The organism is Rhizobium sp. NFR07, from assembly GCF_900111905.1.
GTDB lineage: Bacteria > Pseudomonadota > Alphaproteobacteria > Rhizobiales > Rhizobiaceae > Neorhizobium.
The window spans coordinates 277,066-333,186 of sequence record NZ_FOKM01000003.1; the positions used below are offsets into that span (position 1 = coordinate 277,066).

The 56,121-nt window shown below is 61.6% G+C and carries 57 protein-coding genes and 1 riboswitch (2 of these 58 cut by a window edge); of the genes, 20 read left to right on the forward strand and 37 right to left on the reverse strand.

Annotated elements, in window-relative coordinates:
- Nucleotides 1-475, reverse strand: the 5' portion of a protein-coding gene (locus BM216_RS08290) for a cytochrome b (RefSeq protein ID WP_092997767.1). 110 nt of this gene lie to the left of the window's left edge; only the first 475 of its 585 coding nucleotides appear in the window; it begins with the start codon at nt 473-475; its stop codon lies beyond the left edge, outside the window.
- 274 nt (nt 476-749) lie between these two features.
- Between BM216_RS08290 and BM216_RS08295 the strand changes: the two genes are divergently transcribed.
- A complete protein-coding gene (locus tag BM216_RS08295) occupies nt 750-1,538 on the forward strand; it encodes a TlyA family RNA methyltransferase (protein WP_092998492.1) in 789 nt (262 codons plus the stop codon).
- A complete protein-coding gene (locus BM216_RS08300; protein ID WP_092997770.1) occupies nt 1,535-2,779 on the forward strand; it encodes a class I SAM-dependent RNA methyltransferase in 1,245 nt (414 codons plus the stop codon). The genes BM216_RS08295 and BM216_RS08300 overlap by 4 nt, the downstream gene beginning before the upstream one ends.
- An 11-nt stretch (nt 2,780-2,790) precedes the next feature.
- Here the strand turns inward: BM216_RS08300 and BM216_RS08305 are convergent, their stop codons facing one another.
- Together BM216_RS08305 and BM216_RS08310 are read right to left on the reverse strand one after the other, a co-directional pair.
- Complete coding sequence (locus BM216_RS08305) at nt 2,791-3,546, reverse strand: crotonase/enoyl-CoA hydratase family protein (protein ID WP_092998494.1); 756 nt, start codon at nt 3,544-3,546, stop codon at nt 2,791-2,793.
- 10 nt (nt 3,547-3,556) lie between these two features.
- Nucleotides 3,557-5,347, reverse strand: coding sequence for an acyl-CoA dehydrogenase family protein (locus BM216_RS08310; RefSeq protein ID WP_092997771.1), 1,791 nt, complete (start codon nt 5,345-5,347; stop codon nt 3,557-3,559).
- Nucleotides 5,348-5,543: 196 nt separating this feature from the next.
- Here BM216_RS08310 and BM216_RS08315 point away from each other — a divergent pair, with 196 nt between their 5' ends.
- Nucleotides 5,544-6,548 carry a transporter gene (locus tag BM216_RS08315; RefSeq protein WP_092998496.1) on the forward strand — a complete coding sequence of 335 codons (1,005 nt, stop codon included), beginning with the start codon at nt 5,544-5,546 and terminating at the stop codon, nt 6,546-6,548.
- Between the two features lie 73 nt (nt 6,549-6,621).
- Here BM216_RS08315 and BM216_RS08320 read toward each other — a convergent pair whose 3' ends face one another.
- From BM216_RS08320 to BM216_RS08330, 3 genes are all read right to left on the reverse strand, one after another.
- On the reverse strand, nt 6,622-7,125 hold the full coding sequence (locus tag BM216_RS08320; RefSeq protein ID WP_092997774.1) for a BA14K family protein: 504 nt from the start codon (nt 7,123-7,125) through the stop codon (nt 6,622-6,624).
- Nucleotides 7,126-7,306: 181 nt separating this feature from the next.
- Entirely contained in the window at nt 7,307-7,774 is a 468-nt protein-coding gene (locus BM216_RS08325) for a BA14K family protein (RefSeq protein WP_092997777.1), read from the reverse strand.
- Between the two features lie 74 nt (nt 7,775-7,848).
- Nucleotides 7,849-9,093 carry an aromatic ring-hydroxylating oxygenase subunit alpha gene (locus tag BM216_RS08330; RefSeq protein WP_092997780.1) on the reverse strand — a complete coding sequence of 415 codons (1,245 nt, stop codon included), beginning with the start codon at nt 9,091-9,093 and terminating at the stop codon, nt 7,849-7,851.
- 93 nt (nt 9,094-9,186) lie between these two features.
- A riboswitch (cobalamin riboswitch) is annotated at nt 9,187-9,410 on the reverse strand.
- Nucleotides 9,411-9,585: 175 nt separating this feature from the next.
- Between BM216_RS08330 and BM216_RS08335 the strand changes: the two genes are divergently transcribed.
- Genes BM216_RS08335 through BM216_RS08350 form a run of 4 tightly spaced genes read left to right on the forward strand, consistent with a single transcriptional unit; the run spans nt 9,586 to nt 13,045 of the window.
- Nucleotides 9,586-10,182, forward strand: a complete 597-nt coding sequence (locus tag BM216_RS08335; protein WP_092997783.1) for a DUF6656 family protein — start codon at nt 9,586-9,588, stop codon at nt 10,180-10,182.
- A gap of 31 nt (nt 10,183-10,213) precedes the next feature.
- Nucleotides 10,214-11,206 (forward strand): L-threonylcarbamoyladenylate synthase, encoded by a 993-nt coding sequence (locus BM216_RS08340; protein ID WP_092997786.1) that lies wholly within the window; start codon nt 10,214-10,216, stop codon nt 11,204-11,206.
- A gap of 1 nt (nt 11,207) precedes the next feature.
- Nucleotides 11,208-12,665 carry an FAD-binding oxidoreductase gene (locus BM216_RS08345; protein WP_092997789.1) on the forward strand — a complete coding sequence of 486 codons (1,458 nt, stop codon included), beginning with the start codon at nt 11,208-11,210 and terminating at the stop codon, nt 12,663-12,665.
- Entirely contained in the window at nt 12,662-13,045 is a 384-nt protein-coding gene (locus tag BM216_RS08350) for a winged helix-turn-helix domain-containing protein (RefSeq protein WP_092997792.1), read from the forward strand. Before BM216_RS08345 ends, BM216_RS08350 begins: the two co-directional genes overlap by 4 nt.
- A gap of 91 nt (nt 13,046-13,136) precedes the next feature.
- Here the strand turns inward: BM216_RS08350 and BM216_RS08355 are convergent, their stop codons facing one another.
- Nucleotides 13,137-15,734, reverse strand: coding sequence for a DUF1217 domain-containing protein (locus BM216_RS08355; RefSeq protein ID WP_092997794.1), 2,598 nt, complete (start codon nt 15,732-15,734; stop codon nt 13,137-13,139).
- A gap of 303 nt (nt 15,735-16,037) precedes the next feature.
- Here BM216_RS08355 and BM216_RS08360 point away from each other — a divergent pair, with 303 nt between their 5' ends.
- Nucleotides 16,038-16,604: a DUF6101 family protein gene (locus BM216_RS08360; RefSeq protein WP_092997797.1), complete on the forward strand. Its 567-nt coding sequence runs from the start codon at nt 16,038-16,040 to the stop codon at nt 16,602-16,604.
- A gap of 66 nt (nt 16,605-16,670) precedes the next feature.
- Here the strand turns inward: BM216_RS08360 and ubiA are convergent, their stop codons facing one another.
- The 3 genes from ubiA to BM216_RS08375 form a co-directional block, all read right to left on the reverse strand.
- On the reverse strand, nt 16,671-17,621 hold the full coding sequence (ubiA, locus tag BM216_RS08365) for a 4-hydroxybenzoate octaprenyltransferase (RefSeq protein ID WP_092998498.1): 951 nt from the start codon (nt 17,619-17,621) through the stop codon (nt 16,671-16,673).
- 310 nt (nt 17,622-17,931) lie between these two features.
- The gene (locus BM216_RS08370; protein WP_092997800.1) at nt 17,932-19,188 is read right to left on the reverse strand and encodes an SAM-dependent methyltransferase; all 1,257 of its coding nucleotides are present in this window, start codon (nt 19,186-19,188) and stop codon (nt 17,932-17,934) included.
- Nucleotides 19,189-19,359: 171 nt separating this feature from the next.
- A complete protein-coding gene (locus BM216_RS08375) occupies nt 19,360-21,660 on the reverse strand; it encodes a Tex family protein (protein WP_092997803.1) in 2,301 nt (766 codons plus the stop codon).
- Between the two features lie 228 nt (nt 21,661-21,888).
- Between BM216_RS08375 and BM216_RS08380 the strand changes: the two genes are divergently transcribed.
- From BM216_RS08380 to BM216_RS08395, 4 genes are all read left to right on the forward strand, one after another.
- Nucleotides 21,889-22,095, forward strand: a complete 207-nt coding sequence (locus BM216_RS08380; protein WP_092997806.1) for a hypothetical protein — start codon at nt 21,889-21,891, stop codon at nt 22,093-22,095.
- 175 nt (nt 22,096-22,270) lie between these two features.
- Entirely contained in the window at nt 22,271-23,542 is a 1,272-nt protein-coding gene (purD, locus tag BM216_RS08385; protein WP_092997809.1) for a phosphoribosylamine--glycine ligase, read from the forward strand.
- Nucleotides 23,543-23,654: 112 nt separating this feature from the next.
- A complete protein-coding gene (locus BM216_RS08390; protein ID WP_092997812.1) occupies nt 23,655-24,131 on the forward strand; it encodes a plant virulence effector HPE1-like domain-containing protein in 477 nt (158 codons plus the stop codon).
- A 267-nt stretch (nt 24,132-24,398) separates the two neighbouring features.
- A complete protein-coding gene (locus BM216_RS08395; RefSeq protein ID WP_092997815.1) occupies nt 24,399-26,231 on the forward strand; it encodes a methyl-accepting chemotaxis protein in 1,833 nt (610 codons plus the stop codon).
- Nucleotides 26,232-26,400: 169 nt separating this feature from the next.
- Here the strand turns inward: BM216_RS08395 and BM216_RS08400 are convergent, their stop codons facing one another.
- The 17 genes from BM216_RS08400 to BM216_RS08480 form a co-directional block, all read right to left on the reverse strand.
- Nucleotides 26,401-26,895 carry a 2-thiouracil desulfurase family protein gene (locus BM216_RS08400; protein WP_092997818.1) on the reverse strand — a complete coding sequence of 165 codons (495 nt, stop codon included), beginning with the start codon at nt 26,893-26,895 and terminating at the stop codon, nt 26,401-26,403.
- Nucleotides 26,892-27,194, reverse strand: coding sequence for a type II toxin-antitoxin system RelE/ParE family toxin (locus BM216_RS08405; protein ID WP_092997821.1), 303 nt, complete (start codon nt 27,192-27,194; stop codon nt 26,892-26,894). The genes BM216_RS08400 and BM216_RS08405 overlap by 4 nt, the downstream gene beginning before the upstream one ends.
- Entirely contained in the window at nt 27,187-27,438 is a 252-nt protein-coding gene (locus BM216_RS08410) for a type II toxin-antitoxin system ParD family antitoxin (RefSeq protein WP_092997823.1), read from the reverse strand. The genes BM216_RS08405 and BM216_RS08410 overlap by 8 nt, the downstream gene beginning before the upstream one ends.
- Nucleotides 27,439-27,540: 102 nt before the next feature.
- Nucleotides 27,541-29,694 (reverse strand): glycine--tRNA ligase subunit beta, encoded by a 2,154-nt coding sequence (gene glyS / locus BM216_RS08415; RefSeq protein ID WP_092997826.1) that lies wholly within the window; start codon nt 29,692-29,694, stop codon nt 27,541-27,543.
- Nucleotides 29,695-29,801: 107 nt separating this feature from the next.
- Nucleotides 29,802-30,125 (reverse strand): type II toxin-antitoxin system PemK/MazF family toxin, encoded by a 324-nt coding sequence (locus tag BM216_RS08420; RefSeq protein WP_092997829.1) that lies wholly within the window; start codon nt 30,123-30,125, stop codon nt 29,802-29,804.
- Nucleotides 30,122-30,346, reverse strand: a complete 225-nt coding sequence (locus BM216_RS08425; RefSeq protein WP_092997832.1) for an antitoxin MazE family protein — start codon at nt 30,344-30,346, stop codon at nt 30,122-30,124. The genes BM216_RS08420 and BM216_RS08425 overlap by 4 nt, the downstream gene beginning before the upstream one ends.
- Nucleotides 30,347-30,409: 63 nt before the next feature.
- Nucleotides 30,410-32,335: a DUF2207 domain-containing protein gene (locus BM216_RS08430; RefSeq protein WP_092997835.1), complete on the reverse strand. Its 1,926-nt coding sequence runs from the start codon at nt 32,333-32,335 to the stop codon at nt 30,410-30,412.
- A 14-nt stretch (nt 32,336-32,349) separates the two neighbouring features.
- The gene (locus tag BM216_RS08435) at nt 32,350-32,901 is read right to left on the reverse strand and encodes a LemA family protein (protein ID WP_092997838.1); all 552 of its coding nucleotides are present in this window, start codon (nt 32,899-32,901) and stop codon (nt 32,350-32,352) included.
- A gap of 88 nt (nt 32,902-32,989) precedes the next feature.
- A complete protein-coding gene (locus BM216_RS08440) occupies nt 32,990-33,946 on the reverse strand; it encodes a glycine--tRNA ligase subunit alpha (protein WP_092997841.1) in 957 nt (318 codons plus the stop codon).
- An 80-nt stretch (nt 33,947-34,026) separates the two neighbouring features.
- Nucleotides 34,027-34,428 (reverse strand): PIN domain-containing protein, encoded by a 402-nt coding sequence (locus tag BM216_RS08445; RefSeq protein WP_092997844.1) that lies wholly within the window; start codon nt 34,426-34,428, stop codon nt 34,027-34,029.
- Nucleotides 34,425-34,655, reverse strand: a complete 231-nt coding sequence (locus BM216_RS08450; RefSeq protein WP_092997847.1) for an AbrB/MazE/SpoVT family DNA-binding domain-containing protein — start codon at nt 34,653-34,655, stop codon at nt 34,425-34,427. The genes BM216_RS08445 and BM216_RS08450 overlap by 4 nt, the downstream gene beginning before the upstream one ends.
- 60 nt (nt 34,656-34,715) lie before the next feature.
- Complete coding sequence (locus BM216_RS08455; RefSeq protein ID WP_092997850.1) at nt 34,716-34,910, reverse strand: hypothetical protein; 195 nt, start codon at nt 34,908-34,910, stop codon at nt 34,716-34,718.
- Between the two features lie 57 nt (nt 34,911-34,967).
- Entirely contained in the window at nt 34,968-35,831 is an 864-nt protein-coding gene (locus BM216_RS08460; RefSeq protein ID WP_092997853.1) for a S49 family peptidase, read from the reverse strand.
- A gap of 114 nt (nt 35,832-35,945) precedes the next feature.
- A complete protein-coding gene (locus tag BM216_RS08465; protein WP_092997856.1) occupies nt 35,946-36,740 on the reverse strand; it encodes a tRNA1(Val) (adenine(37)-N6)-methyltransferase in 795 nt (264 codons plus the stop codon).
- Between the two features lie 39 nt (nt 36,741-36,779).
- Nucleotides 36,780-37,661, reverse strand: a complete 882-nt coding sequence (locus tag BM216_RS08470; RefSeq protein ID WP_143102755.1) for a hypothetical protein — start codon at nt 37,659-37,661, stop codon at nt 36,780-36,782.
- A gap of 46 nt (nt 37,662-37,707) precedes the next feature.
- Nucleotides 37,708-38,118, reverse strand: a complete 411-nt coding sequence (locus BM216_RS08475; RefSeq protein ID WP_143102756.1) for a hypothetical protein — start codon at nt 38,116-38,118, stop codon at nt 37,708-37,710.
- Nucleotides 38,119-38,215: 97 nt separating this feature from the next.
- A complete protein-coding gene (locus tag BM216_RS08480; protein WP_092997865.1) occupies nt 38,216-38,440 on the reverse strand; it encodes a putative signal transducing protein in 225 nt (74 codons plus the stop codon).
- A gap of 97 nt (nt 38,441-38,537) precedes the next feature.
- Here BM216_RS08480 and BM216_RS08485 point away from each other — a divergent pair, with 97 nt between their 5' ends.
- The 5 genes from BM216_RS08485 (at nt 38,538) to moaB (ending at nt 43,540) form a co-directional block, all read left to right on the forward strand.
- Nucleotides 38,538-39,554: a polyprenyl synthetase family protein gene (locus tag BM216_RS08485; protein WP_092997869.1), complete on the forward strand. Its 1,017-nt coding sequence runs from the start codon at nt 38,538-38,540 to the stop codon at nt 39,552-39,554.
- On the forward strand, nt 39,555-40,046 hold the full coding sequence (locus BM216_RS08490) for a hypothetical protein (protein WP_092997872.1): 492 nt from the start codon (nt 39,555-39,557) through the stop codon (nt 40,044-40,046).
- 196 nt (nt 40,047-40,242) lie between these two features.
- Entirely contained in the window at nt 40,243-42,078 is a 1,836-nt protein-coding gene (locus BM216_RS08495; RefSeq protein ID WP_092997876.1) for a tetratricopeptide repeat protein, read from the forward strand.
- A gap of 8 nt (nt 42,079-42,086) precedes the next feature.
- Entirely contained in the window at nt 42,087-42,995 is a 909-nt protein-coding gene (locus BM216_RS08500; protein ID WP_092998500.1) for a 4-(cytidine 5'-diphospho)-2-C-methyl-D-erythritol kinase, read from the forward strand.
- Nucleotides 42,992-43,540: a molybdenum cofactor biosynthesis protein B gene (gene moaB, locus BM216_RS08505; protein WP_092997879.1), complete on the forward strand. Its 549-nt coding sequence runs from the start codon at nt 42,992-42,994 to the stop codon at nt 43,538-43,540. Before BM216_RS08500 ends, moaB begins: the two co-directional genes overlap by 4 nt.
- A 6-nt stretch (nt 43,541-43,546) precedes the next feature.
- Here the strand turns inward: moaB and BM216_RS08510 are convergent, their stop codons facing one another.
- Nucleotides 43,547-44,068 (reverse strand): glycosyl transferase, encoded by a 522-nt coding sequence (locus BM216_RS08510; RefSeq protein WP_092997882.1) that lies wholly within the window; start codon nt 44,066-44,068, stop codon nt 43,547-43,549.
- Between the two features lie 127 nt (nt 44,069-44,195).
- Between BM216_RS08510 and BM216_RS08515 the strand changes: the two genes are divergently transcribed.
- The 3 genes from BM216_RS08515 to BM216_RS34610 all read left to right on the forward strand — a co-directional run bounded on the left by BM216_RS08515 (nt 44,196) and on the right by BM216_RS34610 (nt 46,651).
- Entirely contained in the window at nt 44,196-45,353 is a 1,158-nt protein-coding gene (locus BM216_RS08515) for a PA0069 family radical SAM protein (RefSeq protein ID WP_092997885.1), read from the forward strand.
- A gap of 257 nt (nt 45,354-45,610) precedes the next feature.
- On the forward strand, nt 45,611-46,279 hold the full coding sequence (locus BM216_RS08520; RefSeq protein ID WP_092997888.1) for a ribonuclease HII: 669 nt from the start codon (nt 45,611-45,613) through the stop codon (nt 46,277-46,279).
- 171 nt (nt 46,280-46,450) lie between these two features.
- A complete protein-coding gene (locus tag BM216_RS34610; protein WP_092997891.1) occupies nt 46,451-46,651 on the forward strand; it encodes a hypothetical protein in 201 nt (66 codons plus the stop codon).
- A gap of 1,147 nt (nt 46,652-47,798) precedes the next feature.
- On the opposite strand, the gene BM216_RS08535 is transcribed toward BM216_RS34610, so the two are convergent.
- The 9 genes from BM216_RS08535 to BM216_RS08575 all read right to left on the reverse strand — a co-directional run.
- A complete protein-coding gene (locus BM216_RS08535; protein ID WP_092997897.1) occupies nt 47,799-48,284 on the reverse strand; it encodes a F0F1 ATP synthase subunit B in 486 nt (161 codons plus the stop codon).
- 5 nt (nt 48,285-48,289) lie between these two features.
- Complete coding sequence (locus BM216_RS08540) at nt 48,290-48,940, reverse strand: F0F1 ATP synthase subunit B (RefSeq protein ID WP_177230740.1); 651 nt, start codon at nt 48,938-48,940, stop codon at nt 48,290-48,292.
- A gap of 76 nt (nt 48,941-49,016) precedes the next feature.
- Nucleotides 49,017-49,244: a F0F1 ATP synthase subunit C gene (locus BM216_RS08545; RefSeq protein WP_037087706.1), complete on the reverse strand. Its 228-nt coding sequence runs from the start codon at nt 49,242-49,244 to the stop codon at nt 49,017-49,019.
- Nucleotides 49,245-49,310: 66 nt separating this feature from the next.
- Nucleotides 49,311-50,063 (reverse strand): F0F1 ATP synthase subunit A, encoded by a 753-nt coding sequence (locus BM216_RS08550; RefSeq protein ID WP_092997903.1) that lies wholly within the window; start codon nt 50,061-50,063, stop codon nt 49,311-49,313.
- Between the two features lie 56 nt (nt 50,064-50,119).
- On the reverse strand, nt 50,120-50,479 hold the full coding sequence (locus BM216_RS08555) for an AtpZ/AtpI family protein (RefSeq protein WP_092997906.1): 360 nt from the start codon (nt 50,477-50,479) through the stop codon (nt 50,120-50,122).
- 246 nt (nt 50,480-50,725) lie between these two features.
- Nucleotides 50,726-51,907, reverse strand: a complete 1,182-nt coding sequence (locus BM216_RS08560; RefSeq protein ID WP_092997909.1) for a cell wall hydrolase — start codon at nt 51,905-51,907, stop codon at nt 50,726-50,728.
- 198 nt (nt 51,908-52,105) lie between these two features.
- Complete coding sequence (locus BM216_RS08565; RefSeq protein ID WP_092997912.1) at nt 52,106-54,007, reverse strand: potassium transporter Kup; 1,902 nt, start codon at nt 54,005-54,007, stop codon at nt 52,106-52,108.
- Nucleotides 54,008-54,385: 378 nt separating this feature from the next.
- Nucleotides 54,386-55,564: an Mrp/NBP35 family ATP-binding protein gene (locus tag BM216_RS08570; RefSeq protein ID WP_092997915.1), complete on the reverse strand. Its 1,179-nt coding sequence runs from the start codon at nt 55,562-55,564 to the stop codon at nt 54,386-54,388.
- A 405-nt stretch (nt 55,565-55,969) separates the two neighbouring features.
- Nucleotides 55,970-56,121: the final stretch of a helix-turn-helix transcriptional regulator gene (locus tag BM216_RS08575; protein WP_092997918.1), read on the reverse strand. It continues 580 nt past the right edge of the window; only the last 152 of its 732 coding nucleotides appear in the window; its start codon lies beyond the right edge, outside the window — the gene reads right to left on this strand; the stop codon is at nt 55,970-55,972.

Consider the following 56,121-nt stretch of genomic DNA (forward strand, 5'->3'; position numbering starts at 1 on the left):
GCAGCACGAACGCAAGCAGCGTGTAGGCGAGATAGGCATGGACCGATGTCCACCATGCTTCCGCGGCATCGGACTTTTCGACCGGCAGATGCGGCATGACGAAGAGGTTGAAGACGAAGGTCGGTATCTCGAGCGGCGAGACGGACGCGATCATCCATCCGGCGAAGGGAATAAGAACAGCCAGCAGCATCAGCAGATGGTGCATGGCGCGGGCGATGCGGTGTTCTGCAGGCGTGATGCCCGCAACGGGCCGGGCATGGACCCATGCCAGCGAGTGAACCAGCCTTATCGCGGCCAGAAGCAATGCCAGCATGCCGAAGGACTTGTGCCACTGGAATAGCGAGAACTGCAGGCCGGGGTCGATCGATGGCCGCGTCATGACAAACCCTAAGGCGATGAGACCGACGATGAGAACAGCGATTGCCCAGTGCAGAATGATCGTGATCGCATCATAGCGATCCACCGTGCGTTTCATGAAAGCCCTCCCGGCCTTGGGTGAAGCCGATCGAAACCCGGTATCCGGCGATCGCTCAGGCCGATAACAACTACAGGGTCGATCCTATTCGTTGGGTAGAGCGCATTCCGACGTCACAACTGCGTAATTCAGTTTCAACTGAAAGACAGGCGGCTGCGGTGCATGGTCATGCGCCCCGAGAGGCGATCGCGCCGGCGGAATGTCGCTCGCGTCGGCCTCACCGCGGAGAGGAAAAGCTTGCATCGCGCCTCTTCCGCAGGCATTGACGTCCACCATGTCCAAAACCACAGAAAACCAGCGTCTCGACCAGCTTCTGGTCTCGCTCGACCTCTTTGCGAGCCGCGCTCGCGCCCGTGACGCCGTGGCGCGCGGAACCGTCACCGTCAACGGCAAGGTGGTTACCAAGCCGAGCCTGACCTTTCCGGCCGATGCGACCATCAGCATCGATGATCCGGCGCAGGATTACGTGTCGCGCGCTGCGCTGAAACTGGTCGCGGCGCTCGACCACTTCAAGCTTGATCCGGCCGGCCACGAATGTCTCGATATCGGCGCCTCGACCGGCGGCTTCACCGAAGTCCTGATCATGCGCGGCGCCGAGCACGTCACCTCCATCGATGTGGGTCACGGGCAGATGCATCCGCGGCTGATCGACGACGAGCGCGTCACCAATATCGAGGGCCTGAACGCGCGCTACCTCGAGGCCGACGACTATGACGATCGCCCGATCACCTTCATCGTGTCCGATGTCTCGTTCATCTCGCTGAAGCTGGCGCTTGCTCCCGCGCTCGATCTTGCCGAACCGAAGGCGCTCTGCGTGCTGCTGGTCAAGCCGCAGTTCGAGGCCGGCCGCGACGCGATCAGCAAAGCCGGGCTTTTGAAGGAACCGGAAACGGCACCGGCGGTGGCCGCCGAACTGGAACGATGGCTCGTCGAGGACATGGGGTGGGTCAGCCTCGGCCTGATCCCCTCGCCGATCGACGGCGGCGACGGCAACAAGGAATTCCTGCTGGCCGGTCGCAAGCCCGAGAATGCCGACCTTGACGACGCCGAGGACGACGAATGAGCACGGTCACCGTCACGATCGACCGGCTGGGCGCCCAGGGCCACGGCATTGCCGATGGCGAGGACGGTCCGGTCTATGTGCCCCACGCGCTGCCCGGCGAAGTGATTGCAATTGCCCGCAACGGCGATCACGGCACGGTCATGTCGACCTCCAACCCTTCCCCGGACCGGATAGAGCCGGTCTGTCGGCATTTCGATCCCGATCGCGATGCCTGCGGCGGCTGTTCGCTGCAACATCTGGCAGCCCCCGCCTATCTGGCCTTCAAGCGCGGACTGGTCGTCGATGCGCTGAAGTCGCGCGGCCTGACGCCCGAGGTCGGCGATGTGATTGCCTGCCATCCGGGTGAGCGCCGCCGCACCACGTTCTCGGTGCGCAAGACCGAGAAGGAACTGCTGCTCGGCTTCAATCGCGCCGAGACCAACCATATCGTCTCCATCGAGGAATGTCCCATCGCCTCGCCCGGCATCGTGGCGAGGCTTCCCGCAATCCGCACCGTCGCGGCTGCGCTGGCGGTCGGCTCGGAAACCTTCCGGCTTACCGTGCTGGAGACGCTGTCCGGTCTGGACCTTGCAGCCGAAGGATTGAAAAAGCTCGAGGACAAGCAGCGCCGCAGCGTTACAGAGGCTGTCCTGTCGCTCAAGGGGATTGCGCGCGTATCCGTCAATGGCGAAGTCGTTCTCGAGCCGGTGAAGCCGATGATCGATTTCGGCGGTGTGCAGGTATCGCCGCCCTCCGGCGCCTTCACCCAGGCGACCAAGCCTGCGGAAGACGCGATGGCGGAGCTGGTCCTTACGCATCTCGGCAAGGCGAAGCGCGTCATCGACTTGTTTTCCGGATCCGGCACCTTCTCGCTGCGGATAGCCCGCAAGGCGAAAGTGCATGCGGTCGAGGGCGAGGACAAGGCGATAAAGGCGCTCGACGCCGCTGCCCGCAACACGCAGGGTCTCAAGCCGGTAACCGTGGAAAAGCGCGATTTGTATCGCCGGCCCATGACGGCGCAGGAGCTTAAGGTCTATGACGCCGCAGTCTTCGATCCGCCACGCGCCGGCGCCGAAGTGCAGGTGAAGGAAATCGCCCGCTCCGGCATCAAGACCATCGCCGCGGTCAGCTGCAACCCCGCTACGCTGGCGCGGGATCTGAGGATCCTCGTCGATGCCGGATACCGCATCCAGTCGGTCACGCCGATCGACCAGTTCCTGTGGTCGACCCATGTCGAGGCGGTGGCGCTACTGACGAAGTAAACCGGCGGCCGCTATCGCCGCATGAAGGCCTCGAAGGCGGCGCGGGCTTCAGCGCTTTTCAGCCGCGTCGAGAAATGAACCAGCTCCTCGTCCATCCGGGCGAGGATTTCGTCGCGCGGACCGCGGACGAGATCGCGGGCGATCTTCAGCGCCTGCGGTGGTTTTTTGGCAAGAGTGGCGGCCACCGCCAGCGTTTCGGCCTTCACAGCGTCCGGCTCGACCACCTTCCAGACAAGCCCTGCCTCAAGGGCCGCCTCGGCCGAGAAGCCCTCGCCGGCGACCAGAAGTGCGAATGCCCGTTGGTGGCCCATGACCCGCGGCGCGAGCAGGCTGGAGGCCGCTTCCGGTACCAGCGCCAGATCGACGAAAGGCGTCCTGAACATGCTGCGGTTCGAAGCCACTGTCATGTCGCAATGGAGGTTGAGTGTCGTCCCTATGCCGATCGCAAGGCCATCGACGCCAGAGACGAGCGGCTTTTCGGCAAGGGCCAGCGCCTTGATGAAGACGGCAGCGGCCGGCGCTTCCGTCGTGCCCGACATGGCGTGAGCGAGAAAATCGCCCATGTCGTTGCCGGCCGAGAAGCAGCCCTCGGTGCCGAGAAAGACGACCGCCCTCAACGCCTCGTCGGTATTGGCCTCTTCAAGCGCTGCCGTCATGCGGTGATACATGGCGGCCGTGATGGCGTTCTTCTTTTCCGGCCGGTTGAAGCGAATGACCATGACGCCCGGATAGGCTTCGGGGCGCTCGACGATGATGTGTTCGGTCACGGTTAAGTCCTCAATCCAGAACAGCGCGAGCTGCGGCGAGGCTCGCACTTCCAGCGATGACCCGGTCCTTCAGCGCAGAGGTTTCGGCGAGCAGGTTTTCGGCCATGAAGCGGCAGAGGCTGGCGCGCTTGTCGCCCTCTCCGTTATCGACCGCGACGAGGCCGCCCTTGGCGAGATAGGTTCCGGTGAGGACGAGACCGAAGAGCCGTTGATAGGGCGTGGCACCGGCCAGCGCGTCGGCCGCGCGGCCCTCGGCCTGCGCTTCCAGAAGCCAGGCGGTGGCACTCTCCAGCGCGGTGATGGCGGCGCGCAGGCGAATGCCGGTCTCGCCGAAGGCATCATCGTTGCGGGCGGCGACTTCCTCCGCCACGTCCTTCAGCTCGGCGATGAGACCGCGAACCTGATCGCCATTCGACAGTGGCAGCTTGCGGGTGACGAGGTCGATCGCCTGGATGCCGTTGGTGCCCTCGTAGATCGGCGCGATCCGGGCATCGCGCAGGTAACGCGCCGCGCCCGTCTCCTCGATGAAGCCCATGCCGCCATGGACCTGGATGCCGAGAGAGGCAACTTCGACGCCGATATCGGTCGAGAAGGATTTTGCGATCGGCGTCAGCAGCGCAGCGCGCTCGGCCCAGTGGCGGGCGGTCTCGCCCTCCGTGTGATGGGACATGTCGGTGGCGTAGGCGCAGGCGTAGCAGATGGCGCGCGCCCCTTGCGTCAGCGCCCTCATGGTCAGCAGCATCTGGGCGACATCCGGGTGGTCGATGATCGGGCTCATCGAATTCCCAGTTTCGGCAGACCATCCCGGCGCCTTGCCCTGGGTTCGCTCCCTGGCGTAGGCGATCGCCTTCTGGGTGGCGGCCTCGGCAATCGCGACGCCCTGGATGCCGACGGCAAGGCGGGCATTGTTCATCATCGTGAACATGCAGGCGAGGCCCTTGTTTTCCTCGCCGACCAGATAGCCAACCGCACCGTTCTCCGTGCCAAACTTGCCGTCGCCATAGATCATCGTGCAGGTCGGCGAACCGTGGATGCCGAGCTTGTGCTCTATCGAGTGACAGAACACGTCGTTGCGTTCGCCGAGCGACCCATCCTCATTCACCAGGAATTTCGGCACGAGGAAGAGCGAGATGCCGCGCGTGCCGGCCGGCGCATCGGGCAGACGCGCGAGAACCAGATGGATGATGTTGTCGGCCGCATCGTGCTCGCCCCAGGTGATGAATATCTTCTGGCCGAAAATGCGGTAGCTGCCGTCGTCGCTGCGCTCGGCGCGGCTCTTCAGCACGCCGAGATCCGAACCGGCATGGGGCTCGGTCAGGTTCATCGTGCCGGTCCACTCGCCGGAGACCGTCTTTTCCAGATAGGTCGCCTTCAGCGCCTCAGAGCCGTGGGTGGCCAGCGCATCGATCGCGCCCATGGTCAGCGTCGGCGCCAGCGCAAACGCCATGGAGGCGGAGTTCCACATTTCCAGCGTCGCGACATTCAGCATATGCGGCAGGTTCTGGCCGCCATAGGCCTCCGGCGCGGTCAGCCCGTTCCAGCCGCCTTCCCGCCAATGACGGTAGAGTTCGACCCAGCCGGCCGGCGTCGTCACCACGCCATCGGCAAGCGTCGCGCCTTCGCGGTCACCGCTTTCGCCGAGCGGCGCCATTTCGCCGGAGGCAAAGCGTCCCGCCTCTTCAAGGATCGCATCGACCAGATCGCCGCTCAGGTCGCCGAAGCGTCCTTCCTCGAGCGCAGAGCCCAGGCCGGCGATATGGTTCAGGGTGAAGGCAATCTCCTCCACGGGGGCGCTGTACATGTGATCCTCCTCATCAGCCGTGCAGCCTGCCATTGCGGCAGCTTCTATCTTTTACGTAAACGTAAATGCGATTGTCAATTCTCTGTTCCTGCTGTCACCGAGGCAGGGAGTTTGGGCATCAACCGTTCATACGTCGAGGCTAAAGATTCTTTTTCGAGTTTGGCGTACAAGGCGAGAAGACAGAGGAATGATGCCCATGGATACGCCGCCGCTGATGACGCCTGCCATTCCGGGTCTCGTCTGGGCCTATCGCTTCGACGGGCCGACGCGCTCCTGCGCCCGGCTGCCGCTGGAGACGACAGTCAACGACCTGAATGTCGAAGAAGGCTTTCTGTGGCTGCATCTCAACCTCGCCGACAGCCGCGTGCCGGCCTTTCTCGAAAGCCTGCCCGACCTGACGCCGCCCGCGCTTTCGGCGCTTACCACCCGCGACACCCATGCGGCGGTGATCCTCGACGAGCAGCTCATCTACGGCACGCTGATCGATTTCCAGAAGGAATTCGCCAGCGAGACGCGCGATATCGGCTGGCTGCACTTCTTCGTCTCGGAGAGGATCATCATCACCACGAGGCTCCAGCCGCTCCGGTCCATCGACCGCCTCAAGGTGGCAGTGGAGAAGAACGCGGGCCGCTACAAGCGCCCCATAGATGTGTTCGAGACGCTGGTGGCGGAATTCCAGCGCACTCTCATCGCCCTCGTCATGGAATTGACGGAAGAGCTGAACCTGATCGAGGACTTCGTCTACGACAATGCACCGCGGGACGAGCGCCGGCGGCTGGCGCCAGTGCGGCGCACCGTCGTCAGGCTGCACCGGCACCTGCGCACGATCCTGACGCTGATGCGGCGCGCGGCGGCGTCCGACGAGGACGACATGCCCGTCGGCTTCGATGATGCGGCGGCACGGCTGATCAGCCGGCTGGAGGCGGTGGATCACGATGTCTATGCCCTGCAGGAACGGGCGCGGCTGCTGCATGAGGAAATCGATTCCAAGCTTTCCTCGGAAACCAACCGGCACCTCTACATCCTGTCGCTGATGACGGCCTTCCTGCTGCCGCCGTCGCTGGTCACCGGCTTCTTCGGAATGAACACGTCATCGCTTCCCTTTGCCGAGGGCATTCATGGGACAGCGTTTGCCTTCGGTGCGATCGTGCTGTCGGTCGCAGCCGCCTGGTGGCTGCTGCGACGCGTGGGGATCCTCTAAGCCAACAAAGAAAAACCCGCGCCGGAGCGCGGGTTTGTCTTGTTCCAGTAGGCCTTTATCGGAAGCCGGACCCTCAATAGTAGGGCGAGTAGCACTGCTGGCGCGGGCCGTTATAGGGCTGGAACGTGTTCGAATAGGAATCATACGAGCGATAACGCCCGGCGCAGTATTCGTAGTGGCGCGGATTGAGGCCACCGCCGCTGCGATAGACCGGCGCGGGTGCCGGCTCGACGTAACGCGGTGCCGCGATCGCGCCGCCGATGATCGCACCGGCGCCGAAGGCCGCCAGCGGATACCAGTAGCCGTCGCTGTGACGGCGGTAGCCATCACGATAACCGTGATAACCGCGATAGCCGCCATACCAGCCACGACGTGGACCGCCGTAATAACCACGGCGCGGGCCATCCCAGCCGCGGCGGGGGCCGCCATAGTGCCGGTAATACTGGACGTTGGTCACATCGGAGGCCACAGGTGCGTTCTGCACGGCCGGCAGCGGAAGCGCCTGGGCCGAACCCAGCGAACCTGCCAGAACGACCGCGGAGACCGCAGCAACGGCGAGTTTCTTGAACAGAGTCATTTCATATTCTCCATTCCGTGGTTGTTGCGACCAGATGGCGCCCGATGCGCCGATGATCGCCGGTATGATGATCCCGTTTCTCCAGGAGGCTAGGATTTTCATCCTGAACCGCCGATTAACAGCGGGATCATCAAAGGCCCGGCCGCGGATCCGGCCGGGTCAAAAGCTCACCGACAGGGGCTCACCTGTAAGGCGAGTTGCACGAGCGACGAACGCCCGGGCTCGAGACATAGGTGTTGTCGTATGCGCGATAGGTCCGGTAACGGTCGGCGCACCACTGGACGTGACGGCTGCCACCCGAAGCACGCGGCGGGCTTGCGACGGCGCCGCCGATGATGGCCCCTGTCGCAAACGCGGCCAGCGGGAACCAGTAGCCGTTGTGGTAACGATAGCCGCGACGACGCTCACGATAACCGCGATGGCCATTGTAATAGCCTTCGCGATATACGCGGCGGTCATGGCGATAGTGGCGGCGCTCATCGCGATGGCGGAACTGGACCTCAGTCACCTGACCGGCAGAGCTGGCAGAGGAAGCCGCCGCCGGGACCGGCATCGGCGAAACGGGCGTTGCGGAAGCCGGGACAAAGCTCGAAGCGAGCACAGCAGCGGCCGTCAGCGCAGTAGCAAGGCGCATGCGAAATGCGGTCATTCGGGGTGTTTCCTTATGTAGACTAGCCGTCTACAACGAAAGACACCCCGATTTGTTCCCTATGCCCGAAAGACTTAGGCGACAGCGTAAAGCTTGCTCTCGTCGCCCTGCAGCCGGTCGATCATGAAGTTCGAATACCATTCGACAAACTGCATGACACCACCTTCATGGGCCTCGGAATACGGGCCCGGCTCATAGGCCGGCGAGCGGATGCCGAAGGCATTTTCCTCGACGATCTGGCGGTCCTGGTCGTTGGTCATGTTCCAGACATGGGTCAGTTCGTCGACATTGTAGTCGACGCCTTCGACCGCATCCTTGTGGACCAGCCATGTCGTGGTGACGGCCGTTTCCTCCGGTCCGATCGGGATGACGCGGAAGGAGATCGCGTGGTCGACCAGCATGTGGTTCCAGGTCGTCGGATAATGGAAGAGCAGCATCGTGCCAATATGGGAAATCGTCACGTCGTCGGAGAGCGACCTGAGGACCGCGGGCCGGCCGTTCATCGTGTAGCTTTCGGCATCCTCGACGAGCGGCATGCGGGCGACACGGAACTGACCGTCCGGCGACATGTTGAACGTGCTCGGCAGGCCGGCGGCCTCGCAGCGGCTCCAGTGTTCGGAAATGAACGGATCGTCGCCGGCACCCTGGACACCGGTTGCGGTCGGCGCTTCCGGATAGGTGCGGCATAGTTCGGGATGATTGCCGGCGCAGTGATAGCACTCGCGGTTGTTTTCCCAGACGAGCTTCCAGTTGCCTTTCTCGACAATGGTGTTCTTGGCGGCGACCTTGGTCTCCGACAGGCGATGCGGCGCCATGTAGGGTTCCACGGTGGCGCGAACCGGCGCGAAATCAGGGGCCTCCTGGGCAACGCAGACAAAGATGTAACCGGCAACGACCTGGCAGTGGACCGGCTTCAGGCCGAATTTCTTCTTGTCGAAATCCTCGCCCATGTGGCGGGCCGACATCAGCGAGCCGTCGTGCTGGTAGGTCCACTGGTGATAGGGACAGACAAGGCGGGTGGCCGAGCCTGTCTCCTTGGTGCAGACACGATGGCCGCGATGGCGACAGGTGTTGTGAAAGGCGCGGATATCGCCCTCGCGGGTGCGGATGACGAGGATCGGGTAGTCGCCGAGCTGCAGGGTGAAATACTGGCCGGCCTTCTCGACTTCGCAGTCATGGCCGACGAACAGCCAGTCGCGATACCAGATCATCTCCAGATCGAGCTTGTAGTAATCCTGGTCGATGTAGAAGGGCTGCTCAAGGCTGAAGCCTTCGCGACGGTTCTTCAGCTGCCGCAGAACCTGATTATGAATGTCCATGTGCTTCCTCGCAAATCAAGCAAGCGGACAGGGCATGGACAAGCCGGCGGGAAGCTTCCCCGCCCATTCTCGTCCCGAGCGCCCTCCGCGACCGGTCTAAACTACGGCTCAGGCTGGTTTCCGGGCTGAGGAGTTGTCCCTTTCGGAACTGCATGGCACCTTCCCGGGCGGCCGTTCGGCTCTGTCCCAGTGGCTTACGCCATGCCTCAAACTCCACCACCGTTGCGGGGGCAGCGCCGGTTGGATCTCATCGACCCGCCGGCTTCCCAATTCTCCACCTTCCCTAGCAAGGCGGCACCATGAGCTTGCTCCCATTTAAGCGGCAGGACACCCTGTCGCATAGGCGACATTGCGACATCGGACACTGCATTGGCGACGAGGCCGTCTTGCGATCCCGGAACACAATGGCAGCCGGTGAAACCCGTTGTTAAGATCTCGCTAATAGAATCGCCTGCGAATCCACGAGGAAGGCCCGCGCAGATGCCAGGACAGATGCGGTATTACGAGGTCAACAGGCAGCCGAGTTTTGCGCCGCCGCCCTCCAAGAGCAATGCGCATTCTGAATTCCTCCGCACCGGCAAAATCTCCAGGCCGCGTCCACCTGCCCTGCCGGACGAACGTCGTTATCTCAGCCATGAGGAAGTTGCCGAGCAGACCGGCCGCAAGCTGGAAGCGGCGGGCGAGACGACCCATGCGCGCCTCAACAATTTCCACCGCCTGATCACCCTGCCGAAGCTCATCTTCCACCGCACGCTCGATGGCAGCCCGCATCTCGGCTATTGCCATGTCACGGCCGCTCGCACCTTCTTCGCGGCGGACAACATGGTGAGCTGGTCATTCTATATCGCCAACTTCTCCTCCGACATCGGCGACGAGGAGGAATTCTTCTCCCGCATCAACCCGACGAGCTCGCGCATGTATTTCGCCGTCGCCGTCGAGGGCGAGGCCGGCGAAGGGGCGAAGATCGACCGCAGGTTCCGCAAGAACGGGCTTCTGTTCCGCACCGGCGACCCGCGCGAAGCGATGCGCAACGTGCTGATGCTGGGCGCGCCGGACGCCGCCGTCCGCGACATAATCAAAAAGCTTTGAACCGGCCCTCTCCCGCTGTATTGACGACGGCATGACGGCCGAGATCATCGACAGCAGGCAGGAACGGGAACGCGCAATCCGCGAGGCGAGCCGCGTGCTCGGCGAAGGTTTTCCCGTCGCCATCCCCACAGAGACGGTTTACGGCCTTGCCGCCGATGCGACGCAGGCCGATGCGATCTCGCGGATCTACGAAACGAAAGGTCGGCCGCGGTTTAACCCGCTGATCTGCCACGTCTCCGATATCGCCATGGCCGAGCGTTATGCCGTCTTCGATCCCGTTTCGCGGCGGCTTGCCGAAACCTTCTGGCCAGGTCCGCTGACCATCATCCTGCCGCTCAGGGCAGGCAGCCCGATCCATCCGCTGGCGACCGCCGGTCTCGAAACGGTCGGACTGCGCTGCCCCGAAGGCTTTGCCAGCGATCTCATCCGCGCCTTCGACAGGCCACTCGCCGCGCCGAGCGCCAATACGTCGGGCAAGATCAGCCCGACCGCCGCGCGGCATGTGATGGACGACCTCGGGACCAAGCTGAAACTGATCATCGACGGTGGCTCATCACCGGTCGGCGTGGAATCGACCATCGTGCGCGTCGATCCCGAGACCGGTGCGATCCTGCTCCTGCGGCCGGGCGGGCTTGCGGCAGACGATATTGCCAAAGCTGTCGGGCAGGATGTTCAGCGCCGCGAAGGACCTGCCGCGATCATCGAGGCGCCGGGCATGCTCGCATCGCATTATGCTCCGGGTGCCGCCGTGCGCCTCAACGCGCGATCGGTAGAACCGGGCGAGGCGCTGATCCGCCTTGGCGGCATCAGGATCCCCGGCATCGAGACGGCGGCGATCGATCTCGATCTCAGCCCTTCGGGAGACCTTGCACAAGCGGCTGCAAACCTGTTCGAATACCTGAAGCGTGCCGATGCCAGCGGCGCGCGGCGGATCGCGATCACCGCCATTCCCGAGGACGGACTTGGCGAGGCGATCAACGACAGGCTGGCACGCGCCGCGGCGCCGAGGGATGGAGAGACCTGAAATGGATAATGCGGCGGATCTGCCGGTCGTGGCGCCCGAACTGCTCGACCGCTTTGCAGCAATCGTCGGCGAGGCACATGCGCTTCGGGATGTAGCAGATCTCGCGCCGCATCTCGTCGAGAATCGCGGTCTCTACAAGGGCTCGTCGCCGCTTCTGTTGAAACCCGGCTCGACGGAGGAAGTCGCCGCCATCCTGAAACTCGCCAGCGAAACCGGCACGCCGATCGTGCCGCAGACCGGCAATACAGGGCTCGTCGGCGGCCAGACCCCGCGGACGGGCGGACAGGACATCATCGTCTCGCTCGAACGGATGAACAAGATCCGCGACGTCGATCCGGTCGCCAATGTTCTGGTTGCCGAGGGCGGCGCGATCCTGGCCGACGTGCAGGCCGCGGCCGAAAAGGTCGAGCGGCTGTTTCCCCTGTCGCTCGGCTCGGAAGGCTCCTGCCGGATCGGCGGCAATCTCTCGACCAATGCCGGCGGCACCGCCGTGCTCGCCTATGGCAACATGCGGCAGCTCTGCCTCGGGCTGGAAGTCGTGCTGCCGACCGGCGAGATCTGGAACGGTCTGCGCCGGCTGAAGAAGGACAATACCGGCTACGACCTGCGCGACCTCTTCATCGGCGCGGAAGGCACGCTCGGCATCATCACAGGCGCTGTCCTGAAACTCTTTCCCAAGCCGGTCGGTCATCAGGTGGCGCTTGCCGGCCTCGCATCGCCGTACGATGCGCTGCATCTATTCGAAAAGGCCTCGACGCTCTGCGGCACCGCTTTGACCGGTTTCGAACTGATGCCGCGGATAGGCATCGAGTTCACCACCCGCCATATTGACGGCGTGCGCGACCCGCTGGAAGGCCCGCATGCCTGGTATGCCCTGATCGACATCTCGACCTCCGACAGCGCCGAGACGGCGAGCGTCATGGTGCAGTCCCTGCTCGAACAGGGTGTCGAGGCGGGCCTCGTCGAGGATGCGGTGATCGCCTCCTCCGTCGCCCAGCAGAAGGCGCTCTGGCACATGCGCGAGAGCATGTCGGATGCGCAGAAGCCGGAAGGTGGATCGATCAAGCACGACGTCTCGGTGCCGGTCTCGAAGATTCCGGCCTTCATGGCGGAAGCGGAGAAGGCGGTGCTGGCCGCCATGCCCGGCGCCCGGATTTGCGCCTTCGGCCATCTCGGCGACGGCAATATCCACTACAACATCTCGCAGCCAGTCGGCGCGGATAAACAGGCCTTCCTCGATCGCTGGCGCGAGATCAACGCGATCGTCCACGGCATCGTCCTTGATTCCGGCGGGTCGATCTCGGCCGAACACGGCATCGGCCAGCTGAAACGGGACGAGCTCGCGCATATCCGTTCACCGATCGAGATGGAGCTGATGTACCGGATCAAGGCCGCCTTCGACCCGGCCGGCATCATGAACCCCGGCAAGGTGATCAACGTTCCCGGCACCTCCGCATGACCCATATCCGCAAGGCGACGATCCGCATCGATTTCGATATCGGCGTCAGGCTAGGGCCGGGCAAGGCGCAGCTGATGGAGTTGATTGAAAAGCATGGCTCGATCCGTGCCGCGGGCGCCTCGATCGGCATGTCCTATCGGCGTGCATGGCTCCTGGCCGACGAGATCAACCGGATGTTCCGCGAGCCGTCGATCTTCACCCGCCACGGCGGCAAAGGCGGTGGCGGCGCTGGTTTGACGGAGTTCGGCCAGGAAATGCTGAAGCGCTATCGCCGGGTGGAGGCCGCGATGCGTGCTGCCGCCGAGGACGATCTCGACTGGCTGTCAGGCCATATCGACCCCGGCTTCACACCGGCGGAAAAGAAGAATAGCGGCGATTAGAGCGTGTCCGCTTTTCTTCGAAACGCGAAATCGCTCTAATCCTTTGATGTTAGGCAGTTCCTGACGCGAAACTGCTCCAGGCTAGAAACAATCAGCGGGTGCTCAGCTGGGACAGCGCCCAGAGCGTGTCCGCACTGATGCCGGCCGTTGCGCTGCTGCCGTTCAGGATGCTGACCGCCGGTGAAGTCGCCCCGGAATTGTTCTCGATATCGTACATGAAGGTGAACCGCTCGACGAGCTTCTTCAGCTTCACCGGATCGGAGAGATCCTCGAGGTTGAGGTTCTTCTCCACGACGGCCGCCTGCTTGTCGACGTCCATGTTGCTGAATTCGGTCGGCAGGCTGTAGGTCACGCGGAAGAATTCAGCGAGGGCGTCGTCACCGAGGATGACGTAGGGATCGGTGATCGTATCGGCCATGCGCTGGAAATAGAGCGCAAGGCGCACGCCGGCATTGTCGTTGCCCTGCTCCGTTTCCAGAAGCTGGCTCAAATACATGGACTGGGTCGCCGCCGTCTGGCCGCCATTCTGTGCACCGCCGCCCTTGGAGCGATCGATCTCGCCGTCGGCATCGAAGTTGAAGGAGCCGACGATCTGGGCAAAACGCTTGTCGTCAAGCGTATTGACGTAACTTTCCGGATCATTGAGATCCGACGTGAAGATCTGCTTGATGAAGTCGTCGGTGACCGTCTCTGGATCGATGCCCTTGGAGACCAGCACGATATCGATCAGCTGGCGGTCGGCGAGGAACTGGTCGCGGGTGTCGATCCGCTGCATCGCGTCAGTGTAATACTTGCTGTCCTCTTCCGCCTTGGCCTTGGCAGCCTTCAGCTCGTCGCCTTCCAGGAACCGCGTCTGACGCAGGATATAGTCCTTGGCGACAGTGGTGATGCTGGCGTTCGACTGGGCGAGCACGGGTACCGTCACGTCGCCGTCCTTGTCGAAATTGAACAGCTTGGCGAGAGAGACGAAACGCTCGTCCTTCAGCTGGTAGACATAGCTGTTGGGATCGGAAAGGTCGCTCTGCAGGATGCTCCGGACCTTGAACTTGGAAACGCTGTCCGGATCGATGCCGACCGCCTTCAGGGCAAATTCGTAGGTCGTCTTGGCATCGGCGCTGAGAAAATCGTCAAGGGTCTCGATCGAGGCCATGTCCGATTTGTAGAAGCCGATGGACTTGTCGAGGTCCTCTTCCTGCTTGTCGTCCCAGCGAGACATGTAGTTGTTGCGCGTGGTCGTCGTCTGGGCATCAGTCTGCGCATTGCCGGCTTCAACCGTACCGTCCGTGTTGAAGTTGAATGCCTTGGCGAGCTCCAGATATTGCGGGCGATCGGCGCCGTAGAAATTCGCGTAGCTGGTTGGATCAGAGAGATCGCTGGTCAGAATCTGGTCCAGCGTCGACTTGACGACATAGGCTTCGTCAAGATCGAAGGCACCGCGGAGATATTGATAGATGCGGTCATCGGCCAGCATGTCCGAGACATTGGTGAAGGTGCCGATCTTGCTCTCGAAATATTCCTGGTTGAACATCGCCTCGGCATGGGTAACGCGGCCCTGCGAGGCGAAGTAGTTGCCGACGATTTCCTGGATCTTGTCGTCGCTGAGCGCACCGGTTGCGGGGACCGTGCCGTCGGCATTGAACTGGAAGTCCTCGGCCAGCTTCTTCATCTGCTCGTAGAAGGCCATGCTGCTCGACGAATATCCGCTCATCACGGTTGCCAGCTCGGCCCGGCGCGCATCGGTCTGCTCGATCGGCACCAGCGTTGCATTCAGCTCATCGTAGCGCGCCTGCTTTGCCTCCATGGATGCCTGGTCGCTGGCGATCAGTTCCTCGGTCTCATTCAGCTTAACCTGAAGCGCATCGATTTCCGCCTGCAGGGCCTGCTGATCCCCGCCGCTGTTCATTTCCTGCTGCTTGGCATCGATCTGTTGCTGGTAGCTGGCCTTCTGCTCCTGACCGAGCGCGATCGACTCCTGGTAGTCCGCAATCGCGTCCTTGGCGCTGACACGTTCGCCCAGTTCCGCATGCTCGGTCTTGGCTGCGTTGTAGCTGTCGAGCTGTACACCATAGGTCTTGCTGTAATAGCTGTCCGGATCGTTCGGATCGCTGGTCAACGCGCCGCGGACGGCGGTGTAATTGTAATACTGGCCGTCGATCCCGTATGCATTGAAGATGTAGTTGCGCAGCTCGTCGTTGCGGAGAAACTGATCGACATTGGTGACGTAGCCGTTCGTGCCCATCATCACCTTGAAGTAGCGGGTATCCTCCTCGGTCTTGTCCTCCAGCGCGGAAATCTGCGCGTTATAGAGGTCGAAGACGTCTTCCATCTGGCCCTCGGACTGGGCGACGGCGGTCGTCGAGCTGGACACGGAGAAGTTAAACGCGGCGGCGAAATTCGTGTAGCGCTCGTCGGTCAGGCGGTTGGCGAAGCTGTTGTCGTCGGAGAGGTCGCTTTCCAGAACCTGCTTCATGAAGGCCTTGGCATAGGCCATCTCGCCCAGACCATAGGCGGTCATGGCGAAGTTATAGAGCCGGTAGTTGTCGAGGAACTCGTCGACGCTTTTAACCTTGCCAATATTCTCCTGGTAATAGGCCTGATCGTTGGCGACCTGGGTCTGGCTCGAAACCCGCTTCAGGCTGGATGCCATGTCGCGGTTGACGAGATCAAAGCTGAGATAGGTCGAAACCATGCGAAGCGCCCCACGTATTCCTGTGCTGGCGCAATCATGCCTGACGAGCCTTGCCCGGGGCTTTTTCGATGCTCTCGCCTGCCGCCAAGGATGTGCCGTGGCGGCACGATGACAGCATCCTGTTCACCCTTCGGAAACCGCGATCGATCCGCATTTGATAACCATCTGGGGCGGCAAACTTTCCTTAACCGCGATTTTTAAGCAGTCTCATACAGCGCCCGCCTATTGTGAGCCCATCAGAGGACAAAAGTCCCGATGGGAAACCGGAAACGGCTCTCAGGTAAAACAAGGGTAGCATACGAGATGAGCAAAACCGTTCTGAAGCCCGAATGGGCAGGGTCGACATTGAGGCTCGATCCGTCTCGCTTTCCGCAGCAAGTCACTTACGCGCTGCGCGAGACATCAGGAGATGTCACGATCACCATCGACGAGCGCGGCGCCGTGCTGCGCAAGATCCTTCCGGGTAGCGGCCTGCCGCTTTCCTTCGCCCTTCCGGCTCGCGCCTTCAAAGGGGTTGCCGCCCGCGCCATCGATCATGGCGACGGCGAAGTTACCGTTACGCTTGAACTCCATCATGAAGATCCGGATCTCTGCATTCCGCTGCTCGTCGCCCATGACCTGTGCGACATCGCGGCCGACTGGCGCAGCTGGTCCGACGCCTTCCGCATTCCCATGCTGATGGTCGAGGCCGACGGCATTGCCCGTCCGCTGGAAAATCATCTCGGCGACGTGCGTACCCAGGCAGTGCGTCCCCGCCGCCGCCATTCCTATTTCGCCGCGAGACGGCCGCGTTTCCTGGTTCGCCGCACGACCGGCAGCCTCGGCGTCGCCATGAAGATCGAAGGCAAGGAAATCATCGCCCGTCGCTAGGAGTTGTTTGTCCCTCTCCCGACGATACCGCGATGGAAAGCCCGGCGTCTGCGCCGGGCTTTTACGTCAGAGAATGAGCGACAGCATCAGACCGGCGAAGAGGATGGCGCCGACACGGTTGTTGGACTTGAACAATCTGAGGCAATCGGCCGGATTGTTGATGTCGAGCATCAGGATCTGCCAGGCAAGCAGCATGGCCGCCGCAATCAGGCCCAGATATGCGAAGAAGCCCGCGCCGGCCGCGATGAAGGAAAACAACAGCAGAAGAAGCGTGACGCCATAGAGGCCGACCAGCCAGGGCTTGGCATTGTCGCCGAACAGCCGCGCCGTGGATCGCACGCCGATCAGTTCGTCATCCTCGATATCCTGGTAGGCGTAGATCGTGTCGTAACCGATCGTCCAGGCGACGGCTGCGATGTAAAGCCAGATCGCTGCCCATGAAAGCGCCCCGAAGATCGCCGCCCAGCCCATCAGCGCGCCCCAGGAGAAGGCCAAGCCTAAGAAAAACTGCGGCCAGTCGGTGAACCGCTTGGCGAAGGGGTAAACCGCGACCACCGCCAGCGAGACAATTCCGAGGACGATGGAAAACGCGTTGAACTGTATCAGGACAAGCAGGCCGACTAACGCCTGAAGCGCGATGAAGGTCTTTGCCCCGAAGCGGGACACCCGGCCGGAGGGTAGCGGCCGCGAGCGGGTTCGCGCCACTTCCATATCGATCTTGTGGTCGACAAGGTCATTATAGGTGCAGCCGGCACCGCGCATGGCGACCGAACCGACGAACATCAGGAACAGATAGAAGAGGACCGTGCCGAAGGAGAGATCGAGATCGTCGGGCGCGGCATCGGCCGCCAGCGCGACCGACCAGAAGCATGGCCACATCAGTAGCTGCCAGCCGATCGGCCGGTCCCAGCGGGCAAGCTGCGCATAGGGCCAGGCGGCGCGCGGCAGGATGCGATAGACAAAATTGTCGGAAGGTGCGTCGGCCACGCGGGCGCCGAAATCGGGAACGTTCGTCATCATGGCCGAGTTTCTAGCGCCGGGAAAAGCGGGCGGTCAAGCGGTGAGCAGAACGCTGATCAAAGTTGGTGGCAAGCGGCTAGACTGCGCGCTCCGTCTGCATCCCCTCACTTGCGACTTCTAACACTTAGCTAAAGCTAAGATGTTGAAATCGCTTTCTCTCCCACAGGGGGAGAGATAACTCCGCCGCGCCATCCGCGAGTCTACCTCTCCCCTTGTGGGAGAGGTTACAAAATCAAGATCTTAGCGAAAGCCAAGTCTTAGATTTTGTTGGTGAGGGGATCCGCCTCGATGCAGAAGATCCCAACGATTAGACCGCGATCTTATCCAGCGGCAGGCGGCGTTCTTCGAAGGCTCTGAGTTCCGCCTCGCGCTCGTAGATGTAGTCTCGATTGTCCGGCACCGCCGTGCGCTTCTTGACGATCTGCATCTGGAAGATGTGGAAGGCCTCGTGGGTGAAGGCCATTTCGGAGCCGGCGAGATAGAATTCCCACATGCGCACGAAACGTTCGTCATAGAGCGCTGCCGCCTTGTCGCGGTTGGCCATGAAGCGCTCGCGCCAGTGGCGCAGCGTGTAGGCGTAGTGCATCGGCAGGATCTCGATGTCGGAGACGAGCAGGCCTGCCTTCTCGATCGCCGGCATGACTTCCGCGATCGATGGAATATAGCCGCCCGGGAAGATGTATTTCTCGATCCAGGGATTGTTGTAGATCGCCGGATAGGGCTGGCCGATCGAGTGCAGCACCATGACGCCGTCATCGGCCAGCACGTCGTTCACCTTGTTGAAGAACTTGCGGTAGTTCAGCCGGCCGACATGCTCGAACATGCCGACGGAGACGATCCGGTCATAGCTTTTGGTCGGTGGCAGGTAATAATAATCCTGCAACTCGAAGCGGACGCTATTGGAAAGGCCGCGCCTGGCGGCGCGCTCGCGGGAGATCTTCAGCTGCTCGGTCGACAGCGTGATGCCGGTGACATCGACGCCCGAGGATTCAGACAGGTACATGGCCATGCCGCCCCAGCCGGAGCCGATCTCCAGCGCCTTCTGGCCGGGTGCGGCCAGGAGCTTGGCAACGATATGGCGCTTCTTGGCAACCTGCGCCTCGTCCAGCGAAATGCCGGGCGGGTTGAAATAGGCGCAGGAATATTGCCAGTCCTCGTCGAGGAAGAGCGAAAACAGCTTCTCGTCGAGATCGTAGTGATGCGCGACGTTCCTGCGATTGTGGTTGATCGGCACGCGATTGCGAAACTGCGAGGCGATGATGCGACCGATACCGTGGACGATCATGCCGAAGGTCAGGCCTTCCGAAAGCGTGTTGTCCTTGATGAGCGCGAGGAAATCGTAGATGTCGCCGTCTTCGACACGAAGGCGGCCGTCCATATAGAGTTCGCCGAGCTTCAGCTGCGGGTCACCGAGGAGTTCCTTTTCCGCAGCTTCATCGGAAAAACGGATCGCAACCGACCGGCCTCCCCCGCCGCCGTAGCGCTGTTCTCCGCCGGAGCCCCGGACAGTAAGTATGCCATTCTTGATGATTTTTCCGAAAAGGTCGTGAAGGGACGAGGCCATGGACCCACCTCCTGAATACTAAGGATGCCTTACTATCTTTCGAAATCTAGCGCCAAATCACGGGACTGCAAGCACATTCCAGCCATGAAAATGACATAAAACGACACGCCGTCAAACGGTTGTCTGACGGCGCGCATCTAAAGGTAGAGTTGAAAAGAAAAATTGTCGATTTCAGCGCTTTTTTAAAGCTTCCGCGAGCGCAGCACCGAACGCGCCCTGTGAGGACGGTTTTTCGGTCTTCATGAATTTTTGATTGGCAGGACGCTCGTTTCGGGGAGCTCCGCGCGGTGGCGGCGCCGACTCAGCCCCGTCCTTGCGCATGGTCAGGCCGATCCGCTTGCGCTTCACGTCCACCTCGACAACGCGAACCTTCACCACGTCGCCGGCCTTCACCACCTCATGCGGATCCTTGACGAACTTGTCGGCGAGCTGCGAGACGTGAACGAGACCATCCTGATGCACGCCGATATCGACGAAGGCACCGAAGGCTGCAACATTGGTGACCGTGCCTTCCAGCAGCATGCCGGGCTTCAGGTCGGTGATCTCGTCGATGCCGTCCGCGAAGGTGGCGGTCTTGAAGCTCGGGCGCGGGTCGCGACCGGGCTTTTCCAATTCAGCGATGATGTCCTTCACCGTCGGCAGACCGAACTGCTCGTCGATGAACTGGCGCGGATCGACGGCCTTCAGGGCGGCGCTGTCGCCCATCAGGGTACGCAGGTCACGGCCGCAGGCAGCGACGATCTTCTTTGCCACGCCATAGGCTTCCGGGTGGACGGCAGAGGCGTCGAGCGGCTCCTTGCCGTTCACGATGCGCAGGAAGCCCGCCGCCTGTTCGAAGGTGCGGTTGCCGAGACGGGCAACCTTCAGGAGATCCTTGCGGCTTTCAAAAGCACCATTGGCATCGCGATGAGCGACGATCGCCTCCGCGGTCGAGCGCGAGAGGCCGGAGACACGGGCGAGAAGCGGGGCGGAGGCCATGTTGAGATCGACGCCGACGGCATTCACCGCGTCTTCGACCACGGCATCGAGCGAGCGGGCAAGCTTCCCTTGGTCCACGTCGTGCTGATACTGGCCGACGCCGATCGCCTTCGGTTCGATCTTGACCAGTTCGGCCAACGGGTCCTGCAGGCGGCGGGCGATGGAGACGGCGCCGCGCAGCGACACGTCGAGACCGGGGAATTCGGCAGCCGCCGTTTCCGACGCCGAATAGACCGAGGCGCCGGCTTCCGAGACGATCACCTTGGTCGGCTTGTTGCCCGGAAGCGAGGTCAGCATATCGGCGACCAGCTTTTCCGTCTCGCGGCTGCCGGTACCGTTGCCGATCGCGATCAGTTCGACATTGTGCTTGCGGATGAGCGAGGCGAGTTCGGCTTGGGTGCCGCGCAGGTCATTCTTTGGCGGGAAGGGATAAACGGTCGAGGTTTCGAGCAGCTTGCCGGTGCTATCGACGACAGCCACCTTCACGCCGGTGCGGATACCCGGGTCGAGACCCATCGTGGCGCGCGAACCCGCGGGGGCAGCAAGCATCAAGTCCTTCAGGTTGCGGGCGAAGACGTGGATCGCGTCCTCCTCGGAGCGTTCGCGCATTTCTCGCATCAGGTCGAGGGACAGGGAGACCGACAGTTTCACACGCCAGGTCCAGCCTGCAACGTCCATCAGCCAGAGATCGCCGGGACCCATGCCGCGGATTTCGAAGGCAGACGCGATGATCCGCTGCGCCGGCTTGACCGGCGAAGTGTCGTCGGCATCGACGTCGATCGTCAGCGTCAGCATTTCCTCGTTCCAGCCGCGCAGCATGGCGAGCGCGCGATGGCCTGGTACGGTTGCCCAGCGTTCGGAATGGTCGAAATAGTCGGCGAACTTGGCGCCCGTCTCCTGCTTGCCGTCGACCACCCTCGCCCGCAACACCGCGCCGTCGCGCATGTGCTGGCGCAGGCGGCCGAGGAGATCGGCATTTTCGGAAATGGTTTCGGCAACGATATCACGCGCACCGTCGAGCGCCGTTTTAACGTCGGCCACCTCGCCCTGCACATATGCTTCGGCGAGCTTCGCGGGATCGGCGGCGCGGTCCGCCCAGATCGCCTCCGCCAGCGGGCCGAGGCCACGCTCGCGGGCGATCTCGGCGCGGGTGCGGCGCTTCGGCTTGTAGGGCAGGTAAAGGTCTTCCAGTTCCGCCTTGGTGGCCGCGCCGGCAAGCCTTGCCGCAAGCTCATCGGTCATCTTGCCCTGGCCGTTGATCGAATCGACGATCGATACGCGACGTGCTTCAAGCTCACGCAGGTAAACGAGGCGCTCGGCAAGATTGCGAAGCTGGGTGTCATCGAGGCCACCCGTCACTTCCTTGCGGTAGCGGGCGATGAAGGGCACCGTCGCGCCCTCGTTCAGCAGCGCGATGGCGGCCTTCGCCTGGTCCGGCCGGGCATTGATCTCGGCGGCGATCGCAACGGCGAGTTTCTGGTTATCGGCAGCCATCGGTGTCCTCGTCAATTTTAGGAGGCGCGACCATAGTCAAACTTTGCGGCAAGGCAACATGATCACCGCGTCCGCACACAGGATGCTCGCTCTACCTGTGCCAAATCGAACTGACATTCATCTAGCGGTAACCCTGACACCGTGGATAAGGAGCTGACATCTTCTCGCATTTGGTCTCGCCGCTATAAATACCCCCTGCCGCATGATGTGGTATATTAGGAGGTATGAATGCCTAGGAATATCGCTTACCAACTAGCCAGCGACGAGGCGGTCGGCTCCGAAGAACTTGAAGCTGCCATCGCCTACTTGAATGACAAAATCAGAAGTGCCGAATTGAGACATGAACCAATCCCTTTTCTTGCATATCGTAATAAAGTGATTTTTCAGACCACACTCAATCTGCGCCGCGAGTTTCCCTCGCAGCACGAGAACTGATCATCGACGCCAAAACGTCGATCAGGGCTTAGCCGACCGCTTCAAGGTCGGCTTCGCCACTCCGGTGTAATTTCCCACCTTTGCCTTCCGCCATCTGTGTCCTGAGCGCCCCGCGCCCTTGACCTTTGAGCCTGCGAGCCTTAACCGCCCAATGAAACAACCATGAGGGCGGTGTATGAAGGTTCTCCTGATCGGCTCCGGCGGCCGCGAACACGCATTGGCGTGGAAGATCGCCCAGTCTCCCAAACTGACACGCCTTTATGCCGCGCCCGGCAATCCCGGCATCGCCGAGCATGCAGAGATCCTCTCGCTTGACGTGGACGACCATGCGGCAGTCACGCGCTTCTGCTTCGAAACCGGTATCGATCTTGTCATCGTCGGCCCGGAAGGCCCGCTCGTAGCCGGTCTTTCCGACGTTCTGCGTGCCAGCGACATCACCGTCTTCGGCCCCTCGGCCGCTGCGGCGCAACTTGAAGGCTCCAAGGGCTTTACCAAGGATCTCTGCGCCCGTTACGACATTCCGACCGGCGCCTACAAGCGCTTCACCAATGGCGAAGAGGCCAAGACCTATATCATCGAACAGGGCGCACCGATCGTCGTGAAGGCCGATGGCCTTGCCGCCGGCAAGGGCGTGACCGTCGCGATGACGATCGAGGAAGCGCTTGTCGCCGTCGACGACTGTTTCGACGGTGCCTTCGGCGCAGCCGGCGCGGAAGTCGTCATCGAGGCCTATCTTGACGGCGAGGAGGCGAGCTTCTTCTGCCTCTGCGACGGAAAGACGGCGCTGCCGCTGGTGACCGCGCAGGACCACAAGCGTGTCGGCGACGGCGATACCGGCCCGAATACCGGCGGCATGGGCGCCTACTCGCCCGCCCCAGTGATGACACCCGACATGGTCGAGCGGACGATGAAGGAAATCATCGAGCCGACCATCCGCGGCATGGCGGAAAGCGGTTATCCCTTCGTCGGCGTGTTCTTCGCCGGCCTGATGATCACCGAAAAAGGCCCGGAGCTGATCGAATACAATGTTCGCTTCGGCGACCCGGAATGCCAGGTCCTGATGATGCGGCTGAAGAGCGACCTGCTTGATCTGCTCTACGCGGCAGCGACCGGCACGCTCGACAAGGTTTCCGCCGACTGGAGCGACGACGTGGCGCTGACCGTGGTCATGGCGTCCAAGGGTTATCCGGCCGCCTATGACAAGAACACGCCGATCGCCGCCCTGCCGCAAACCGGTCCAGGCGAGAAGATCTTCCATGCCGGCACGACGCTCAAGGATGGCGCTCTCGTTGCCACCGGCGGCCGCGTGCTCAACGTGACGGCAACCGGCGCGACGGTCAGGGATGCCCAGGTCGGCGCCTATTCGCTGGTCGAGGGCATTGCCTGGGAGAACGGCTTCTGCCGCAGGGATATCGGCTGGCGCGCGGTCGAGCGGGAAAATGGCTGATAACGGGCCAGTTCGCGGACCAGTCCCGACAATTTAAGTCGTTGTTTACCGATTTTTCTGACGGGATCGCAACCAGTTCACCTTAAGCATGGCGCAAAAGAGGTTTTGCACCATGCGCCATGTGCTTCTGTCAGCTTTCGTGCTCGTTACCGGCTCCGCCCAGGCGCAGTCGATCCAGCCGCTTGCGACGAACACCCGCGATGCAAGCGCGAGCTTCGTTAGCCGTAGCTGCGCCCATTGCCCGCCACTGAAGCCGGTGGAAGACAAGAGCGCCTACAAGGTGCCGGTGCTGAAGGACCGCGTGCAGTCCGTCGCCGTTCTGGATATCGACGGTGAAAAGAAGATTGTCCGCACCGATATCTGGATGGGCGGTTCTCCGGTCGTTCACGTCAGCAAGGTGCCGGCATGGATGACAACGGACCAGTTGCAGGCTGTCGTCGATACCGGCAACGGCAGAAGCGTGGAAGCCGGGATCGAAAGTGCCACGGCCCCAGCCGGCTCGATAGACTTCACTGCCAAGACCGGCGCAGTCGAAGACAACGGATCCATTTCACAGACTTTTGATGGACTTCCTCTCCGCCGCGACTGATCTATAGGAAAGATCAGCAATTACTGCGGAGACGCGCAGGAATTCCTGACGCGGGAATTCTCTATTTTTGCCTATTCTATGCTGATCGCCTGCCGGGCCGCGTAGTAACGGCCGGCGTGTCTATGCGACAATTAAAGCTTTATTCAATCAGATATGCGACTTGTGTCTTGTGCGATGCAGCACGCCCCGGCGCAGGATGCGCTCCCCTCCCGTACAATCCGTATCATCATGGCCGCATGCGCATGTGGCTTGCCCTTCGAGGACGTCATGAAGAATCTGAAGATCTCCCATCAGCTCGTGCTGCTCGTGCTGACCCTGATGATCGCGTTTGCGATCGGCACCTATTTCCAGCTGCGCACGTCGACCAACGCCATCTATGCCGAGCGCTACGCCATGCTGCGCACGCAGGTGGAATCCGGCCTCGGCATCATGAAGAAGTTCCAGCAGCGCGAGGCCGCCGGCGAGTTTTCGCGCGAAGAGGCCCAGAAGCGCGCCTTCGAAGCGATCGCGGCAATGACCTTCACGCCGGATGGCTATCTCTATGCCTATGACTACGACATCACCATGCGGCTGCATCCGGATCCGAAGCGCCTCGGCCAGAACTTCAAGGGCAAGCCCGACGTCACCGGCTTCATGTATCGCGACGAACTGGTCAAGATCGGCCGCAACGGCGGCGGCACGGCCGATTTCCTCGGCCCGAAGCCCGGCGAGCAGGGCGACGGTTTCCGCAAGAGCTCCTACGCGCTGGCTTTCGAGCCCTGGCAGCTGGTTCTCGTCACCGGCGTCTATGTGGACGACCTGGAAGCGCAGATCCGCGGCGAAGCGATGAAGGCGATCGGCATCGGCGCCGGCATCCTCGCCCTCGCCTCGCTTCTCGCCTTCATTGTCATCCGCAACATTTCCGGCCCGCTCGGCGCCATCCGCAATGCGCTGAATGCCGTTGCCGACGAGAATGTCGATCTCGCCATTCCTCACACGGGCATGAAGAACGAAGTGGGCCTGATGGCACGCGCCACCCAGGCACTGCAGCAGAAGGTGCGCGAGCGCCACGCGATGGAAGAGCGTCAGCAGCGCAGCCAAGAAGAGTTGGACGGCGAGCGTCAGCAGAACCTCGACATGCAGCGTGACGAAGCTGAATTGCAGGCCCGCGTCGTCTCGACCATCGGTAAATCGCTGGAGAACCTGGCGAAGGGTGACCTGACCGTCCGTTGCGGCGATCTCGGCAACCGCTATGCCGGCCTGCGCGACAATTTCAACGAGGCGCTCAGCCATCTCGAAGCCGCCATGGCCAAGGTCAACGCCAAGGGCATCGATATCGGCGGCTCCAAGGACGAAATCCGCCGCGCATCCAACGAACTGTCGCAGCGCACCGAGCGCCAGGCCGCAAACCTCGAAGAGACCTCGGCCGCGCTCGACGAGCTGACTGTTGCCGTCAAGCAGACCGCCGATGGTGCCAAGGAAGCGGCGCAGCGCGTCGTCACCGTCAGCGGCGAGGCGAGCCGCAGTGATGCCGTGGTTGCCGAAGCGATCGAGGCGATGAGCGGCATCGAACAGTCTTCCGGTGAGATCACCAAGATCATCGGTGTGATCGACGAGATCGCCTTCCAGACCAACCTCCTCGCGCTGAATGCCGGCGTCGAGGCCGCCCGTGCGGGCGAAAGCGGCAAGGGCTTTGCCGTCGTTGCCCAGGAAGTGCGCGAACTCGCCCAGCGTTCCGCCGCGGCCGCCAAGGAGATCAAGGACCAGATCTCCCGCTCGTCCACCCAGGTGGAAAACGGTGTCCGTCTTGTCGGCCAGGCAGGCGAAGCCTTGAAGCGGATCTCGGGCCAGGTGAAGGCCGCCAGCGACATCGTCAGCAAGATCGCCGATTCGGCGGCCGAGCAGGACACGACGCTGCGCTCGATCTCCTCGTCGCTCAACCATCTCGACCAGGCGACGCAGCACAATGCCGCCATGGCGGAAGAGACGACGGCATCGGCCGAAGCGCTTGCCGCCGACACCGAGGAACTGCTCAACCTCATCCGCGGCTTCCGCGTCAGCGGTACGACCCATGTCGACCGGTTGCGCGACGCGGGCACGCAGATGCGCATGGCGAGCTGATCTTTCACAGCTCACTCAAGAGATCCGTTCCCCGGGGGGTATCAGGGGGATGGTGGAAGCCGTCGGGCGAAAGCTCGACGGTTTCTTTTTGGGAAATCCCTCGACGGGCGCCGCAGCTTCGATCACCCCGCACTCAGGTTCACCGACGATCAGGGATGGCCGGAAAGCGTCACGGCCTTGAGATCAAGGCGTCGAGATCATCGATACGGCGATCCGAAAACACCCTGATGCCCGCATCTTCCAGAAGCGCCGCCGTCACGCCGTTGCCGGCATGCTTTCGCCCCTCGAACGAGCCATCATAGATAAACCCCGAGCCGCAGGACGGGCTGCCGTCGATCAGCAGCGCATGGGTGCAGCCGTGAGCCTGGGCAAAATCCAGCGCCTGCCGCGCGCCGGCCATGAACTGCGCCGTCACGTCACCGCCAGTGATTTCCACGACACGTGCCCTGCCCGCCAGGACGTCGGCGCCGGTCATGCCGTTCTCGATCTCGGCGGGCGGCCGCGGTACGCTCATGCCGCCGGCAAGCTCCGGGCAGATCGTCACCAGCCTCCCCTCCTCCCGCCAGCGGTCGATCGCCGGATGCAAGAGCGGCTTGCCCTTGCCGTCATACCGAACGGCATGGCCGAGAAGACAGGCGCTGATGAGGATCTTGTTATCAGTCATTCTTTGTCATCGAGATGGCGGCGGACATCGACCTTTTCATGGAGGATGCGGACAACTTCGACCAGTTCCGGTTTCGCGATATAGTAGATCAGATGCGAACCTGAGCGCCGGCAACGATATCCCGCACGGATACCACTTAACGTCCGCCCGGCTAAAGGCTTATCACCGATCTGTCTGATGACCGAAAGCAGCTTCTGAAGGTAGATCCGAGCTTGAGCCTCTGGCCACTCTTCACGCGTATATTCGCCAATCTCGACGAAATCTTTCTCCGCACTCGGACGGAGCCGAACATCAACCACGTTTTTGCCAAGACGCGCGAACGGAAGCCATCAGCGCCTCGGGATCGAATGGAACAGTGTCACCACTGTTTTCGCCTTCGATCAGCAATTCGCGCAGCCTTTCGATCTTCTCCTGCTCTTCTTCCAGCAGACGAAGGCCAGCTTCGACAACTTCCTCTGCCGAGCCGAAGCGACCACTTTCCAGCTCCCGCGTTACAAAGCTTGCGGCGTGCTCGCTGACGGTGACTTTCACGGGCTTGTTCATCGATAGCTCCAGGATCGTTCTGTTTGCCAGTTTAGCATGGAGCATCGGACAGAAAAAAGCCCCGGCAAAGCGGGGCTTTCGAATGTCATCATCCCGGCTGAATCAACCAGAAATCTTCGAGAAATCCGCCACCGTGCCGGTCGCCTCGCGGATCGCCTTCAACAGTGCCAAGCGATTGGCGCGGATGGCAGGATCCTCGTCGTTGACCAGCACGTCCTCGAAGAACTTGTCCACGGGGGCGCGCAGCTTCGACAGGGCTTCCATGGCTGAACGAAAATCTTCCTTCTGCACGGCTGCGGAGGCTTCGGCGGACGCGGTCCTGATCGCGGCCCAGAGTGCCTTTTCGGCGTCGAGCTTCAGCAGTTCGTCCGACACACCATCGGCAATGACGGTACCCTTCTTCTCTTCGGCGGCGAGAAGCTGCACGGCACGCTTGGTGCCGGCCAAGAGGTTCTTGCCGTCTTCCGACGAGATGAAGGAGGTCAACGCTTCCGCACGGCGGGCGACGAGCAGAAGATCATCGGTTTCCGGCGTCAGGACGGAATCAATGATGTCGTGACGAGCACCCATGTCGCGGAGGTAGACCTTCAGGCGGTCGTGGAAGAAGGAGAGGAGGTCTGCATCCTTGGTCGTCGCCAGCAGCGGCAGCCGCACATTCCGCTCCAGCAGGATACGCACTACGCCCAGCGCCGCACGGCGAAGCGCATACGGATCCTTCGAACCGGTCGGTTTTTCGTCGATGGCCCAGAACCCAACAAGCGTGTCGAGCTTGTCGGCGAGTGCCACGGTGATCGCGACCTTGTCCTTCGGCACGCGGTCGGACGGGCCCTGCGGCTTGTAGTGGTCCTCGATGGCGATCGAGACGGATTCGTCTTCACCCTGCAAGCCGGCATAACGGCGGCCCATCAGACCCTGCAGTTCGGGAAATTCGCCAACGGCTTCGGTGCGCAGGTCGGCCTTGGCGAGAACCGCTGCGCGATCGACGAGGATCGGATCGGCGCCGACGATCGGGGCCAGTTCCTTGGCCAGTGCACGGATGCGGGCGACGCGTTCGCCCTGCGTGCCGAGCTTGGCGTGGAAGGTGACGTTCAGCGCATCGAGCTTGGCCATGCGCTGGTCGAGCGGCTTTTTCAGGTCGAGGTCGAATTTCTTCGCCGAATCCGTGAGCGTGGCAAGATCCGGAATGTCGCCCTGGTCACGGGTCCAGAAATGCTTGGCGTCGGAGAGGCGCGCGCGCACGACCTTGCCGTTGCCGTGAATGATTTCCTTGCCGCCATCCTTGGCGTCGATATTCGAGATCAGGATGAAGTGGTTCGACAGGCCTTCCTCCGACCCTTGAGGCCGGGTGACGAAACACTTCTGGTTGGTCTTGATCGTCAGGCGGATGATTTCGGCCGGGATTTCGAGATAGTCCTTCTCGAATTCGCCCATCAGCACATGCGGCCATTCGACGAGGCCGGAAACCTCTTCGAGCAGGCCCTCGTCCTCGACCAGTTCCAGGCCGTTGGCGAAGGCGAGATCGCGGGCGTCGTGCAGAATCATGTCCTTGCGGCGGTCGGCATCGAGCATGACCCTGGCCTTTTCCAGGCTCGCGACATAATCGTCGAAGCGGCGCACGGTGATGGCTTCCGGCGCATGGAAACGGTGGCCGTAAGTCACGTTGCCGGCGGTGATGCCGTCGATCTCGAAGGGGATGACCTTGGTCTCGTCGTGCTCGGGGCCGAACATGCAGACGATCGACTGCAGCGGGCGCACCCAGCGCAGGCTTTCGGACCCCTTGCCCTCGATGCCGCCGTAGCTCGATCCCTTCGGCATGGAGGCAAAGCCGGAACGCATCGACTTCGGCCAGGGGAAGGAACGGATGATGCCGGGCATCACGCCCTCGATGATCTCTTCCGCCGCGCGGCCGGGCTTGGAGACGATCGCGACGTAATAGTCGCCCTTCTTCGGGTCGGTGGCGACCTGGGCTTCGGAAATGTCGACCAAGCCGGCCTTGCGCAGGAAGCCGGCGATCGCCTGTCCCGGGGCGGAGGTGGACGGGCCCTTGATCTCCTCGCGCAGATCGGCCGAACGGGCGGTGAGACCGCGGATATCCAGCGTCAGCCGGCGCGGCGTCCAGTATTCGCGCGCACCCTCATAGGTCAGGCCTGCATCCACCAGCGCGTCGGTAACGAGCTTTTTAAGGTCGCCCGCCGCCTTGCGCTGCATGCGGGCAGGGATTTCCTCGGAGCGAAGTTCAAGAAGCAGGTCGGGCATGATCTTTAGTCTTTGCGCTGAAAATGATGTCGTGGCGGGCTTAGCAAGCCCATCCGTAAAAGTCATCAGTTCGATTCGGGAAAGTGGCGGCTACCAGCCGCCTCCGATCATGCCAGGCCGAGAAAGACAGCGAGCGATCTGGTTACGGACAGCATCGTCTCGTCATCAAGCCGGCCAAAGGCCGGCCCGAGCTTCTCGCGCTTTACCGTCATGGCCTTGTCGATCATGATTTGAGAGGCCTTGCTCAACCCGTTTTCCGGCGATGGCTCGACAGAGAGCCTGATGAGAGGCGCCTCGACGAGCATGCTGGAAACCAACAGAACGGTAAGGGTGCCGGTCTGCTCAAACCGGTCGGCCTGGATGACGAGTGCGGGACGCGGCTTACCGAAATCACCCGACAAAGCGACGGACACAAGGTCGCCGCGCCTCATCGATCGGCTTCGTCGTCGAGGTCGGACAGCGCGGCATCGAGGAATGTGCCGAGACCGTTATCCGCGGCATCGGCCGCCGCGACGACCTGAGACTGGCGGCGGCACTCAGCCTCAAAGCCGGGCTGGCGTGTGTCCGGCACCCATATCTGCACCGGACGCAGGCCCGACGCCCTGAGGGCTTCCCGATGCTTCTGCACTCTCTTGTTGACGGAAGCGGCCATTCTCACCTCCTGCAGTATCGTTACATGTAACGTAGTCAATCGCAGGCCGGCAATCAAGCTTTTCTACCAGCCGCCTCCGCCACCGCCGCCTCCGCCGCCGCCGGAGAAACCGCCTCCACCGGAAAACCCCGAGGACGAGGAGGAGGATTTCGGCGTCGGAATGGTGGATTCGATGGTCGATGCCATTTCGGAGGAAAAGCCCCCGATGCGCTCGCCGAAATTACCGAAGCTGTCGCCGTGATACCAGCCGGGCGTGTAGGACGCAGCCGCGGCGCCGGCGGCCGCCGTTGCCAGCCACCCTTCGAAAGCCTTGCTCCACGGTTCTTCCACCTGCAGCGCAACTGCGTAGGGCAGCAGCGTCTCGAAATGCTGGGGCGACATGGTGGGCGCACCGGCCATGTTCATCCGGTCCTTTTCAGCCACGGTCAGGTAGGTGCGCAGGCCCTCGATGTGATCCATCATCTTGCGGCCAAGCGGCGTCGGTGCGCCGATCAGGAAGAAGAAGAGAGCATTGGTCATGACGATGCCGCCGACGCCGACCAATGTCGGCCATTGGCCGTGCAGGATGCTGCCTATAATTCCGACGAGAAACTGGGCAGCTATGCCAAGCCCGATGAAGCCGAAGAAGGCGAAACCGATCGCTCCCATGATCCTGGAGAGAACCGTTTTTCGCCGCATCAGCGACTGCGCCGTTTTGACCGCGAAGAAGGACCAGAACAGGCCGAAAAAGATCGGCATGATTATGAAGCCAACGCTGTCCGCATCGACATCGCCCAGGAACAGCAGGAATATCAGCACGACGATGCTGAGGAATATGCCGAAAACGATCGCCGCGACATTGTGCCGATAATACTTGCCGCGATGCTCCCTCTCGGTCGCATCACGGAAGGCTTTACCGACTTCCTGCACTCTTTCGCCGTTCGATTCCTCGATGGAGAGTGTTTTTCCCGATCGGGCGATCTCCCGCATGAGGGTCGCCTGCCCCACCGGAAGTTCCTTGGCGTCAACCGCTTTGTCCGTCCGGTGGACGCGGACGCGCGATCCCAGATCATCGAGCGTGACGAAGCCCTTGACCGCCAGATCCAGCAGGCTTGCCGAAAGCGCTGTCCAGCCGCGACCGGAAAAACCCTTGTTGTCGATATAGTTGACCAATGCCGGCGACAGGCCGGGCGGGAGGTCCCAGCGCGGTACGATCGTGCCACGTTCGGGGTCACGACCGATCACAAGCCAGATGAGGACGTAATAGGCCAGCACGACAAGAAGGCAGACGGCGGCCAGCATGAGGTTGAGATTGTCGCGCCACCACCAGGAGCTTTGCTGATCAGCCGAAGGTGCGGCAACGATGCCCTTGGGAAAACCGACGACGATGGTGAGACCTTCCTCGCGCCCAAGCGGCTGCCTTGTGCTGAAGGTTGCCTCGCCGCCGGACGCATTGATGATGACATTACGCTCCGTCGAGCCATAGGCGCCGGTAAAGGCCGTCGTATCGGCCACGCTCCCGACTGGAAGCGTTACCTTGGCCGAGGCGCGGGCTATACGGAACTGCCAGCCATTGCCGGTGACGTTCCAGTAGAGCTCGTCATGATCATCGAAATAACGGATCTGGCGATTGGTCCTGTAGGTGATTTCGTAGGTATGTTCGCCGGGCCTGAGAAGTGTGTTCTCGCCGCCGGCATAGATACGGATGCCGCGGGCAATGCTTTCGGTGTGAGACTGCTCCCGCTGCCCGTCGCGGGTGACGGAGACGAGGTCGAAATCGACATGGATGGTGCGACCGCGCGCATCTTCCATCGTCAGCGGAAAATCGCGAAAGATACCGCGGCGGATGCGATCGCCTTCCGCCATGACCCTGATGGTCTCGGTGACCGTCAATTCGCCATCGGCGGCAATGCTGATATCGGAATGGTGATCGCGGATATATTCCTCGGCCGCGGCCGGAAGCGAAGCGCCGAAAACGACCGCGAAAACGAGAAGGAAACGGCGAAGCATCGGTGGGCTCCCGTCTAGAACTTCACGGAGGGAACAGCCCGGTCGGCCTCGTTGGTGATCTCGAAATAGTCGCGCTTGGAAAAGCCGAAGGGGCCGGCGAGAAGGTTGGACGGGAAGCTTTCGACCTTGATGTTGAGGTCGCGCGCAGCGCCATTGTAGTAGCGCCGTGACATCTGGATCTCGCTTTCGAGCGTCTCCAGCGAGGCCTGCAGTTCGGCGAAATTCTGGTTGGCCTTGAGGTCCGGATAGGCTTCCGCCAGCGCGAAGAGTTTGCCGAGTGCCTGTGAGAGCAGGCCTTCCGCCTGGGCGCGGCCGGCGACATCGCCGGTCGGCACGGCCTGCGCCTGGTTGCGCAACTTCACCACTTCTTCGAACGTGCCCTTTTCGTGCGCCGCATAGCCCTTCACCGTCTCGATCAGATTGGGAATGAGGTCGGCGCGGCGCTTCAATTGCACATCGATGCCGGACCACGCCTCCTCCGCCATCTGCCGGGCACGGACGAGGCCGTTATAGACGAAGATCACATAGACGGCGATGATGGCGACGACGCCGAGCGCGATGAGCATGAAAGCAATCTCCCCGAGGCATTTAAGCTGCGGGGAGATTATGTCGATCGCTTTGAATTGTCACCGCAAAACGGTGACTTATTCGCGGTCAGGCAGCAGCCTTGCCGAAATTGACACCGCCGGCATCGGTCAGCAGGAAAGCCTCGCCGCAAGCCTTGGCCAGCGTGCGCACCCGCAGGATGTAGCTCTGGCGCTCGGTGACCGAGATCACGCCGCGCGCATCCAGCAGGTTGAAGACGTGGGATGCCTTGATGCACTGGTCATAGGCCGGGAACACGCATTTGTGCAGGCGCTGATTGTCGCTGTCGCCCGGCGCACCGGCGGCGAGAAGCGCCTGGCATTCCTTCTCCGCATCGATGAAGTGCCGATGCAGCATCTCGGTATTGGCGTATTCGAAGTTATGGCGGGAATATTCCTGCTCTGCCTGCAGGAAGACGTCGCCATAGGTGATCTTCTCGTCGCCTTCGCGGCCGTTGAAGTTCAGATCGTAGATGCTGTCCACGCCTTGGATATACATGGCGAGGCGCTCGAGACCATAGGTCAGCTCGCCCGATACGGGCGAGCATTCGATGCCGCAGACCTGCTGAAAATAGGTGAACTGCGAGACTTCCATGCCATCGCACCAGCATTCCCAACCGAGCCCCCAGGCGCCGAGCGTCGGGCTTTCCCAGTCGTCCTCGACGAAGCGCACGTCATGCAGAAGCGGATCAAGCCCGATCGCCTTCAGGGAGCCGAGATAAAGCTCCTGCAGGTTGGACGGGTTGGGCTTCAGGATGACCTGATACTGGTAATAGTGCTGCAGCCGGTTCGGGTTTTCGCCGTAACGACCATCGGACGGGCGGCGCGAAGGCTGGACATAGGCGGCCTTCCACGGCTTCGGGCCGAGCGCGCGCAGCGTGGTGGCCGGATGGAAGGTGCCGGCACCGACTTCCATGTCATAGGGCTGCAAAACGGCGCAGCCCTTGTCCGCCCAATAGTTGTGGAGCGTCAGGATCAGACCCTGAAAGGAGCGGGTCGGGGACATGTGGTCGGGCAGATCGGTCATAGCGATAATCGGCATCGTTTATTGAGGATGCGGACGAGTGCCACGCGAGGGGGAACGGGTCAAGGATTTATAGGCGCCGCTCAAAGGAAGGGGTTCGTGATCGTCAGCTTTCCATCGATGACCATGCCATTTTGCAGGTCTTCGGAGAGGAAGACCGTACACCGTGCCTCAAGTGCTGCAGCAACCATCAGCGCGTCGAAAAAAGCGAGATTGTACTTCTCAATCAGGTCGAATGCCCGGTCGTTCAACGCGAGATCGACAACGATTACGCTTTCTGACATGCGCCGAATAGCCGACAGCGCAGTCCGGATTTCACTCCAGTCCCGCCGAGATTTACGGCGCATGACATGCGCGAATTCGTTGAATGCCTGCACGCTTGTAACGTAAGGCTCGGCAAGAAGAGCCTGGGCTCTGGCGGTCCGGATGTCATCCGTGAACGCATAGACGAAGATATTTGTATCCAGAAACGGCGAATTGCTCACCGCTCGTTGGCTTCATCGCGATTGAATTTCCAGCCTTCCGGCAGCTTCCAACGCTGAGAACGGATGTAGGCCAGTATCTTCTCACGCTCTTCCGAGGATACCGGGCGCTGGTTATTGCCAGACGTCACGGCAATCTCCACCTCATCACCCTCTTTCAGATCGAGCGATTTCGCCACGTCATCGGGTATCTGCACTGCCAGAGCGTCATTCCACTTGGTCACGCGCATCGTCATCTCCACAGCCGGTCGGCAGAGGATAGCATAAACAGGCCGGCGTCTCAGCCACCTTCAGCTATCCTCGTCCTTCTTCAGCCGATATTCCCCAGTCGCCGGATCCTTTTCCAGCGTGCCGATGGCACCGGTCTGGCGCTGCTTCTCCTCGCGGCGGCTGCGAGCCGTCAGCTTCTCGGCATCCTTGATGAAGCGCTTGTAGAACATCCACCCGCCGCCAATCAGCAGGATGAAAAGTATGATCTGGGCCATCTGACCTCGGTGTCCTCAAAAAACCGCGCGTCGCCTCCAATCGGGACGCGCCGAGCGTTACAGCCCGTATCGGCTCCACAATGCCCTTTCTTCGATACCTGCTGCAAGACCCGCGCCCGCCTGTGCGGCAATTTCGCCGAGACCCGGGGTGATTGCCGTGACGCCTGGCACCTTTCGCCCGAACAGCGAACGGGCACTGCCGATCAGTTCCAGCCGGGCATCCTTGCCGAAACGGCGCTTCAATACCTCGCGCATGTCGCCAAGGCCATCGATGAGGCCGAGCTCCAGCCCCTTGCCGCCGGTCCAGAACAGGCCGGAGAAAATCTCCCCGTCGTCGGCCAGACGCTCGCCGCGGCGCATCTTCACCATATCAATGAAGACCTTGTGGATCTCGATCTGCAGCGTCTTTAGATACTCGATGTCGCTTTCCTTCTCCGGCTTGAACGGATCGAGGATCACCTTGTTCTCGCCGGCGGTATAGACGCGACGCTCGACGCCGATCTTCTTCAGCATTTCCGGAAAGCCGAAGCCGCCGGAGACGACGCCGATTGAACCAACGATCGAGGTCGGGTCGGCGAAGATCTCGTCGCCCGCGAGCGCGATCATGTAGCCGCCGGATGCCGCAACGTCCTCGACGAAGATCAGAACCTTCTTCTGCTTCTCCTCCGCCAGCGCCCGGATGCGCTGGAAGATCAGCCGCGACTGGACCGGCGAACCGCCCGGAGAATTCAGCGAAATGGCGACGACCGGGGCTTCCTTGCGGGAGAAGGCCTTTTCCAGCATGGGAGCCGCAGTCGCGAGGCTCAACGTCGGCTTGAACTGGCTGCCTCCCGTCATGATCGCCCCATGCAACCGCACTACGGGAATGGACACTCCCTTCTTGCGGAAACGCTTCGGCAGCAGGCGACCCAGGAAACCCATTTCTTCTCCCATCATCAATACTTCAGGTGGATGGGATGTATGTAACATTGCGGTAAACGCAATGGTTCTCGGGAGAATTTGGGGTTCTCGGGAAAATTTGAGGTCCCCGCCGGTTCAGGCGCGGCCTGAAACCTTGCCGCGGCGCTTGTAGGCGGCACGGCCATTGTTGAGATCGTCCACATCCGGCGAAAAGGAATGGCCGTCCGAGCCATGGACGATGAGCGGCGCGCGAAAGGCCAGCCGCGCCTTCGACCCCTTGATGGCGGTGACGAGAATGCGGGTCGCATCCTCGCCCGGGCGGGGATGGACCGGGGTTATCTCTATGCCGCCGAACCGCTTGCCGCAGGCCGCAAGGATCTCGGCGATGGAAAGCGGACGGGCGATCAGCGACAGCTGCCCGCCGGGCTTCATGATCGCGCCGGCCGTCTTCAGCCAGCTTTCGAACAGCCCGTCGGTCAGCGCATGGGCTTGCGCCTTCAGGCTGTCGGGTGTTCTGCGGTCGCCCGCATGGTTGAAGGGCGGGTTCATGATGACGTGATCGTGAACCTCGTCCTCCAGCCCGGCCGCCAGCCGCGCCTTGCCGGTCAGCGTCACATCCGCCTCGATGACCCGGACACGATCGGCAAGAAAGGCATTCTCCGGCAGTGTGATGCTGCTTCGCGCGTAAGCTGCCATGACCGGGAATTTCTCGACGAGCAGGACCACGGCCTTTTCCAGCCGCGATGCGACCGCAAGCCCGGCGGCTCCCGCACCAGAGCCCAGATCGGCAACGCTGACCGGCCCGTCACTTGCCACCAGCGAGGCAAGCAGCATTGCATCTATACCCGACCGATGCCCCTCGCCCTTCGGCTGTACGACATGGAAGCGGCCTCGATGAAAGGCATCGATGGTGTACTGAGCATCCCGCATGAGGGATGCAATAACAGGCAGTCGCCGGAAGACAAGGGGTTATTGAAGCCAGCGAAACAAGCTCGCAAAGACATGGCGAGGTGAGGCTTCCAACCTGAGCTTCGCGATCGCGTCACAATCGGCGAAACACAACGTGACCACGTTGTCGATATCCGCATTTGCCGAGCTGTAACGAATGATGATCGCATCATAGCCACGCTCGTTTACCTGAAAAGGAATGCCGCCGGCCATGTTCCCGGCCGCCGGCTGCGCTGACAGGAGCCTGTTTTCCAGGTGAAGTGTGTATTTATCTGTCAGCTTTTCGTTCAGTTGCCACCAGCGTCTCTCCTCAAAGGTGTTTCGCCCCTGGGGAGACGGTGAAGCGTGAAAACGCCCATTCAGTTTTCTGTCGTTCTGCTCGATAACGTTAAGCGGATCGTGGGCTCCGTTCCACTCTTCGACGCTCATGTTCAACGTCTTCGTCCTCCCGGCATAACGCTGGCTCTGTTCACCATTGCGATACCATGGAGACTTCTCGCTTCGATAAGCCGTTATCTTCTCGGCTTCCTTCGGTTCTCCGCTCGGTCTGGCCGCGATCTTGATGATCTGAAGATCCAGATCGAACCGGTATTCCGGCTCGTTTTGCTCCGTCGGTTCCGGGAGATAGTTGTTTACAGCGAACTTGAGCTGCCGATAGCGCCAGTCCTCCGGCATTGCGTAGCAGTGGCCATCGAGATGGCGCATCGTTTTCCATGTCAACGGCAGTCTGCCATCGGTGATGATGGGGCCAAGGATAAGCGCGCCGCTATTGTCTTCTGATAATAGCGCCTTTCCTGCACGGCTCGACGGCAGCGGCATACATTTTGCCTGTGCCGTCTCACCCCATGCAAAAGATGTCATGAACAGGCCACCAAGCAAAACTGCCTTTGCAACTCCACGCATGGGACACTCCATCGCATTTGACGCGGACTTAAACGGGAGGCGTCGGCTACTCCTTACCGCTTTTTACGAGATACACGGGCAAGGCCAGGCCAGCCCACAGGATCAGCAGGATCGGGATGAGATAGGATAGGATTTCACCCCAACCCGCCGGCGCGATGCTGATGATGTTCGAATATTCGATATTCACGCTCCAGATCAGGAACGAGATCGACAGGAACAGTGCCAAGGCCAATCTTTGGACATGTCCCGTCAGCTGCAGAAAGATCGGAGTGGCCACGGCCAGAAAAAGTATCGCCGCAAAGCTTACATATGGCGCCAATCCACCACCGCCGCCGCCGCGCGCCACCAGATCTATGATCGACTTTATCGCGAGAAATACAGCGGTGATCTCCGCGGGCAGAATCTTCGCCAACTTCTCAGCGAAGGTATCGGTCGGCCTTACATCTCCAGCACCCATCGCAACCCCGCAACTCAACCCATGCGGGATTAATGCGTAAGGCACAACCATATGCAATATTTTTTTGACTACTTATAAAAAATTGGACTTCTTGATCTTAACCTTGCCGCAATTCCTCGCCCAGTCCCGCATCCCGGAGGATCCCTCGCGCTTCTTCCGCTCGGTCCTCCTCCACGAGAAAACGGCGCTGCAGCAGTCCGAGCGAGCCTTCCAGGACGCTCATCGACTGGTCGGCGACGAGGCAGTGGATGCCGGCGTCCTTCATCAGACTTTCCGCCAGCGACAGCGTGACGACATCATTGGTGCGGATAAGCTCGATCATCAGGCACCCTTTCGTGAAAATCTCTTTATGTTTTTCCCTTGCCGCCCTATGCACCAGTTTCTATTGTCGTTCTGAAATTTCCAAGGGAGGCCTGGACTTGGGCGTCGTCATACCGCTTGAAGAAGGCAAAAACAAACCGGCATCCGTCAAGCCGCTCGTCGATCTCACCAAGTCCGACATGGAGCGGGTCAATCAGTTGATCCTTTCCAAGGCAGGCTCGGATGTGCAGATGATCCCGGAAGTCGCCAATCACCTGATCTCGTCCGGCGGCAAGCGCCTGCGTCCGATGCTGACGCTCGCGTCCGCCTCGATGTTCGGCTACGAGGGCGAAGGCCACGTCAAGCTCGCGACTTCGGTCGAGTTCATGCACACGGCAACGCTGCTGCATGACGACGTGGTAGACGAGAGCGACCTTCGGCGTGGCAAATCCACGGCCCGGATGATCTGGGGCAACCAGGCAAGCGTTCTCGTCGGCGACTTCCTGCTCGGACAGGCCTTCAAGATGATGGTCGATGTCGGCTCGCTCGAAGCACTCGACGTGCTGGCGACGGCCGCATCCGTCATCGCCGAGGGCGAAGTCCTGCAGCTTTCCGTCGCCAAGAACATGGAAACTACCGAGGACGACTATCTCTCCGTCATCCGCGCCAAGACCGCGGCCCTGTTTGCCGCAGCCGCCGAAGTCGGGCCGATCATCGCCAATGCCGACAAGTCGAGCCGCTCGGCGCTGCGCTCCTTCGGCATGAACCTCGGCTACGCCTTCCAGATGGCCGACGACGCGCTGGACTACGGCGGCAAGGCTGCCGATCTTGGCAAGAATGTCGGCGACGATTTTCGCGAGGGCAAAATCACCCTTCCCGTCATCCTAGCCTTCCGCCGCGGCACCGCGGAGGAGCAGGCCTTCTGGCGCAAGGCGATCGAACAGGGCGAGAGCAGCGACGAGAACCTGGAAAAGGCGCTCGGCCTCATCACCAAATACGATGCGCTGAAGGACACGATCGCCCGCGCCCTGCATTACGGCAAGATCGCCCGCGACGCGCTCGCCCCGCTGCCTGCCGGTCCCATCAAGGACGCGATGATGGAAGTCATCGACTTCTCGATCCAGCGAGTGAACTGAATGCGTGAGCCGGTGGCGACCCGTCCATCGGCTTTTTCCGCGGAAGCGCTTGAAGAGACCCTGACCAATCTCGTCGGCTTCCTGTCGGATTGTCGTGACCCCTGGTGCATTTTCGGGGGCGCGGCACTTTATTTGCACGGCTATCGCGATGCGCCCGTAGCCGATATCGATATATTGCTGTCACCCGCCGATTGCGGCCGCCTGGCCTTTGCACGGGGCCTCGACAACAGGGCGGATGGCGGAACGGACCGTTTTCGCTCCGGCGCCGTCCTTTATCCCAACCTCGGGCCGATCGCCGTCGAGATCATGAGCGGCTTCGAGATCTTCGCCGATAATCGCTGGCATGAGGTGGCGGTCGAAACCGTCATTGATGTGAGGTTCGGCTCAATTTCGGCGCCTGTCGCCAGCATTCGTGACGTCTGCGAGATCCTGCGACTTATCGGACGGGAGAAAGACATTCGCAGGCTGGAACTCATCGGCTCGCCGCTTTGAGAGCCCCAGCGGATGGTCGCCAGGACTGATGAATGAAAGACCCTCACCGCTGTTCACAGGTTAGGGAGACCACGCCCGCATGGCTGGAGATTTTCTTGCGGCACCGCTTCAAAAAAGCCATTCTGTTGTGAATCACTCGGCGGCACTTCGTGGCGACGCTTTGCCGTCACGCCCGATCTCATGAAAGGCCTCGCTCATGCGGCAGACACCCCGTCACCTCCTGCTTTCCAGCGTCGCGCTCGCGGCATGCCTGGTGTTTGGTTCCGTTGCGGGCGCCGCCACGCCGGAAGCAAAGCCGGCCGAGGAAAAGCCGGTGACGTTCGAGGCAAAGGATGCCCGTTCCTTCTCCGGCGCCTTCCTTGCTGCCCGCACGGCCGATGTCGACCACGATTACACGACCGCGATCTCGCTCTACCGCAAGGCGCTCGATTTCGATCCGGCCAATCTGGAAATCCGCGAAAGGCTGATGATTTCGCTCCTGCTCAACGGCGATTTTGCCGACGGGCTGAAGGAGGCCGAAGCCCTGAAGGATGATGCCGCCGTCGAGCGCGTCACCAAGATCGTGCGCGGCCTGGATGCCGTTCGTGCCGGCAAGTTCGACACCGCCAAAAAGATCCTTGCCTATGAAGGCCCGAACGATCTCGACCGGCTGACACATCTCATGCTGTCGGCCTGGGCCGATGTCGGCGCCGGCAAGGGCAAGAAGGCGATCTCCTCGATCACCAGCCTCAAGGGCCCGGCCTGGTTCAAGGTATTCACCGACTATCACCTCGGCGCGATGGCGATCGTCAACGGCGATATCTCGACCGCCCGCCAGTATCTCAACAAGGCCGTGACCAACAATGACGCCGTCGCCACCGCGCCAGACACGTTCATGCGCGCAGTCATGGCGCTTGCCCGACTGGAAGCATCCGCCGGCAACAAGCAGAAGGCCCTCGACGCGATCTCCGTCGGTGATGGCCTGATCGCCAATTACGCGCCGCTGAAAGCCCTGCGCGAAAGCATCGAGAAGGGTGAAAAGCCCGCCCAACAGATCACCACGGCAGCCGAGGGTGCGGCCGGCGTTCTTTTCTCCATCGGCGGCGCTCTGAACCGCCAGGGTGCGGAAGACATGGTGGCGCTCTACCTGCAGATCTCCCATGCGCTCGACCCGAAGAGCGCCGATACGCTGATCCTGCTCGGCGGCATTGCCGAAAAGCTGGAACAGCCGCAGCGCGCGATTTCCTTCTACCAGCAGGTGCTCGAGGATTCGCCGATGCGGCGCATTTCCGAGCTGCAGCTCGGCATCACGCTCTCCGATACCGGCAAGGTCGACGAGGCCAAGCAGCACCTGAAGGAGCTTATCGCTTCCGATCCGGCCGATGTGCGCAGCTATATCGCCTATGGCAGCGTCCTTTCCGAAGCGAAGGACTACAAGGAGATGGCCGCGAATTACGACAAGGCTGTCGAGGTGATCGGTCCGGTGACGAAGCAGGGCGACTGGTCGGTCTTCTTCCAGCGCGGCATCGCCTATGAGCGCCTTAAGACCTGGGACAAGGCAGAGCCGAACTTCCGCAAGGCGCTGGAACTCAATCCGGAACAGCCGCAGGTGCTGAACTATCTCGGCTATTCGCTGGTCGACATGAACCTCAATCTCGACGAAGGCCTGGAGATGATCCAGCGCGCCGTCGATGCGCGCCCGGACGACGGCTATATCGTCGATTCGCTCGGCTGGGCCTATTACCGCATGGGCCGGTTCGATGATGCGGTGACCGAGCTCGAAAAGGCGATCCAGCTACGTGCCGGCGATGCCACGATCAACGACCATCTGGGCGATGCCTATTGGCGTGTCGGGCGCAAGCTCGAAGCCGTCTATCAGTGGAACCGGACGCTGATTTCGGAAGGCGAGGACGTCAACCGCGAGCATGTGAAGGAAAAGATCGCCAACGGCCTACCGCCGCTCGGTCCGAACGACACCAACACCGTGCGCAACCAGACGGAAGCGCCAACGGCCCCTGCCCCCGCGCCGGCTCAGCCCGACAAGAAGTCCTGATGCTCGACATGTCGCTCGATCAAGCAAGGCCTGCCGCCGAGGCGGGCCTTGTCGAGTTCGCACGGGCCAAGATCAATCTCGCGCTGCATGTCACCGGCCGCCGCGCCGATGGCTATCACCTGCTCGACAGCGTGGTGACCTTCTGCGAGACGGGCGACCGGCTGGTGATCGCATTAGCCGATCAGGACGCGTTCACCGTTTCCGGCCCCTTTTCCGATGGCCTCGGCGAACCCGCCAACAATCTGGTGCTGAAGGCTCGCGACGGATTGCGGACGCGGCTTGCCTCAGCCGGCGTGACGACACCTCCGGTCTCCATCCATCTGGAAAAGAACCTGCCTGTCGCCTCCGGCATCGGCGGCGGCTCCGCAGATGCCGCAGCCGCCCTGAATGGCCTGATGCGCGCCTGGAACGCCGATCTGGAGCCGCAGGAAAGCATGTCGCTGGCACTTTCGCTCGGCGCGGATGTGCCGATGTGCCTTGCCGGCCAGCCGCTTTCGGCCCGTGGCATCGGTGAAGACATAACGCCACTGCCGCATATGCCCTCCATGGCGCTGGTGCTCGTCAATCCGCTGATCGGCGTCTCTACCCCCGCGATCTTCAAGGCGCTGCAGAGCCGCGACAACCCACCGGTCGGAAGCCTTCCCTCGTCCGGTGCGCTGTCCGAGTGGATCGACTGCCTTGCGGGACTGCGCAACGATCTCGAGCCCGCGGCGACCGTGCTGGTACCGGAAATCGCGACCGCTCGCGCACTGCTGGACCGTCAAGGCGCACTTCTGTCGCGCATGTCCGGCTCCGGCGCCACCTGCTTCGGCATTTTCGAAGATATCGACAAGGCACGGGCAGCCGCCGAGATGATAACGGCAGAGCGGCCAGGCTGGTATGTTGCCGCGACCAAGACAGTTGGAGAAGAGAAATGATCGGCATCGACGAGAAACGCGGTTTCATCCCGCTCGGCATCGCCGTGCTCACCGTATCCGACACCCGCACGATGGAGGACGACAAGTCCGGCCAGACGCTGGTCGACCGCATCACCGACGCGGGCCATCAGGTCAAGGCACGCGCCATCGTCACCGACGACAAGGCAAAGATCGCCGACCAGGTGAAGGCCTGGACGCTCGACGCGGAGATAGACGTCGTGATCACCACCGGCGGCACTGGCTTCACCGGCCGCGACGTTACCCCGGAAGCGCTGGAGCCGCTGTTCGAAAAACGGATGGACGGGTTCTCCGAAGTCTTTCACCGGATCTCCTACGACAAGATCGGCACATCGACGATCCAGTCACGCGCCACGGGCGGCGTCGCCAACGCCACTTTCATCTTCGTGCTCCCAGGCTCTCCCGGCGCCTGCAAGGATGCCTGGGACGGCATCATCAAGGCGCAGCTCGACTATCGCCACATGCCCTGCAATTTCGTGGAAATCATGCCGCGGCTCGACGAGCATCTGCAGCGGACGAAGAGCTGATTTGGGTCAGGCGCCTCTTGCCGCAGCGACCCAGGCGGGGATCATCTCGCTCGTCAGCCTGATCGTCTTCTCGGCCTTGGCAAGCACTTCCAGCGACATGCCCGACTTCGCCACCGAGATCGCATGGCGTTTGGGCACCAGCAATCCATATTCCAGCGGCGGCACGGCGCGGCCGATGCGTTTGAAGAACGGCCGGCGATAATTGCGCGCCGGCGAGAAGCGGGCCGACTGCTTCTGCACCGCGAGATGTTCCGCCACCTCGTCGATCCAGCCGCTCTGAGGGCGGGCGCCGGGCTCCAGCAGCATCAGCCATTCACCGCGGGCGCTGCGCAGCACATCCTTGATATCCCAATGGGTGTGGAAACGGCAGCCGGCCGCATCCGCAACGCGGGACGAGCCATCGCGCGAGGCGTGATCGAGAATGATCACGTCACTCACAAGGCCCTCCACTGCGGCGGAGACGAGAATCGAAAGCGTTTGCGCCAGTTCAGCTTCCTGGTCGCGGCATTCCATCAGGACAGTCAGCATGATTGACCCTTATCGCATTGCACAAGCGCTTGCCAACAGCGCATCAAAGTTTGTTCTTGCAATGTTCTCATTTAAGGGGTAGGAATTTAATCATCAGGTGCGGGAATGATCCCGCCAGGAGCCCCTTATGAACGAGCTGTCCCATTTGAGGCAGGGAGCATTCGCGCCCGCCCATACGGCAGATATTGCCGATGCACTGGTTCAATCGTCCGGTTTGAGGATCGAGATCGACCGACGCCGGGGCCGTGGCGCGGGCCTGAACCCGAGCGGACGCTTCGAGGAAGAGCGGCGCGAGGCATTCGACGACGGCTGGCAGACGCTCGAGGAGCTGGAAGCCTTCCGCACCGAAGTGCAGGTCGAGAAGCCGAAGACGGCGATTACCCGCAACGATTCTCCCGATATCGGCTTCGACCGTTCGATCAATCCCTATCGCGGCTGCGAGCATGGCTGCATCTATTGCTTCGCCCGCCCGACCCACAGTTTCATGGGCCTATCGCCGGGGCTCGATTTCGAATCGAAACTGTTCGCCAAACCGGATGTGCCGCGTCTTCTGGAACGGGAGTTGAGCAAGCCAGACTATAAGGTAAGAGCGATGGCGATTGGCACCAATACCGATCCCTACCAGCCGATCGAGCGGGAATGGCGTATCATGCGCCAGATCCTCGAAGTGTTGCACAAGGCCAATCATCCGGTTGCGATCGTCACCAAGTCGGCTCTGATCATGCGCGACATCGATATTCTCGCCGACATGGCCTCCAAGGGTCTCGCCAAGGTCGGCATATCGGTGACGACGCTGGACAGAAAACTTGCCCGCACGATGGAGCCGCGCGCCTCGACACCTGCAAAGCGGCTGGAAGCGATCAAGGCCTTGACCGATGCCGGCATCCCGACCGCCGTCATGGCCTCGCCGATCATTCCGGCGCTGAACGACCACGAGATCGAGCGGATTCTTGACGCCGGCCATGCGGCGGGTGCGACGGAGGCAAGCTATGTGCTCTTGCGCCTGCCGCTGGAGGTGGCCCCGCTCTTCCGCGACTGGCTGCTACGCAACTATCCGGATCGCTACCGGCACGTCATGTCGCTGGTCCGTTCGATGCGCGGCGGCAAGGATTACGATGCCGAGTTCGGCAAGCGGATGAAGGGCGCCGGACCCTATGCCTGGCAGATCAGCCGCCGGTTCGAGATGGCGACGAAGCGGCTGGGCATGACCCGCCGCGGCATGCCGCTGCGCGACGACCTGTTCCTGCGGCCGAATGGCGGCGGCATCCAGTTGTCGCTTCTCTGAGCCAGGAGGAGCGCCCCGGACGGGGCATCTGAGGGACGAGGAGCGGTGAGCGAATCGTCCAAGAGGAACAAGGTGGCATCTGCCATGATCCATTCTGTTCTCGTCATTCAAATTCGACTTCGTTCTCGGCAAGGTTACCCGCCTCCCTTGCCCGCCGAGAACGCTGCCCCGAGCCCACCGCGTTCCCCGGTGGACAGCGAAGCCGCACTCGCTGTCGGGGCTTGCAGGAGATCGGGACGGCGTGCGAACCTGCCGCCATGTTGGTTCGCACGTCGCCCGATTCTCCTGCGCTTTTCGACGCCATACCGATCGTGTGCGATTTCAGCCTGGAACTCGCCGCGCGCGACGCCGGACACTGGCCGGTCGCCGGCACCGATGAGGCCGGCCGCGGACCATTGGCCGGCCCGGTCGTTGCAGCCGCCGTCATCCTCGATCCGGAAAATATTCCAACCGGCCTCAACGATTCCAAGCAATTGACGATTCTCCAGCGGGAGACGCTGTTCGAGGCGATCATGGCGACGGCGCATGTCTCGATCGCCGCATCCGGTCCCCGTCATATCGACGAGCGCAACATCCTGCGCGCCAGCCTCGACGCCATGCGCCGCGCCGTCGCCGGCCTCTGCGCGCCACCTGCCCTCGTCCTCGCCGACGGCCGTGACGTACCACGCGGGCTCACCTGCCGGGGCCAGGCCGTCATCAAGGGTGATAGCCGCTCCGTCTCGATCGCCGCCGCCTCGATCATCGCCAAGGTCACCCGCGACCGCATGATGGCCCGCGCCGGCGCGGTCTATCCCGCCTATGGTTTCGAGAAACACGCCGGCTACGGCACCAAGCAGCATCGCGACGGCATCGACGCCCACGGCCCCTGCTCGCTGCATCGGATGAGTTTTCGGCCGCTACGCAAGGATGTGTCAGTCGAGGGGTAGCAGCCATCTCACCGGAGATGGCGTAGAATTCAACGCCGCCGACGCCCAGCGTGACGAGCGCACCGCATTGCTATAGTGGAAGCGGTCGTCCCCAGTGATCAATGCTGCGCAGGCGCAAAGCCGCGTCCCGGCTTTACGCACCGGCCAAGGAGAAACAAGATTATCAAGATAATGGTATTGCTGCACGCCGCCGTTGGCATGGGCTGGCAGTCTCCTCCTAAAGGAACCAGCCTGAAGACGCTGGGCGAAGCCGAAGAACAGGGTTTCATCCTCATCCGCGGGGAATTTCAGAAACGACAGTTCCGACTGACGAAAAAGGGTGCCGAACACGTCGATCTCGACAGGCGACGCCTGGAGGCTCGCAGGTCGTAAAAGATCGCGTCACGATGAAGAGCGGCCGCGGTCCAAGCATCCGATTTTGCAGATAAAAAAAGCCGGGATTTTGCGACTTAAACTGACCGAAGCAATCAGTTGAGGCACGTCTGAACCTCGCCGACCATATCCACCTCCATTTGGGCGCCGATATCGTCAGGTTGGAGATTTGCATGGGCTCGAAGGTTTAGCGTCGCGGGCCAGAGTATCGTAAGCGATCTAAACAGCTTTGCGGCTTTCGACCAGACGCACCGCCTGCGTCGTCTCGCCCGCCACCGGCCTCGTCCGGCATTTCGGCTACGGCACCAGACAGAACTGCTAATACGTGGATCATCATGCCCCCCTGGTCGCTCCCGCAAATGAGCTTTCGGCCGTTGAGGAAGGTGGCGGCGGAGGGGTGATGTCAGCGACCGCTGGACCTGTTCCAGCGCCCACTTCTGCTATATTCCGGAAGGCAACACCGGCCGTCGCGCTCACGACCGCCATTCGTCTATAAATGCGTGATCAACTAATGATACTAGCCGTGGAAGGGTAGGCCCAGATTGATTTCCTCATTCCTCAAGCCGTTCACAAGCGCCGTTCTCATCACGGCTTTGTCTTGCTCGTCTGCGCTGGCGCTAAGTTGTGAAACGGACGTTTCTAACTTCGAATACACGGACGATAGGCCCGCAATATTCAATTTCGGCACGAGAGCGGACGTAGACAAGGCTTATTCGAAGCTGGCAGAAACCGTCGGGTCGCTGGATATATATCCCAAACCGACGGTCTTTTTCACCAAAGGCTACGATAAACTAACCCAATACAACTGTTCTGGCGACAAATGCAGTTCCCAGGATATCGGCGAGGGCTTCAGCATCTGCGTCGCAAGCCCCAGAAGTCCCGGGGAATCCTGTTATCCGCTTGCCGTCGTTTACAATAATAAGATGTATTGCCTGCTTTATCCGGGGACCGGGTCGTCCGACGTGGGAACATCAGACGGGCCGTACATTCCTTTCGCCGGCCTCAATTCGAAATAAGAAGCGACCTAGATCTTCCCTAAACGAACAGTGCGAAGCTGATTTTCCATCAGCAGTCACTGCACTCTAGCAAAACAAAAAAGCCGGGCGTCTCCACCCGGCTTTCTCAATTCCATACCTGACCGAACAGATCAGTTCAGGCGCGACTGAACCTTGGCGACGCCGTCCTTGAAGAGAGCGTTCTGCGTCGTCTTGTCGGCCTTCGAGGCAATGACCTTTTCGGCGGCGGCGATCGCAATGTCGACTGCGGCGGCACGGACGGCACCGATGGCGTCGGCTTCGGCCTGCTTGATCTTCTGCTCGGAGAGCGCATTGCGGCGGGCGACGAATTCCTCGGTCTTCTGACGGGCTTCTTCCGTCAGGGCCGCGGCTTCGCGTTCAGCTGCAGCGACGATCTGGGCGGCGTCAGCTTCGGCTTCCTTGCGCTTCTTCTGGTATTCGGCGAGCAGGGCCTGGGCTTCTTCGCGCAGGCGCTTGGCTTCGTCGAGTTCCTGGCGGATGTTGTCGGCGCGCGCGTCGAGCGACTTCGCCAGCATGCCCGGTACCTTCACATAGACCAGGATGGCGAGGAAGATGACGAGCGCGACGAGCGTAAAGAAAGTTGCGTCGAATGCCATGGTGATCAGGCTCCCGTCTTGGCCGCCGCGACGGCAGCCTTGATGTCGTCACCGGTCGCCTTGCCGCCGATCAGCTGATCGACGATGGCGGATGCGGTGTCCTCGGCGATCTGGCCGACCTCGGTGAATGCCTTGGCCTTGATCTCGCCGATGCGGGCTTCCGCAGCTGCCAGCTTCTCGGCCAGTTCCGCTTCGATCGCGGTGCGATCGGCGATGGCCTTGGTCTTGGCGGCTTCGCGGGCGGTCTCGGCAATGCCGTGGGCCTTGGAGCGGGCGGCAGCCAGTTCCTTTTCATAGGTCTCGACGGCAGCGTCGGCCTCGGCCTTCATGCGGCCGGCCTCTTCGAGGTCGCGGGCGATGCGGCCCTGGCGGTCCTCGATGATGCCACCGACGCGCGGCACGATGATCTTCTTCATGACGAAGTAGAAGATGCCGAAGGTAATAGCGAGCCACAGAAGCTGCGATGCAAAGAAGGATGAGTCGAGCGGCGGGAACGGACCACTACCGTGCTCGTCGCCGTGGGCGACACCGGTTTCGGTATGCACTTCGCCAGCCGGGGCAGCATGCGGATCGGTCGCCGGAGCGGCGCCCGGTGCTGCAGGCGTTTCAGGAGCGGCCGGCGCGGTCTGCGCATGTGCCGAAGTCACGAACATCATCACCTCCAGGTGAGTTCCAAATGCGAAGGATCACGGCGCGCGTCGAACGGCCGTGATCCGAAGTCCAGGTCCGATATTAGACCACGAACAGGAGGAGCAGGGCTACGAGCAGCGAGAAGATGCCCAGAGCTTCCGTAACGGCGAAGCCGAAAACCAGACGGCCGAACTGGCTGTCAGCGGCAGACGGGTTGCGCAGGGCGCCAGAGAGGTAGCTGCCGAAGATGTTGCCGAGGCCGAGAGCCGTGCCGGCCATGCCAAAGCAAGCCAGACCTGCGCCGATGAACTTTGCTGCTTCCGCTTCCATGATGAACTCCTTGAATGGGTGTTGCGGCTGATGACTGACGCCTCAGGACGCCAATGGTGGTTATCCTTAGTGCCCGCCGGGGTGAACTGCGTCGTTCAGGTACATGCAGGTGAGTACCGCGAAGACGTAGGCCTGGAGGAAGGCGACGAGGAATTCGAGACCCGTCAGGGCGACGGCCATGGCGAGCGGCAGGATTGCGCCGCCAATGCCGAGTGCGCCGAGTGCTCCGAGCGAGCCGACAAAGCCCGCGAACACTTTCAGGGTGATGTGGCCGGCCAGCATGTTCGCGAAAAGACGAACGGAGAGCGAGATCGGACGCGACAGGAAAGAGATGATTTCGATGGCGACGACCAGCGGCAGAAGCGCGCCGGGAACACCGCTCGGCACGAACAACTTCAGGAAGCCGAGGCCGTGCTTGTAGAAACCGTAGACCAACACCGTGCCGATGACGAGCATGGCCAGCGCGAAAGTGACGATGATCTGGCTGGTGACGGTGAAGAAGTAAGGGAACATGCCGATCATGTTGGCGGTCAGCACGAACATGAACAGCGAGAAGACCAGCGGGAAGAACTTCATGCCATGGCTGCCGGCGCCTTCGCGCAGCATGTTGGCGATGAATTCATAGGACATCTCAGCGACGGACTGGGCGCGCGTCGGGATGAGGCTGCGCGAAGAAGTCGCGAAATAAAGGAAGCCGGCGGCGCAGGCCACGGTCGCAGTCATGAACAGGGAGGCGTTGGTGAAGGAGAGATCGACGCCGCCGATCTCGATCGGAACGATCTTGCTGATCTGGAACTGATGGATCGGATCGTTTGCCACCGTCTACCCTCTTTCATATGCCGCCCTTCGGCGGCTCAATTCAATATGGAAACAGGCTAGTGCCCGCTTCCCTTCCCGTCCTCGTCGCTCCGCTTCTCAAAGACCGGCGGCTGCGCCACCTTGCCCACAGAGCGAAGGACGTTCAAAACGCCTGCACAGAAACCAAGGAGAAGAAGAACGATCATCCCCCACGGCGACGTGCCGACAAGATAGTCCAAGCCATAACCCAGAACCGCGCCAACCGCGATGGCCGAGATGAATTCGGAGGAAATCTTCAAGCCGAGGGCCATGCCCTTGCGACTTTCTTCAGATTGCGCGTCCCGCTTCGCCTCTGCCGCCTCTTCAGCCTTCCTGTCCGCCAATTCGGCCGACAGGCGCTTCCGGCGCTCGTCCAGACCATCGCCACGGTCATCCATCTGTCGCATCCTCCACCACCGGCCGCTCCCGTCCGGCTGAGCCAGACCACGGTTAGCGAGGGATTTCGCGCCTTCCGGCCCGTCTTTCAAGTCGCGCGCAACATAGTTTTGAGCGCCTTGCTAGTCAAGGCGTTCGGCATGCTTCATCCAAGGTTAATTAGGATAGGGAATTCAGCGGCTTAATGCCCGCTTACAGGCACCGGCGCTAAAACCGGTGCGGGAATCGGCGGCACGGGGGTGCGTGTATCAGCTCCAACCACCACCATAGGTACGGTAGAAGACATGCAGGCCGATGCGGCCGACCTTCTTCATCGTGCGCGCCCAGTTCGGCCGGACATAGACGGCATGGTAATGGGTGGAGGAACCGACTTCCGGCAGCCAGATCTTGCCGGCTGTGGTCGCCATCGCAACCTCCTTGGCCGTTTCCCAATGTTCCTGGGAGCGGATGCGGTCCTTGATGTTGTCGCAGGCGAAGGAGAACTGGCAACGGTTGCGCCAATCCTCGTTCTGGTAGACCACGTCGCAGATCGTGCTCGGATAAGCGGGATTGCGGACCCGGTTGAGGATGACCTGGGCGACAGCCGCCTGCCCTTTCACGGATTCGCCGCGCGCCTCGAAATAGATGCCCGAAGCGAGACATTGCTGCTGCTTGGGCGAGAAGGAATCCTCCGGCAGCGGGTTTGCGGCCCAGGCATGGTCTTCCGGCCCGATCGGCGGGATGAAGCGACCGGCATTCGGCTTGCCGAGAATCGCATCGAAGGGCGACTGGCGGGAGAAGTCAGGCTTCGGTGAAGCGTAGGCGGTCGCCAGGATGTCCGCCTGGTCATTGGTGACGAGGTCGGCGATCATCGGCGCAAGGCCCGGTTCCTTGATCTCATCCTTGCGGAAATAGAATTCGGCGAGTTCGACCGGCTGCTGGTCGTTGTCCGACTTGACGAAGGCCGTCATGTCCTCGTCGCCCGTGACCGGTGCCAGAAGTGCGGGCGTCGTGAGCGAGCTCGAGCGCTCCAGCACGGAGCCGGCGGAAAAGGCTCTCGGCGGCAGCATCGGCTCGACGGCAACGACGCGGCCCTTCTTCTGGCCGCGGTTGACGCGGTCCTCGTCAGGTGTCTCTTCGCCAGGCTTGGTCTTGCCGGTCAGCGCCAGCTTCTCGCCATCCGGCATCGCGATGCCGGCATCGCCACCAAGGATATCGGCGCCGCCCGGGAAGGCCAGCGAGGCGGTGTGCAGGGAACCGGCGGGCGACTGGGTGATCACCATCCGCCAGCGGTCGGCCGAGCCGTTTACTCCATTAAGAAGGTCGGTCAGGTCGCCCTGAGATGGGACGGCGGGAAAAGCGAGCCACGAGGCAAGACCCAGAAGGGCCGGTGCGGCCAACCTGTCCCAACGCGGCAGGGACCTCTTACGCAGAACTCTCTTCGGACGCAAAACGGCAACTCCACAAGGCAAGGACGGCTAACGACTATGCCTTGAGAGTGAATCATTAACCTTGATGAGCGGTTAACGCCGAGGGGGAAAGCCTTGCCCGGCAGGCTTGTTCAGCACACGCGCACTTAACAAGACCGTGAATGTTGCTTTGAGGACACGCCAGAGTGGGGTCGGCCGGGCTCGCTTTTAACGATCGGCCTAAATGATGACGTGGGAGCCGAGTTCGACCACGCGGTTGGTCGGCAGGTGGAAATAATCCGAAGGATCGGTTGCCGTGTTGGCCATGGCGATGAACAGACGGTCCTGCCACATGGGCATGCCGGACGCCGCATCCGGCACCAACTTGCGACGGCCGAGATAGAAGGAGGTCGACATGATGTCGAACTTGAAGCCGGTCTTGCGCAGATAGGCGAGCGCTTGCGAAACGTTGTGCGACTGCATGAAGCCGAAGCGCAGTTCCACCAGGGTGAAACGCTCGGAAATCTTCTCGACATGATAACGCTGGTCCAGCGAGACGCGCGGCTTGTTGACCGTGCGGATCGTCAGGACGACGTTCTTTTCGTGCAGAACGTGGTTGTGCTTGATGTTGTGCAGCAGGGCGGCCGGCGCGGTTTCCGGATCGCTGGTCAGGAATATCGCGACGCCGGGGACGGAAACCGGGGCATGGTCGCTCTTCTTTTCCACCATGGGCACGAAGGTTGCGAGCGGCACGTCGATGCGGCGTGTCTTTTCGAACAGGATCGCCGTTCCACGCTTCCAGGTCAGCATGATGATGGTGAAGGCGATCGCCATCATCACCGGTACCCAGCCGCCATCATGGATCTTCAGAAGGTTCGCGCCGAGGAAGACGATTTCCAGCGCCAGAAGCGGCGCGAGCGTGGCGATCGCAACCGTCTGTGGCCATTTCCATTTCAACCGGACGAATTCGAAGGCCATTAGCGTGGTGACCACCATCGCGCCGGTGACGGAAATACCGTAGGCGGTGGCCAGCGCTTCCGAGCTTTCAAAGCCGAGCACGAGCGCGATGACGCCGATCAAGAGCAGCGTGTTGACGCCAGGCAGGAAGATCTGCCCGGTATTGGTCTCGGAGGTGAAGAGGATCTGCATGCGCGGCAGGTAGCCGAGATGGATCGCCTGACGCACCAGCGAGAAGGCGCCGGTGATGACCGCCTGGCTGGCGATGATGGTGGCGGCGGTCGCGAGAATGACGACCGGCAGCAGCGCCCATTCGGGGAACATCAGGTAGAAGGGATCGCTCATCGCTTCCGGGTGCTTTAGCACGAAGGCGCCCTGCCCCAGATAATTGAGCGTCAGCGCTGGGAAAACCAGCAGGAACCACGCCCACTGGATCGGCCGACGGCCGAAATGGCCGAGATCGGCGTAAAGCGCTTCGGCACCCGTGACCGTCAGGAAGACGGCGCCGAGCACGATGATGCCGGCAAAGCCCTCGCGCAGCATGAATTCGATCGCATACCAGGGATTGAAGGCCAGGAGGATGCTGTAGTCATCGGCAATATGCATGACGCCAGCAGCGCCCATGACGATGAACCAGACCGCGGTGATCGGACCGAAGAATTTTGCCACCGCGCCGGTGCCCTTTGACTGGATGGCGAAAAGTGCCACGAGAATGACGACGGAGATGGGCAGAACGGCGCTGTCGAGTGCCGGCGTCACCAGTTTCAGACCTTCGACGGCGGAAAGAACAGAGAGGGCGGGCGTGATCATCGCGTCGCCGAGAAAGAGCGCCGCGCCGATCAGGCCGAGCAGCATCAGCATGGCGCGCTGGCTTTTGGATGCCTTGGTGAGAAGTGCAAGCAGCGACAGCGTGCCACCTTCGCCGTCATTGTCTGCGCGAAGCAGGAAGAGGACGTATTTGATCGTGACGATCACCGTCAGCGTCCAGATCATCAGCGAGATCAGGCCGATGATTTCCACATGGGTCACGCCGTCATTGGCGATCGGCTTCAACGCCTCGCGGAATGCGTAGAGCGGGCTCGTGCCGATATCGCCATAGACGACGCCGACCGACCCGAGTGCCAGGGCAAACAGGCTGTGCGTCCGCGTCTTTTCAGCTGCGTGATGTTCTGCGGGATGACCCATATGTTATCCGGCGCGAGGCCGGCCTTTCCAGCGGAAAAAGGGGATTATGCGGAGAGCTGCATGCGGTTGCGGGCAGGCGATCTTCCGGAATGCTATGCGACGAGGCTGCGTAGTCTTCATGTTCGGTCGGCGTCTTCGGCCCCTCGCCTGAATGCGGCGGAAGAGTTCGCTGGCTATCGACCTGTCGTCAGCGCGAGGCGCCTATAAAGTGCGCTTTTGCTGAAAGCAAGCGCAGGATTGCATGCCTCACCTGCCGAAAACACAAGGGCTGAGGGCGTTTTCAGACGAAACACGCAACCGGTGAAAAGCCTCGCAAGCACAGTGGCTCATATTCATGTGACAGTCCGGGCGAAAGGCCGCGAGGCCCCCTGCCATATTCTATTCGAAGACGATGGAAGGCGCCTTGCGGCGCGAACCCTGCGAGAGCTGCGCCCAGACCTGGGCTGCGATGTCCTTGTAGATCTTCGAGATTTCATGCTCCGGATCGGCGTGGACGATCGGGTCGCCAAGGTCGGAACGCTCGCGGATGTCCATGGTCAGCGGCACTTCGCCGAGGAAGGGAACCGCGATGCGATCAGCCTCGGCCCGGGCACCGCCATGGCCGAAGATGTCGTAGCGCTTGCCAGTATCGGGCGCGAGGAAATAGCTCATGTTCTCGACGATGCCGAAAAGCGGAACCTCGACCTTTCTGAACATGGTGACCGCCTTGCGGGCATCGATGAGCGCCAGATCCTGCGGCGTCGAGACAATGACGGCGCCGGCCAGCGGTACCTGCTGGGCCATGGTCAGCTGGGCGTCACCCGTGCCCGGCGGCATGTCGACCACGAGAACATCAAGATCGCCCCAGGCGACTTCGCGCAGCATCTGCAAAAGCGCCGACTGGACCATCGGGCCGCGCCAGATCATCGCGGTTTCCTCGTCGACGAGAAAACCCATGGACATGGCCTTGAGGCCGTAGTTTTCCATCGGCTTGATCAGGCGGCCATCGATCTGTTCCGGCCGGCCGGAAAGCTTCAACAGGCGGGGCACGGACGGGCCGTAGATGTCGGCATCGAGAATGCCGACGCGCAGACCATTGGCTTTCAGGCCAAGGGCGAAATTGACCGCGGTCGTCGACTTGCCGACCCCACCCTTGCCCGATGCGACGGCAATGATCGCGCCGACGCCCGGTACGCCGGCCTTCACATTGGCCGGGCCGCGGCCCTGGCCGGGACCGCCGGCGGGCGCATGCTGGTGACCGTGCGAATGACCATGAGCGGCCGCAGGTGTCGGCTGCGGCGCCTGGGATTGCGCCTGCGGAGAGGCCTTGCGGTCGGCAGTCAGGGTGACGAGCGCGCCTTTGACGCCGGGAATAGATGTCACCGTCTTTTCCGCCGCAAGCCGCAGCGGCTCCAGCTGCTGGGCGCGGTCGGCCGGTACGGTGATCGAGAAATAGACCTTGGCATCGGAGATGAAAACGTCCGACACCATCTTGAGCGACACGATATCGCCTTCAAGATCGGGCCCCCGGACCTTGCCGAGCGCTGCGAGCACCTGGTCCTTGGTCACATCAGACATGTCGAACTCCTCATTCCTTACCCTTGGGTCCTGCCCGTGAGGCGCATCTCGCTTCGATCCGCCTTCAATCTTATTGCCGCTATATAGGAGTTGGCATGGGTAGGGAGCAAGACGGGCGAAGAGCAAGACAAGGCCGGAGCCAATAAAGATTAAAGCCGCCGTCCGGTCGGCTGCCATGGGGCGCACTGACCGGACGACGGCTTTTGCTTCGTTACGCCTCTTGGGGCGCTTTTTTCAGTCCCCTCTGGACCTGGCTCTATAGGAAGCACGAAACATGCCACACGGGAAGAGCCTGCTTTTGCCCAGGAAAAAGACATTTTCTCACTGCCTGCGGCTGCATAACGCGGCACCCTGGTGCCGCAACCACAAGCTTCATGCCCAAATCTTGGACAAACAACCTGTCGCTTACTTGATAAGCCCGACGCGCAGGGCCTTGGCCACGGCCTGGGTGCGGTTGACGGTGTCGAGCTTCTTGGCGGCACGGTTGAGGTAATGATTGACCGTATGCTCCGAGAGACCGAGGATATCGGCGATCTCCGCACTGGTCTTGCCGGCGG

Coding starts and splice junctions, on each gene's coding strand:
- BM216_RS08295 (WP_092998492.1), top strand. CDS start 750: ATGTCCAAAACCACAGAAAACCAGCGTCTCGACCAGCTTCTGGTCTCG.
- BM216_RS08300 (WP_092997770.1), top strand. CDS start 1,535: ATGAGCACGGTCACCGTCACGATCGACCGGCTGGGCGCCCAGGGCCAC.
- BM216_RS08310 (WP_092997771.1), bottom strand. CDS start 5,347: ATGTACAGCGCCCCCGTGGAGGAGATTGCCTTCACCCTGAACCATATC.
- BM216_RS08315 (WP_092998496.1), top strand. CDS start 5,544: ATGGATACGCCGCCGCTGATGACGCCTGCCATTCCGGGTCTCGTCTGG.
- BM216_RS08320 (WP_092997774.1), bottom strand. CDS start 7,125: ATGACTCTGTTCAAGAAACTCGCCGTTGCTGCGGTCTCCGCGGTCGTT.
- BM216_RS08325 (WP_092997777.1), bottom strand. CDS start 7,774: ATGACCGCATTTCGCATGCGCCTTGCTACTGCGCTGACGGCCGCTGCT.
- BM216_RS08330 (WP_092997780.1), bottom strand. CDS start 9,093: ATGGACATTCATAATCAGGTTCTGCGGCAGCTGAAGAACCGTCGCGAA.
- BM216_RS08335 (WP_092997783.1), top strand. CDS start 9,586: ATGCGGTATTACGAGGTCAACAGGCAGCCGAGTTTTGCGCCGCCGCCC.
- BM216_RS08340 (WP_092997786.1), top strand. CDS start 10,214: ATGACGGCCGAGATCATCGACAGCAGGCAGGAACGGGAACGCGCAATC.
- BM216_RS08345 (WP_092997789.1), top strand. CDS start 11,208: ATGGATAATGCGGCGGATCTGCCGGTCGTGGCGCCCGAACTGCTCGAC.
- BM216_RS08350 (WP_092997792.1), top strand. CDS start 12,662: ATGACCCATATCCGCAAGGCGACGATCCGCATCGATTTCGATATCGGC.
- BM216_RS08355 (WP_092997794.1), bottom strand. CDS start 15,734: ATGGTTTCGACCTATCTCAGCTTTGATCTCGTCAACCGCGACATGGCA.
- BM216_RS08360 (WP_092997797.1), top strand. CDS start 16,038: ATGAGCAAAACCGTTCTGAAGCCCGAATGGGCAGGGTCGACATTGAGG.
- ubiA (WP_092998498.1), bottom strand. CDS start 17,621: ATGACGAACGTTCCCGATTTCGGCGCCCGCGTGGCCGACGCACCTTCC.
- BM216_RS08370 (WP_092997800.1), bottom strand. CDS start 19,188: ATGGCCTCGTCCCTTCACGACCTTTTCGGAAAAATCATCAAGAATGGC.
- BM216_RS08375 (WP_092997803.1), bottom strand. CDS start 21,660: ATGGCTGCCGATAACCAGAAACTCGCCGTTGCGATCGCCGCCGAGATC.
- BM216_RS08380 (WP_092997806.1), top strand. CDS start 21,889: ATGCCTAGGAATATCGCTTACCAACTAGCCAGCGACGAGGCGGTCGGC.
- purD (WP_092997809.1), top strand. CDS start 22,271: ATGAAGGTTCTCCTGATCGGCTCCGGCGGCCGCGAACACGCATTGGCG.
- BM216_RS08390 (WP_092997812.1), top strand. CDS start 23,655: ATGCGCCATGTGCTTCTGTCAGCTTTCGTGCTCGTTACCGGCTCCGCC.
- BM216_RS08395 (WP_092997815.1), top strand. CDS start 24,399: ATGAAGAATCTGAAGATCTCCCATCAGCTCGTGCTGCTCGTGCTGACC.
- BM216_RS08400 (WP_092997818.1), bottom strand. CDS start 26,895: ATGACTGATAACAAGATCCTCATCAGCGCCTGTCTTCTCGGCCATGCC.
- BM216_RS08410 (WP_092997823.1), bottom strand. CDS start 27,438: ATGAACAAGCCCGTGAAAGTCACCGTCAGCGAGCACGCCGCAAGCTTT.
- glyS (WP_092997826.1), bottom strand. CDS start 29,694: ATGCCCGACCTGCTTCTTGAACTTCGCTCCGAGGAAATCCCTGCCCGC.
- BM216_RS08420 (WP_092997829.1), bottom strand. CDS start 30,125: ATGAGGCGCGGCGACCTTGTGTCCGTCGCTTTGTCGGGTGATTTCGGT.
- BM216_RS08425 (WP_092997832.1), bottom strand. CDS start 30,346: ATGGCCGCTTCCGTCAACAAGAGAGTGCAGAAGCATCGGGAAGCCCTC.
- BM216_RS08430 (WP_092997835.1), bottom strand. CDS start 32,335: ATGCTTCGCCGTTTCCTTCTCGTTTTCGCGGTCGTTTTCGGCGCTTCG.
- BM216_RS08435 (WP_092997838.1), bottom strand. CDS start 32,901: ATGCTCATCGCGCTCGGCGTCGTCGCCATCATCGCCGTCTATGTGATC.
- BM216_RS08440 (WP_092997841.1), bottom strand. CDS start 33,946: ATGACCGATCTGCCCGACCACATGTCCCCGACCCGCTCCTTTCAGGGT.
- BM216_RS08450 (WP_092997847.1), bottom strand. CDS start 34,655: ATGCGCGTGACCAAGTGGAATGACGCTCTGGCAGTGCAGATACCCGAT.
- BM216_RS08455 (WP_092997850.1), bottom strand. CDS start 34,910: ATGGCCCAGATCATACTTTTCATCCTGCTGATTGGCGGCGGGTGGATG.
- BM216_RS08460 (WP_092997853.1), bottom strand. CDS start 35,831: ATGGGTTTCCTGGGTCGCCTGCTGCCGAAGCGTTTCCGCAAGAAGGGA.
- BM216_RS08465 (WP_092997856.1), bottom strand. CDS start 36,740: ATGCGGGATGCTCAGTACACCATCGATGCCTTTCATCGAGGCCGCTTC.
- BM216_RS08470 (WP_143102755.1), bottom strand. CDS start 37,661: ATGCGTGGAGTTGCAAAGGCAGTTTTGCTTGGTGGCCTGTTCATGACA.
- BM216_RS08475 (WP_143102756.1), bottom strand. CDS start 38,118: ATGGGTGCTGGAGATGTAAGGCCGACCGATACCTTCGCTGAGAAGTTG.
- BM216_RS08480 (WP_092997865.1), bottom strand. CDS start 38,440: ATGATCGAGCTTATCCGCACCAATGATGTCGTCACGCTGTCGCTGGCG.
- BM216_RS08490 (WP_092997872.1), top strand. CDS start 39,555: ATGCGTGAGCCGGTGGCGACCCGTCCATCGGCTTTTTCCGCGGAAGCG.
- BM216_RS08495 (WP_092997876.1), top strand. CDS start 40,243: ATGCGGCAGACACCCCGTCACCTCCTGCTTTCCAGCGTCGCGCTCGCG.
- BM216_RS08500 (WP_092998500.1), top strand. CDS start 42,087: ATGTCGCTCGATCAAGCAAGGCCTGCCGCCGAGGCGGGCCTTGTCGAG.
- moaB (WP_092997879.1), top strand. CDS start 42,992: ATGATCGGCATCGACGAGAAACGCGGTTTCATCCCGCTCGGCATCGCC.
- BM216_RS08510 (WP_092997882.1), bottom strand. CDS start 44,068: ATGCTGACTGTCCTGATGGAATGCCGCGACCAGGAAGCTGAACTGGCG.
- BM216_RS08515 (WP_092997885.1), top strand. CDS start 44,196: ATGAACGAGCTGTCCCATTTGAGGCAGGGAGCATTCGCGCCCGCCCAT.
- BM216_RS08520 (WP_092997888.1), top strand. CDS start 45,611: ATGTTGGTTCGCACGTCGCCCGATTCTCCTGCGCTTTTCGACGCCATA.
- BM216_RS34610 (WP_092997891.1), top strand. CDS start 46,451: ATGGTATTGCTGCACGCCGCCGTTGGCATGGGCTGGCAGTCTCCTCCT.
- BM216_RS08535 (WP_092997897.1), bottom strand. CDS start 48,284: ATGGCATTCGACGCAACTTTCTTTACGCTCGTCGCGCTCGTCATCTTC.
- BM216_RS08540 (WP_177230740.1), bottom strand. CDS start 48,940: ATGATGTTCGTGACTTCGGCACATGCGCAGACCGCGCCGGCCGCTCCT.
- BM216_RS08545 (WP_037087706.1), bottom strand. CDS start 49,244: ATGGAAGCGGAAGCAGCAAAGTTCATCGGCGCAGGTCTGGCTTGCTTT.
- BM216_RS08555 (WP_092997906.1), bottom strand. CDS start 50,479: ATGGATGACCGTGGCGATGGTCTGGACGAGCGCCGGAAGCGCCTGTCG.
- BM216_RS08565 (WP_092997912.1), bottom strand. CDS start 54,007: ATGGGTCATCCCGCAGAACATCACGCAGCTGAAAAGACGCGGACGCAC.
- BM216_RS08570 (WP_092997915.1), bottom strand. CDS start 55,564: ATGTCTGATGTGACCAAGGACCAGGTGCTCGCAGCGCTCGGCAAGGTC.